At 40.6% G+C, this 51,027-nt stretch carries 48 protein-coding genes; 24 read left to right on the top strand and 24 right to left on the bottom strand.

Annotated features, from left to right (window positions below):
- Positions 1–342: 342 nt before the first annotated feature.
- A complete protein-coding gene (locus FTU02_RS14380) occupies positions 343–615 on the bottom strand; it encodes a hypothetical protein (protein ID WP_180085985.1) in 273 nt (90 codons plus the stop codon).
- Between the two features lie 224 nt (positions 616–839).
- On the opposite strand from FTU02_RS14380, the gene FTU02_RS14375 reads away from it, so the two are divergent.
- Positions 840–1,481 (top strand): YitT family protein, encoded by a 642-nt coding sequence (locus tag FTU02_RS14375; RefSeq protein ID WP_180157733.1) that lies wholly within the window; start codon positions 840–842, stop codon positions 1,479–1,481.
- A gap of 495 nt (positions 1,482–1,976) precedes the next feature.
- Here the strand turns inward: FTU02_RS14375 and tyrS are convergent, their stop codons facing one another.
- A complete protein-coding gene (tyrS, locus tag FTU02_RS14370; protein ID WP_171262600.1) occupies positions 1,977–3,209 on the bottom strand; it encodes a tyrosine--tRNA ligase in 1,233 nt (410 codons plus the stop codon).
- A 63-nt stretch (positions 3,210–3,272) separates the two neighbouring features.
- Here tyrS and FTU02_RS14365 point away from each other — a divergent pair, with 63 nt between their 5' ends.
- Positions 3,273–4,400 (top strand): anhydro-N-acetylmuramic acid kinase, encoded by a 1,128-nt coding sequence (locus FTU02_RS14365; RefSeq protein WP_180024979.1) that lies wholly within the window; start codon positions 3,273–3,275, stop codon positions 4,398–4,400.
- 99 nt (positions 4,401–4,499) lie between these two features.
- On the opposite strand, the gene FTU02_RS14360 is transcribed toward FTU02_RS14365, so the two are convergent.
- The 3 genes from FTU02_RS14360 to purE form a co-directional block, all read right to left on the bottom strand.
- Complete coding sequence (locus FTU02_RS14360; protein WP_180157731.1) at positions 4,500–5,786, bottom strand: lytic murein transglycosylase; 1,287 nt, start codon at positions 5,784–5,786, stop codon at positions 4,500–4,502.
- A 730-nt stretch (positions 5,787–6,516) separates the two neighbouring features.
- The gene (locus FTU02_RS14355) at positions 6,517–7,638 is read right to left on the bottom strand and encodes a 5-(carboxyamino)imidazole ribonucleotide synthase (protein ID WP_111886091.1); all 1,122 of its coding nucleotides are present in this window, start codon (positions 7,636–7,638) and stop codon (positions 6,517–6,519) included.
- 16 nt (positions 7,639–7,654) lie between these two features.
- Positions 7,655–8,167, bottom strand: coding sequence for a 5-(carboxyamino)imidazole ribonucleotide mutase (gene purE, locus FTU02_RS14350; protein WP_078189531.1), 513 nt, complete (start codon positions 8,165–8,167; stop codon positions 7,655–7,657).
- A 215-nt stretch (positions 8,168–8,382) separates the two neighbouring features.
- Here purE and FTU02_RS14345 point away from each other — a divergent pair, with 215 nt between their 5' ends.
- Entirely contained in the window at positions 8,383–8,727 is a 345-nt protein-coding gene (locus FTU02_RS14345) for a hypothetical protein (RefSeq protein ID WP_180157729.1), read from the top strand.
- A 129-nt stretch (positions 8,728–8,856) separates the two neighbouring features.
- Here FTU02_RS14345 and FTU02_RS14340 read toward each other — a convergent pair whose 3' ends face one another.
- A complete protein-coding gene (locus tag FTU02_RS14340) occupies positions 8,857–9,195 on the bottom strand; it encodes a DMT family protein (RefSeq protein ID WP_078189529.1) in 339 nt (112 codons plus the stop codon).
- A gap of 274 nt (positions 9,196–9,469) precedes the next feature.
- Here FTU02_RS14340 and mpl point away from each other — a divergent pair, with 274 nt between their 5' ends.
- Positions 9,470–10,834, top strand: a complete 1,365-nt coding sequence (gene mpl, locus FTU02_RS14335; RefSeq protein WP_180157727.1) for a UDP-N-acetylmuramate:L-alanyl-gamma-D-glutamyl-meso-diaminopimelate ligase — start codon at positions 9,470–9,472, stop codon at positions 10,832–10,834.
- 59 nt (positions 10,835–10,893) lie between these two features.
- Here the strand turns inward: mpl and FTU02_RS14330 are convergent, their stop codons facing one another.
- The 3 genes from FTU02_RS14330 to FTU02_RS14320 all read right to left on the bottom strand — a co-directional run bounded on the left by FTU02_RS14330 (position 10,894) and on the right by FTU02_RS14320 (position 12,935).
- Positions 10,894–11,364, bottom strand: a complete 471-nt coding sequence (locus tag FTU02_RS14330) for a BLUF domain-containing protein (protein WP_180085999.1) — start codon at positions 11,362–11,364, stop codon at positions 10,894–10,896.
- Between the two features lie 613 nt (positions 11,365–11,977).
- On the bottom strand, positions 11,978–12,262 hold the full coding sequence (locus FTU02_RS14325; RefSeq protein ID WP_180157725.1) for a GNAT family N-acetyltransferase: 285 nt from the start codon (positions 12,260–12,262) through the stop codon (positions 11,978–11,980).
- A 358-nt stretch (positions 12,263–12,620) separates the two neighbouring features.
- Complete coding sequence (locus FTU02_RS14320) at positions 12,621–12,935, bottom strand: GNAT family N-acetyltransferase (RefSeq protein ID WP_373683696.1); 315 nt, start codon at positions 12,933–12,935, stop codon at positions 12,621–12,623.
- Positions 12,936–13,057: 122 nt separating this feature from the next.
- Here FTU02_RS14320 and FTU02_RS14315 point away from each other — a divergent pair, with 122 nt between their 5' ends.
- Positions 13,058–14,251: a sugar transporter gene (locus tag FTU02_RS14315; RefSeq protein ID WP_180157722.1), complete on the top strand. Its 1,194-nt coding sequence runs from the start codon at positions 13,058–13,060 to the stop codon at positions 14,249–14,251.
- A gap of 302 nt (positions 14,252–14,553) precedes the next feature.
- Entirely contained in the window at positions 14,554–15,519 is a 966-nt protein-coding gene (locus FTU02_RS14310) for a TerC family protein (protein WP_180157719.1), read from the top strand.
- Between the two features lie 64 nt (positions 15,520–15,583).
- Here the strand turns inward: FTU02_RS14310 and FTU02_RS14305 are convergent, their stop codons facing one another.
- A complete protein-coding gene (locus FTU02_RS14305) occupies positions 15,584–16,156 on the bottom strand; it encodes a nucleotidyltransferase family protein (protein ID WP_257232790.1) in 573 nt (190 codons plus the stop codon).
- A 271-nt stretch (positions 16,157–16,427) separates the two neighbouring features.
- On the opposite strand from FTU02_RS14305, the gene guaD reads away from it, so the two are divergent.
- The 3 genes from guaD (at position 16,428) to FTU02_RS14290 (ending at position 18,934) form a co-directional block, all read left to right on the top strand.
- Positions 16,428–17,744 carry a guanine deaminase gene (gene guaD, locus FTU02_RS14300; RefSeq protein WP_180157715.1) on the top strand — a complete coding sequence of 439 codons (1,317 nt, stop codon included), beginning with the start codon at positions 16,428–16,430 and terminating at the stop codon, positions 17,742–17,744.
- Between the two features lie 225 nt (positions 17,745–17,969).
- Positions 17,970–18,497: a hypoxanthine phosphoribosyltransferase gene (gene hpt, locus FTU02_RS14295; protein WP_180103148.1), complete on the top strand. Its 528-nt coding sequence runs from the start codon at positions 17,970–17,972 to the stop codon at positions 18,495–18,497.
- A 179-nt stretch (positions 18,498–18,676) separates the two neighbouring features.
- A complete protein-coding gene (locus FTU02_RS14290; protein ID WP_078189516.1) occupies positions 18,677–18,934 on the top strand; it encodes a GlsB/YeaQ/YmgE family stress response membrane protein in 258 nt (85 codons plus the stop codon).
- Positions 18,935–19,010: 76 nt separating this feature from the next.
- Here FTU02_RS14290 and FTU02_RS14285 read toward each other — a convergent pair whose 3' ends face one another.
- Together FTU02_RS14285 and dmeF are read right to left on the bottom strand one after the other, a co-directional pair.
- Complete coding sequence (locus tag FTU02_RS14285) at positions 19,011–19,709, bottom strand: DsbC family protein (RefSeq protein ID WP_180157737.1); 699 nt, start codon at positions 19,707–19,709, stop codon at positions 19,011–19,013.
- Between the two features lie 116 nt (positions 19,710–19,825).
- Positions 19,826–20,770: a CDF family Co(II)/Ni(II) efflux transporter DmeF gene (gene dmeF, locus FTU02_RS14280; protein WP_180157714.1), complete on the bottom strand. Its 945-nt coding sequence runs from the start codon at positions 20,768–20,770 to the stop codon at positions 19,826–19,828.
- 56 nt (positions 20,771–20,826) lie between these two features.
- Between dmeF and FTU02_RS14275 the strand changes: the two genes are divergently transcribed.
- The 3 genes from FTU02_RS14275 (at position 20,827) to FTU02_RS14265 (ending at position 23,690) form a co-directional block, all read left to right on the top strand.
- Positions 20,827–21,093 (top strand): metal/formaldehyde-sensitive transcriptional repressor, encoded by a 267-nt coding sequence (locus FTU02_RS14275; RefSeq protein WP_078194474.1) that lies wholly within the window; start codon positions 20,827–20,829, stop codon positions 21,091–21,093.
- 148 nt (positions 21,094–21,241) lie between these two features.
- Positions 21,242–22,384, top strand: a complete 1,143-nt coding sequence (locus FTU02_RS14270) for an MFS transporter (RefSeq protein WP_180157735.1) — start codon at positions 21,242–21,244, stop codon at positions 22,382–22,384.
- 127 nt (positions 22,385–22,511) lie between these two features.
- The gene (locus tag FTU02_RS14265; RefSeq protein ID WP_180157712.1) at positions 22,512–23,690 is read left to right on the top strand and encodes a hypothetical protein; all 1,179 of its coding nucleotides are present in this window, start codon (positions 22,512–22,514) and stop codon (positions 23,688–23,690) included.
- An 86-nt stretch (positions 23,691–23,776) separates the two neighbouring features.
- Here FTU02_RS14265 and mnmE read toward each other — a convergent pair whose 3' ends face one another.
- The 5 genes from mnmE to rpmH form a co-directional block, all read right to left on the bottom strand.
- Entirely contained in the window at positions 23,777–25,132 is a 1,356-nt protein-coding gene (gene mnmE, locus FTU02_RS14260; protein ID WP_180050926.1) for a tRNA uridine-5-carboxymethylaminomethyl(34) synthesis GTPase MnmE, read from the bottom strand.
- A gap of 92 nt (positions 25,133–25,224) precedes the next feature.
- Positions 25,225–26,991 carry a membrane protein insertase YidC gene (yidC, locus tag FTU02_RS14255; protein WP_180065696.1) on the bottom strand — a complete coding sequence of 589 codons (1,767 nt, stop codon included), beginning with the start codon at positions 26,989–26,991 and terminating at the stop codon, positions 25,225–25,227.
- 5 nt (positions 26,992–26,996) lie between these two features.
- Complete coding sequence (gene yidD, locus FTU02_RS14250; protein ID WP_111885710.1) at positions 26,997–27,317, bottom strand: membrane protein insertion efficiency factor YidD; 321 nt, start codon at positions 27,315–27,317, stop codon at positions 26,997–26,999.
- Between the two features lie 9 nt (positions 27,318–27,326).
- Positions 27,327–27,719: a ribonuclease P protein component gene (gene rnpA / locus FTU02_RS14245; protein WP_078189509.1), complete on the bottom strand. Its 393-nt coding sequence runs from the start codon at positions 27,717–27,719 to the stop codon at positions 27,327–27,329.
- Positions 27,720–27,750: 31 nt separating this feature from the next.
- Positions 27,751–27,885, bottom strand: a complete 135-nt coding sequence (gene rpmH, locus FTU02_RS14240; RefSeq protein WP_000831329.1) for a 50S ribosomal protein L34 — start codon at positions 27,883–27,885, stop codon at positions 27,751–27,753.
- 659 nt (positions 27,886–28,544) lie between these two features.
- Here rpmH and dnaA point away from each other — a divergent pair.
- The 5 genes from dnaA (at position 28,545) to FTU02_RS14215 (ending at position 35,353) form a co-directional block, all read left to right on the top strand.
- A complete protein-coding gene (dnaA, locus tag FTU02_RS14235; RefSeq protein ID WP_111885711.1) occupies positions 28,545–29,930 on the top strand; it encodes a chromosomal replication initiator protein DnaA in 1,386 nt (461 codons plus the stop codon).
- A 108-nt stretch (positions 29,931–30,038) separates the two neighbouring features.
- Complete coding sequence (dnaN, locus tag FTU02_RS14230; RefSeq protein ID WP_078194448.1) at positions 30,039–31,187, top strand: DNA polymerase III subunit beta; 1,149 nt, start codon at positions 30,039–30,041, stop codon at positions 31,185–31,187.
- A gap of 23 nt (positions 31,188–31,210) precedes the next feature.
- Positions 31,211–32,293: a DNA replication/repair protein RecF gene (gene recF / locus FTU02_RS14225; RefSeq protein ID WP_180009130.1), complete on the top strand. Its 1,083-nt coding sequence runs from the start codon at positions 31,211–31,213 to the stop codon at positions 32,291–32,293.
- Positions 32,294–32,336: 43 nt separating this feature from the next.
- Complete coding sequence (gene gyrB, locus FTU02_RS14220; protein WP_180157710.1) at positions 32,337–34,805, top strand: DNA topoisomerase (ATP-hydrolyzing) subunit B; 2,469 nt, start codon at positions 32,337–32,339, stop codon at positions 34,803–34,805.
- A 170-nt stretch (positions 34,806–34,975) separates the two neighbouring features.
- Entirely contained in the window at positions 34,976–35,353 is a 378-nt protein-coding gene (locus tag FTU02_RS14215; RefSeq protein WP_078189504.1) for a hypothetical protein, read from the top strand.
- Between the two features lie 531 nt (positions 35,354–35,884).
- Here the strand turns inward: FTU02_RS14215 and FTU02_RS14210 are convergent.
- Positions 35,885–37,822 (bottom strand): ATP-binding cassette domain-containing protein, encoded by a 1,938-nt coding sequence (locus tag FTU02_RS14210; protein WP_180116541.1) that lies wholly within the window; start codon positions 37,820–37,822, stop codon positions 35,885–35,887.
- Positions 37,823–38,018: 196 nt separating this feature from the next.
- Between FTU02_RS14210 and FTU02_RS14205 the strand changes: the two genes are divergently transcribed.
- The 4 genes from FTU02_RS14205 to erpA all read left to right on the top strand — a co-directional run bounded on the left by FTU02_RS14205 (position 38,019) and on the right by erpA (position 41,972).
- A complete protein-coding gene (locus FTU02_RS14205; protein ID WP_180116540.1) occupies positions 38,019–39,023 on the top strand; it encodes a putative solute-binding protein in 1,005 nt (334 codons plus the stop codon).
- A gap of 257 nt (positions 39,024–39,280) precedes the next feature.
- Complete coding sequence (locus FTU02_RS14200; protein ID WP_180157708.1) at positions 39,281–40,291, top strand: putative solute-binding protein; 1,011 nt, start codon at positions 39,281–39,283, stop codon at positions 40,289–40,291.
- A gap of 203 nt (positions 40,292–40,494) precedes the next feature.
- On the top strand, positions 40,495–41,502 hold the full coding sequence (locus tag FTU02_RS14195) for a putative solute-binding protein (RefSeq protein ID WP_180157706.1): 1,008 nt from the start codon (positions 40,495–40,497) through the stop codon (positions 41,500–41,502).
- Positions 41,503–41,636: 134 nt separating this feature from the next.
- Complete coding sequence (erpA, locus tag FTU02_RS14190; RefSeq protein WP_078194440.1) at positions 41,637–41,972, top strand: iron-sulfur cluster insertion protein ErpA; 336 nt, start codon at positions 41,637–41,639, stop codon at positions 41,970–41,972.
- A gap of 68 nt (positions 41,973–42,040) precedes the next feature.
- Here the strand turns inward: erpA and FTU02_RS14185 are convergent, their stop codons facing one another.
- From FTU02_RS14185 to grpE, 4 genes are all read right to left on the bottom strand, one after another.
- Positions 42,041–42,418, bottom strand: a complete 378-nt coding sequence (locus tag FTU02_RS14185) for a hypothetical protein (RefSeq protein ID WP_171263823.1) — start codon at positions 42,416–42,418, stop codon at positions 42,041–42,043.
- A gap of 119 nt (positions 42,419–42,537) precedes the next feature.
- A complete protein-coding gene (locus tag FTU02_RS14180) occupies positions 42,538–43,449 on the bottom strand; it encodes a matrixin family metalloprotease (protein WP_180079197.1) in 912 nt (303 codons plus the stop codon).
- Between the two features lie 214 nt (positions 43,450–43,663).
- The gene (dnaK, locus tag FTU02_RS14175; RefSeq protein WP_078194438.1) at positions 43,664–45,604 is read right to left on the bottom strand and encodes a molecular chaperone DnaK; all 1,941 of its coding nucleotides are present in this window, start codon (positions 45,602–45,604) and stop codon (positions 43,664–43,666) included.
- Between the two features lie 120 nt (positions 45,605–45,724).
- On the bottom strand, positions 45,725–46,264 hold the full coding sequence (gene grpE, locus FTU02_RS14170) for a nucleotide exchange factor GrpE (protein WP_111885723.1): 540 nt from the start codon (positions 46,262–46,264) through the stop codon (positions 45,725–45,727).
- A gap of 938 nt (positions 46,265–47,202) precedes the next feature.
- Between grpE and FTU02_RS14165 the strand changes: the two genes are divergently transcribed.
- On the top strand, positions 47,203–47,430 hold the full coding sequence (locus tag FTU02_RS14165) for a hypothetical protein (protein ID WP_257226945.1): 228 nt from the start codon (positions 47,203–47,205) through the stop codon (positions 47,428–47,430).
- Between the two features lie 182 nt (positions 47,431–47,612).
- Here the strand turns inward: FTU02_RS14165 and FTU02_RS14160 are convergent, their stop codons facing one another.
- The gene (locus FTU02_RS14160; RefSeq protein WP_078194437.1) at positions 47,613–48,182 is read right to left on the bottom strand and encodes a hypothetical protein; all 570 of its coding nucleotides are present in this window, start codon (positions 48,180–48,182) and stop codon (positions 47,613–47,615) included.
- Positions 48,183–48,383: 201 nt separating this feature from the next.
- Here FTU02_RS14160 and FTU02_RS14155 point away from each other — a divergent pair, with 201 nt between their 5' ends.
- Positions 48,384–49,454, top strand: a complete 1,071-nt coding sequence (locus tag FTU02_RS14155) for an alpha/beta hydrolase (RefSeq protein ID WP_078194436.1) — start codon at positions 48,384–48,386, stop codon at positions 49,452–49,454.
- Positions 49,455–49,517: 63 nt separating this feature from the next.
- Here FTU02_RS14155 and FTU02_RS14150 read toward each other — a convergent pair whose 3' ends face one another.
- Entirely contained in the window at positions 49,518–50,189 is a 672-nt protein-coding gene (locus tag FTU02_RS14150; protein WP_180157704.1) for an acetoacetate decarboxylase family protein, read from the bottom strand.
- A 101-nt stretch (positions 50,190–50,290) separates the two neighbouring features.
- On the opposite strand from FTU02_RS14150, the gene FTU02_RS14145 reads away from it, so the two are divergent.
- On the top strand, positions 50,291–50,860 hold the full coding sequence (locus tag FTU02_RS14145; RefSeq protein WP_180024952.1) for a peptidylprolyl isomerase: 570 nt from the start codon (positions 50,291–50,293) through the stop codon (positions 50,858–50,860).
- Positions 50,861–51,027: the final 167 nt, after the last annotated feature.

The raw sequence follows: 51,027 nt of genomic DNA, 5'->3' as shown, positions 1-51,027 counted from the left end.
GGTGCATTCTAGAGCATTTCAGAATCATTGCAACCCCCAATTCACTATATTTTTCACGTATGTATTTTTTATAAGCGTTTTTGCTAAAAAAATTGCACTTTTACCTATTTTTTAAGCATTTTTTATAAATATTTAGCAAATAGTCGATATTTAATTAAGTAAATTTCTTATATCTAGCAAATCTTTTTCAGCGCTTTTAAGTCTAATAAAAGTGACTTTGATTATTTATTAATCATTAGTCTACTTTTCTTCCTCAAAGCACTTAATTTTTTTCTATCATCATATCGATTCAAGCTTCATAGACATTTTTTAGCGTGCATTTTTATATTTACCAACATTCTTTTAACGTTCATATGCTAAATGTTGCATGACTTCCAAGATGACTTGTTGCTTTCCACTAAAATCCTCGGCAGAAAATAAAAGCTTGGCACGTCGAGGGAGTTGTTCTCGCACCAATGCAAATAGTTGGTACTGTGCCGCGATATCCAAATCATGTAATTGTTGCTGCGCCTCACAAAATAATGCTCGTTTATGCTGTTTGGTTTGGTAGTCAAATAAATATCTCAAGATTCGATCGATCTGTTCATCATGATTATCGGTATTGTAATACGCCATATTGTTGCTCTTTTTTGATTTTTGACCATTGTTCCATAAGGCCTGTTTTTGCAAAAATCATTTTAATTACATGCTTAGTCATTTTTGCTGATAAAAATATAGCCTATTTATTTGAATAATCACTATTAACGATCACAGTCATAAAAAGCCACTATTTTTGGGCTTTAGACGCATAGAGCGCAGGCTGCATTTCACGTACACTCTTTTTATTTTTTAGGTGCAGGATGCCAACACAGTTTTTTCCACGCTTATTCTTACTATTAAGCGGATTAGGATTACTAGCTTTTGGTGTCGTACTCTCTATACATTCAAATTTAGGGACATCCCCTATTTCTTCGGTGCCCTACAGCTTTAGCTATATCTTTCCACTCACCGTCGGCACATTAACAGTATTAATGCATATCGTCATGATTCTGCTGCAAATGCTGATCTTAAAATCACGCTTTCAGTGGATACAGTGGTTGCAATTACCCGTGGGAATTTTGTTTGGTGCATTTATTGACGGTTTAATGTGGTTCACCCAAGGCTGGAGTATAGAAAGTTACCCACTTCAACTCCTGGCTTGCTTGGCAAGTTGCCTGATTACTGCTTTAGGTGTGAGCTTAGTGGTCAAAGCCAGTCTAGTCCTCTTGGCCGCAGAAGGCCTCTATCAAGCCATTGCTGTTCGTTATCGCCTTGATTTTGGCAACTGTAAAACCTATGGCGACATTGTCTTGGTCAGTATTGCGGTTATCAGTAGCTGGCTGGTCTTACATCAAGTCATCGGAGTCCGTGAAGGCACCATTATTACCGCACTTTTAGTGGGAACATTAGTTAAGCGGATCTTACCTAAATTAAGCTTCATTCAATTTAGTTCTAAGCCCTAAAACAAAACTCAATGAACATCTGTCTAAGTAGAAACATTTTAAAGCTCGATTGAATCGGGCTTTTTTTCTGGTGCGATTAAAGTCTTTAATACAGAAATGAATGTGATTTTTGAAAGGAATAGCTCAATTTTACAAATAAAAAAGGGAAAGATCTCTCCCAAAATCTTTCCCTTAGAATTGAATCTTTAGTCGATCCATCGTGTAGTTATTATAGTTATTTGTTAACTCACTAAAAAAAGAGTCCCTTGGGGAAGAGACTTATAAAAAGTGGAGTTATCGTTATGTACCCTCTAGATGGTATATATATCTCTCTAGATGAATAAATCTTATACATAAAATTCAAGAAATGCAACACATTTGGCAAAATTTAAGTGTTGTTTTTATAAGGTTTTTTTTGAATTTGCTTATTTATATTATTAATATATTAATTGGTAAAAAAAAGCAGGCCGAAGCCTGCTTTTAATTCAATAACTTAACTAAAAATTCAAGAATTTATTAGTCGGTAAAAGTTACTTTTGCGATCGCTTTTTTGCTCGCTTGAATGATCAAAGTTTTGTTTTCTGACACAGCATAACCTGCATCAACCACCTCCCAATCCACTTTCACTGCACCACGACCAATTGCATCTTTTGCTTGAGCAGCATTTTTAGTCAAACCCGCTTCACGCAAAATAGAAGTAATGAAAATTTCACCACCAAATGCGCCACGAGAAATAGTCACTTCTGGTGTACCTTCTGGAAGTTCACCTTCAGTAATCAAGTTACCTGCACCTTTGTGCGCATTTGCCGCAGCTTCTGCGCCATGGAAACGCTCAACCAATTCAAGTGCAAGAATTTTCTTCACTTCTTGTGGATTACGGCCTTCAGCCACTTCTTTGAGCAACTGTTGAATTTCTTCAATCGATTTAAAGCTCAACAAGTCAAAGTAACGTTCGATCAAATCATCTGGCATTGAAAGCACTTTTTGGTACATCGCACCCGGTGCATCAAATACGGCAATATAGTTACCCAAAGATTTAGACATTTTATTTACGCCATCTAAACCTTCAAGAATTGGCACAGTAATGCACACTTGAGATTCTTGGTCATAACGGCTTTGTAATGTACGACCCATCAGCAAGTTAAAGGTTTGGTCTGTACCCCCCAACTCTACATCCGCTTCTAGCGCAACTGAGTCATAACCTTGCACCAATGGATATAAAAACTCGTGAATCGCAATTGGTTGATGGCTGTTATAACGTTTAGTGAAGTCATCACGTTCCAACATACGTGCCACAGTTTGCTGTGAAGCCAACTGAATCAAGTCAGCAGCAGTTTTTTGACCAAACCACTCTGAGTTGAACACAACTTTAGTTTTCGCAGGGTCAAGAATCTTAAACACTTGTTCTTGATAAGTTTTAGCATTTTCTAAAACTTTTTCGCGTGACAACGGTGGACGCGTAGCGCTCTTACCCGTTGGGTCACCGATCATGGCTGTATAGTCACCAATCAGGAAGTAAACTTCATGACCTAAATCTTGGAAAACTTTTAATTTATTAATCAGAACCGTATGACCTAAATGTAAATCAGGTGCAGTCGGGTCAAAACCCGCTTTAATTTTTAATGGGCGATTCTGCTTTAATTTCTTAAGAAGATCTTCTTCAGAAATAATCTCATGTGTGCCTCGTTGGATGAGGGCAAGTTGTTCTTCAGCCGGCAGGAAATTTGACATCACAAAATCCAAATAGATCAGTTATACAATTTGTGCGATATACTAACACTTTTTCAGCACATTGCAGGCTTAAGAATCATCATGACAGCGATCTACATTGGGGTAATGACCGGCACGAGCATGGATGGTGTCGATATTGTTGCTGCTTCTTTTGATCCTTTAGAGATTCATGCGACGCTCACACTTCCCTTTGACCCAGACCTTCGTGATGAACTGATGGCCCTCACCTTGCCTGATGATAACGAAATTGATCGCATGGGTAAGGCAGACGTTGCTTTAGCTCAAATGATCGGTCATGGCATCAATGAGTTGATCGAGAAGAATGAGCTAGATCGTAGTCAAATCAAGGCGATTGGCTCACATGGTCAAACCATCCGCCACCGTCCTGAACATGGTTTTACCCTGCAAATTGGCGACCCCAATATTATTACCGAACTCACTAAAATCCCTGTGATTTCAGACTTCCGCCGCCGTGATATGGCTGCAGGTGGTCAAGGCGCACCTTTAGTTCCTGCGTTTCATCAAGCGCTTTTCCAACATGACACCATTCACCGTGTGATTTTGAACTTGGGCGGAATTGCCAATGTTAGCATGTTGCCTGCAGGTCAACCTGAAGCCGTGTATGGCTTTGATACAGGTCCAGCTAACATTTTAATGGATGCTTGGTGCGAACGTTATACTGGTCAGCCCTATGATGAAAATGGGAACTGGGCAGCTTATGGTCAACCCATTCGCAGTCTGCTCGAGCGCTTACAAGCACATGAGTTTTTCTCTAAAGAACCGCCAAAAAGCACAGGTCGTGAAGACTTCAATCTAGAATGGTTAGATGAACAGATTCTCGATTGGCGTGGAGATCTCGAATATGACGAACTTGAAGATACGCCAGAAAACATTCAAGCAACCTTAATGAAACTCACCACACGTGCCATTAAAAAAGCCATTTACCGTTCTGATATGGATACTGGTGAAGTCTATGTATGCGGTGGTGGTGCATACAATTCGCACCTATTAGAGCAACTGCGCTGGCGTTTACGTAAACATGAATGGACGGTACAAAGTACCGCAGATTTAGGCTTAAGCCCAACATGGGTGGAAGCCACAGCCTTTGCTTGGTTGGCGATGCGCTTTGTCAATCAGCTTAGTGCAAATTTACCAAGTGTGACTGGTGCTGCTGGCTATCGTATCTTAGGTACAATCACTGCGGTTTAAGAGTCAAAAACATATAAAAAAGGTCTGCAATTGCAGACCTTTTTTATATAGACAAGCTTTTATATATATTGACTACTATATAAAAAGCATAGCTCAAACTTAATTCATCATTGCCTTGGCATGCTCATTACGAAATGCCCGTAAAATCTGCTGTCCCGCCCGACCTGTTGGACTTAAACCCAGTCGATTTTGCTCTTGTCGAATGGCTTGACGGGTTTTATCTCCAATTAATCCATCCACTTTACCAATGTCATATCCACGGTTAAGTAAAAATTGTTGAATCTCACGTCGTTCCGCACGTGAAGTCCCAGGATCATCGGTTGGCCATGTCGTACTAAAGCCACCCTTGCCTTGCAAGCGATCGGATAAATGCGCAATCGCTAATGCATAACTCTCTGCGGCATTGTAGCTATAGATTGCATCGAAATTTTTAAACACCAAGAACACAGGCCCACTTGCCCCAGCTGGTGCCATTAAACCTGCTTGGCTTGATCCAGAAAGGTTACCTTGTATTAACGGTGTACCATCGGCACGCTGCAAACCACGATTCATCCAGCTGTCCAAGGATTTTTTATTACGGCGACTTTCACCACTGATCGACATTCCTTCGGGAATTTTTACTTCAAAGCCCCACGGCTGACCAGTTTGCCAACCACGCTTTTTCAGGAAGTTGGCTGTAGATGCCAATGCATCCGTGGTACTCGACACCAAATCACGGCGGCCATCACCATCAAAATCCACGGCCAGTTCTTCATAGGTACTCGGCATAAATTGGGTATGACCAAATGCACCTGCCCACGAACCTTTCAATTGAGATTCATTTAAATCACCACGCTGCAAAATCCGCATGGCTGCAAAAAACTCGCCACGGAAATAGCTTTGACGGCGTCCTTCACAACTTAAAGTGCCCAATGACTGTAATAAAGGATAGCTACCCGCAATATCACCAAAATTACTCTCCACACCCCAAACCGCGACCACGGTTTCAGCAGGCACACCATAAGCCGCTGCGACACGGTTTAATACATCACGATGCTGCGCCAATTTCTGCTGACCCAGTTGTACACGCTCTTCATCTACCAGACCGGACAGATAGTCCCAAATCGGAGTTGAAAACTCAGGCTGATAGTTGAGCTTTTCAATCACAGAATAATCAGGTGTTAAATTTTGCGTATAGCGATCATAAGTGGATGCACTCACACCAGCATTCATTGCTTGCGAGCGCAAATTGGCTAAACAACCTTGAAAGTTATTTTGTGGTGAAATGCTGCTTGTTGTAGGCATGCTCGACGCATTGACAGACTGACCATTAATAATCAACTCGGCATTTGCCTGAGTTATTGCCAATAAAGCAGTCCCGAAAACAAATCCTAAGTGATGCTTCATACCCTAGATCTTTTTTGAATTTAAATTGTTGCTTTAACAATAGCAGCTCAAAGCAAAAGTTAAAGGTTCAAAACGTAAATTTAAATTCATATTTTCTACTTATTTAAATTCATTTTTAAAATTTGAATTCAAAAGCAGTTACCCACAACCCAACTTTAAATTCACTACAAACCAAACACTGGTTTAAATTTAAATTCAAAACTTTTAAATTTAAAAATAAATTAGGCGCATAAAAAATTATCCACAAATGCAAAATGGGGTAAAAATTCATTTTTATTATTAATAATCAAAATATTATAGGTTTTAAAATACACTCCCTATAGATCCAATAAGTCTGAGCAACTTTTAAATTCAAATTTTAAATTTAAACACAGAGAAATGAATTCATTTTTTCAAATTTGAATTCATAAACTTTGAATTCATTGTTTCGGTATAGGATTTTTTGAATTCAAATTCATAGTTTGAATTTAAAAACACAATTTGAATTCAAAACGCATTGGTTATTTTTGATTTTGATTCACACACATCACAGGCTATTGTGATACACAAAAAATAATACGAAGATTAACGCAGAATATTTATAAACGAACGAACACTTTATGATCAATAGTTTCTTATCGTTTCAGCGATAAACGGTGTGATTTTGCAAAGAGGCGCAATGATGCCCGAACTACAGCAATAAAAAAAGCGGCCATGTGCATGACCGCTTTTTTATCATTCAAACACAGGTTTAAATGGTCATATCTTCGCTAAGTGCCAGTGGATTCGGCAAAATTTTCGCCAAAGCACGGCATAAAGCTGTTAATTCAGCAGTATCGTTCGGCATTAAAGTGATGTGACCGATTTTGCGGCCTTCACGCTCTGTTTTGTTATACAGATGCAAATGCGCGCCATTCAGTGCCAATACATCTTCAGACTTCGGATGTTGGCCAATGATGTTTACCATGACCGTTGGACGAACAACTTCAGTCGAACCCAAAGGCAAACCTGCTACAGCACGAATGTGGTTTTCAAACTGTGAACACACTGCACCTTCAATCGACCAATGCCCCGAGTTATGCACACGTGGCGCCATCTCATTGGCATATAAGCCTTTATCTGTCACAAACAGCTCTAGCGTCAAAACACCGACATAATTCAAATGATTGAGCAGGCGAGTAATGTAGTCTTGCGCAACTGGTTGTAAGTCTGCGCTGTTTGGCGCAGGCACAATTGAATGCGACAAAATGCCGTTGTGGTGGTGGTTTTCCGCCAATGGCCATGTTTTCACATCACCGTCTTGACCACGCACCGCAATGATTGAGACTTCACGTGAGAAGGTTACAAAGCTTTCCGCAATCAATTCACCAGCAGGGCCCAGTTCAGCCCATGCTTGATCCATTTGCTCAGCGCTACGTAGCACAAATTGACCTTTACCGTCATAACCGCCACGCGATGTTTTCAGTACGATGGGTAAACCCAACTCAGCAACAGCAGCTTGTAAACCCTCGAAAGATGTCACGGCCTTATAAGGTGCAACTGGGATAGCCAATTCATCAAACAAGGCTTTTTCAGACAAACGATGCTGTGCAATCGCTAAAGCTTGGCGCGGTGGGTGCAATGCTTTGTTCTTGGTCAACACATCAACATCTGCTAACGGAGTATTTTCAAACTCTAAGCTGAAAACATCTGCGCTCTGAATGAAATCTTGCAAACCATTTTCAGCTTGAGTCGAAATCACTGGACCCAGCGCTGCTGAAGGGCAGTCGGTACTCGCTTCAAAGAAGGTGCATTGAATGTTTAAAGGCAATGCCGCTTGCGCCATCATGCGACCAAGCTGGCCACCACCAAAAATACCAATGGTTTTATCCATGAGAAATGCCCCTTAATTAAGCTTGACCCGGAATATTTTTACTCGCCACTTTATCGGTTTGCGCAGCACGGAAATCTGCAACATTTTTTGCGATTTCAGGACGCGTTAAACCTAAAATTTGTGCCGCCATGATCGCTGCATTGGTCGCACCCGCTGGGCCAATCGCCAAAGTACCAACTGCAATACCTGCTGGCATTTGCACGATAGACAGCAATGAATCCACGCCGTTTAAAATTGATGATTTTACCGGTACACCAAGTACAGGTAGGTCAGTCTTGGCTGCACACATACCTGGTAAATGCGCTGCACCGCCAGCACCGGCAATAATCACTTGAATACCACGATCACGTGCGGTTTCAGCATATTCGAATAATCGATCTGGAGTTCGGTGTGCAGATACAACTTCCGCTTCAAATGGGACGCCAAGCTGTTTCAGCATATTGGCAGTGTTTTCTAGCGTTGCCCAATCCGATTGAGAACCCATGATAATTCCAACGAGAGGAGTGTCTTGTGAAGCGGCCGCATTCATTGCAATGTTTCCAGAGATTAAAGTAAGAGAGAGTAAATCTCGACTAGAGCCAAGCTTTAATAAGAGCCCCATATTATAGACTGAAAATTCATCTCAATAAAATTTAACGGTTGTCTTTAAAAGAAAACTCCATAATATTTTGATGAAAATATTTTTATTTTTTTCAATTTTATAAAAACTTTTATTAAATCAATATTTATAACAACACTTTAAATATGAAACAGATGTTTATCCTACTTACTCTAGCCCTAAGCTCTCAAAGTTTTGCCCAACTCGTTCAACCCAATACGAACCAATTTGTGAAAGAATTTAACCTTTTACAGCAACAAAAAGACTATAACGGCCAAATTAAGAGTAATGGCTACATCCACGAAAAATTTTTAGTCACCGGAAAATCGATCATTGATGAACGTGAGTCGTTCAAGATGACAGGCTATTACAAAGCAGATGATGGCCGCGATAAAATGTATTCAATTTCAGAATATCGTGTGTATTGTGATGACCAAAGCTTTGGTTTTGCACTCATGGACTTTGAAGCAGACGGTCAAAGACTGTACTAACCAATGAGAGTGATTATGCCTTTGACTTTGAAGATTCCACTCCACAAGACAGTAAATTCACTAAAATACTCAAAAATGCCTGCAAACACGCCTCACTTAAATGATCAGCCCCATACGGTATTGAATCAATTAAGCACTGCGAAATACGAAATAGACACATCCAAAAAGGCATAAACCTGCCCACAAATAGTCCAATTTAAAGGGCTGTTTAAAAAGGAAAATCATAAATGGGACGAAGACCAATAGCGTCACGACTTCTTGTGTGATTTTCATTTGACCCAAAGACCACCCATGTTTGGCCAACAATCGCGTTGCTGGGATCATAAAACTATATTCGAGTAACGCGATCGCCCATCCAAATAAAATCGCTTGCCAAAGCGGCGCATCATGTAAAAACTTCAAATGCCCATACCAGGCCAAAGTCATAAAACAGTTGGAGATAATCAATAAAAATAGGGCAAGTGACATAAGCAATCAAGATCGCAAAAAATTGCGCATATTGTACGTTTTTCATCACGATTTCGCGCCTATTTTCCGTGTTTTTATCCTCAAGAAAATTGCGTACATTTGATCAGTTACGAGCTCAATCTTTTTGCACGATCTCATACAAAAAAATCTATCTTTTCCCTAAGACCCTTGCTATGGTTGCTCTCAAATGAAATTAACCTTTTCAACCAAATCTATAATGACAACACCACAATAACAAAGTGATGTGTCGATAAAAGCAGTGGAGTTAGAACGAATGCATCTGCATATCTTGGGTATTTGTGGCACCTTTATGGGTTCATTGGCGCTCTTGGCGCGTGATTTAGGACATAAGGTGACGGGTTCAGACCAAAACGTTTACCCACCAATGTCTACCCAATTGGAAAATGCAGGCATTACCTTAATGCAAGGCTATGACCGTAGCCACCTTCAACCACACCCAGATCTCGTGATTGTCGGCAATGCAATGAAACGTGGCATTGATGCAGTGGAATACATGCTGAACGAAGGCCTGCCTTATATTTCTGGCCCACAGTTCCTTGCAGACCACGTGCTACAAGGTAAACATGTCTTAGGTGTTGCAGGCACACATGGCAAGACTACAACCACAACCATGTTGGCATGGGTGCTCGATCAAGCGGGTTTAAACCCAGGTTTCTTGATTGGCGGCGTACCCTTAGGCTTTAGTGAAAGCGCACGTTTAGGCGGTGGTGAATATTTCTGTGTAGAAGCAGATGAATACGATTCAGCATTCTTCGACAAACGCTCTAAGTTTGTACATTACCATCCTAAAACAGCGATTTTAAATAACCTTGAATTTGACCATGCCGATATCTTCGAAGACTTGGCTGCAATTCAAAAGCAATTCCATCATCTAGTGCGTACTATTCCAAGTGAAGGCCGTATCATTGCGCCCATCACTGAAACAAATATTGATGAAGTCTTGGAAATGGGCTGCTGGACACCTGTGGTGCGTACATCTTTAGATGCCAATGACAAATCTGAATTGTATGCAGAACAATTGTCTGCTGACGGTTCACATTTCAAAGTGCTACAGCATGGTGTCGTGAAAGGCGAAGTCAAATGGAATATGACTGGGCAACACAGTGTAGCCAATGCTTTGGCAACCATTGCTGCAGCAGAACATGTCGGTGTTTCGATTGAAACGGCGTGTGAAGCGCTTTCAAACTTTGGTGGTGTCAAACGTCGTATGGAGCTTTTGGGTACAGTCCGTGGCATTGAAGTGTATGACGACTTTGCACATCACCCAACGGCGATTGATACCACATTAGAAGGTGCGCGTAAGCGTCTGGGTCAACGTAAGCTTTGGGCGGTAATCGAGCCACGTTCTAATACCATGCGCATGGGTAGCCATAAAGATGGGCTTGCACATTCTGCACGCTTAGCAGATGAAGTGATTTGGTATCAACCTGAAGGTTTGGATTGGGATTTACAACCTGTGATTGAAGCTGCTGCGAATAAAGCTGTGGTGGCGCGTTCACTCGATGAGATCATTCAAACCATCGTAAGCGAGGCAGGCGAGGGCGATGCTGTGGTGATTATGTCGAATGGCGGTTTTGGTGGTTTACATCAGAAGTTGATCAGTGCATTAAAAGCCTAAACCCACTAGATAAAATAAAAAAAGCCCGCTGCGCGGGCTTTTTTTTATTCACACTCAGCTTAAAAATAATTCTGATAGCCTCGGTTTTTATAGCCTAAATCCAGCTTAACCGGCTGTTCAACATTCTCTAATCTTAACAATGTCGTTAAAAAAGCCTGAATTTGTTCTAGATTGAGCACGTCGGGTTGAAAGCTTGAATGTCCAAAGCGCTGAAACAAACTAGCAATTTCACTATGTCGGTTGACATATTTCATCGACCATTTTGAAAAATCGATTTGATCAATAGTTTGATCAGGATAACGCACAATATCCCGATGGCGAGTATCTTTCGCAATATGCTGAAAAAGCTGTTCGAGAGCCGCTTGCTCACCTTGCAGGCATTGGAAGAACCGGCCTTCGGCATAGTACAGCACGCCAAAAATACGCTGTTCGGTATTGAAGCTGCGGGCTCTCACCAAAATATCACTTAAATCTTGTATTAAATCAAATTGTTGTTCTACACGTGTACTGGCATAACAGAGTTGTATCATTGTGTTTATTCTTAAAGTATTTGCACGATTTTAACGTAGAAAGTTCTACAGGATGAGTAAATATTTGTATATTTTTTAATCAAATGTGCTTTTTAACTTACAACAGAAAACCAAGATCACGTATACCGATATCACCTTCATTTTTTTAAACTTATACATATTAAAACAATGAAATTATTTCCATTTGAAGATGAATAAAGAGGCCGACCATGCTTAAAAATTTACTCATTTTTTTATCGATCACTTGTGTATATTTTGCTGCCTTGATCATACTGAATAATTTTGGCGTTTCAGATTTTTTTAATGTTGTTATTTGCTCATTTATTTTAGGAATAATACTGCGTACTGTGATTCCTCACTATCTCATTTATTTACTGATGATGATGACTATTGGCAGTATTTATTTTGTACTGAATGACTTTGCATTATTAAATATCATGTGTTTAAGCTTATTTTTAGGGATATCAAGCTGCTCGATCTTATTGCAGTTTTGGCCAAATCTTTTTAAAGCACCTTCAACGCTGTTAAAATTAAAGCTCAATTAAATACAAATTAGCTTTTAAGTTTTTTTTAAAATTTCATAATGATAGAAAAGCCCGCATCGCGGGCTTTTTTAGGCTTGAACATCCACTAATGTCTTGTCTCGGCGAAACATCACCTCTACATAAGAACAGGTTGGGATAATTTTTAAGTGTTTCTCACGAGCGAATTCCACCAAATGATCCAATAACACACGAGCTACCCCTTGCCCACGTAAGGAATCATCTACCCACGTGTGATTAGCCACAATGCTGTGTTCATCACGCCATAGATAACTCATTTCTGCGAGGCGTATACCCTCAGCATTTAACTGAAAAAATTCACCTTTTTGACCGTTATCTTGATGTTGCATAGTCACTGTTTTTTCTTCCTTTTTATGAAAAAATACACCGTGTAACAAACGAGAAAGTGATTGGTACAGAACTTAAACGACCTATATTCAACTGTAGGTGATAATAAATCCGTACACCTTTCACATTAATTAAAAAACAATTAAATCACACTTGCCGGATATTTTTATTATGGACCTTTACCTCGTCGCCATCTTTGTATTGCTCATTGCTGCAGCTTGCTTGGTTGTATCGCTGTATAAATCACGATCTTAATTCAATTTCACAGTTAGATTTCAAATAAAAGAACAGCCTGATCGCAATACCATCAGGCTGTTCTTATTTATCCAAATGATTAATCCACATCACGCTATACAATTTAGCGTATTAGCGTAGAACATCACGAATCGATTCATCTTTATCAAATACAGATTTTGCAAAAGGGCAGAGTGGAATAATTTTCACGTTCTTTTCCCGAGCAAAATTCACTGCTGCATCGAGGAGATGTCGTCCAACACCTTGTCCTCGCAAGCTGTCACTGACATCGGTATGATCAATAATAAATTTATCATCGCCTGCCCATGAGTAAGTCATCTCTGCCAAACGTTCCCCATCTTGCTCAACAAAAAAAGCCCCTTTTTTTTGATCATCATCTTGTTGCACAAACATCTTAATTTCCTCCATTTTTTTATAAATTGGCATGTAATGCAGGTCAACTCTGTTGTTTTTGTATTAATTTAAACCGCATGCACAGGGCTTAAATCGGTTCCTGCTTGTGTATAGAGCATAGTAAAATAAGCCACTTTATTTATTTGAAGACACTCATGTCTGCCTCTCCCTCCGAAACGGCTTCTTCTGGCTCTTGGACGGCTGTGATTGCTTTGGCTTTCGCAGCATTTATTTTTAATACCACTGAATTTGTACCTGTCGCGTTGCTCAGCGATATTGGCAAAACATTTAGCTTAGCCGCGACCGATGTCGGCATCATGATTACGCTGTATGCATGGGTGGTTGCGCCGATTTCTTTGCCGATCATGTTATTGACCAAAAATATTGAACGTCGATCACTCCTGATTTGCTTATTTATGGTGTTTATTATCAGCCATGTTCTGTCGTATTTCGCATGGAGCTTTAATACTTTATTGCTCAGTCGAATTGGCATTGCTTTTTCGCATGCACTTTTTTGGTCAATTACTGCGTCGCTGGCAGTTCGTGTTGCACCGAAAGGCAAAGAATTTCAAGCCTTGGGGCTTTTGGCCACAGGCACAGCTTTGGCGATGGTTCTCGGTATTCCGTTTGGGCGTATGGTCGGAGAAGCCTATGGTTGGCGAAATACCTTTGCTCTGATTGGCATTGGCGCCAGTATCGTTTGCCTGATTTTAGCCAAAACACTGCCGATATTACCGAGTTTAAACTCAGGTTCGCTGAGCAGCCTAAAACAGTTTATTCGCCGTCCGAGCTTAATGATGGTGTTTGTATTAACCATTATCGTGATTAGTGCGCAATTTACTGCATATAGCTATATCGAGCCGTTTTCACTTAACATTGCTGCGTTCAGCTCCATGCAAACCACAGCCTTGTTATTAATCTTTGGTGCTGCAGGCTTTCTGGGATCTTATCTGTTCGGGAAATTTGGTGGGAAATATCCTAAAGTTGCGATTCCTTTGAGTACAGCCACACTGGCTTTATCCATGCTGCTGTTGCTTCCTGTTTCTTTGAGTTTTGCAGGTGTAAGTGCAGTGTGCTTATTGTGGGGCATGAGTATCATTGGATTTAGTCTCGCATTACAGTCAAAGACACTACATCTCGCATCCGACGCCACCGATGTCGCCATGGCTATTTATTCAGGGCTTTATAATGTCGGGATTGGCGGTGGCGCACTCTTGGGCGGCATGGTCAGTGTACATTTCGATTTAAGTTATATCGGCGTGATCGGAGGAATCATCGCCGTGATCGGCACACTTTTAGCCTTAGCGTTGGTACACCGTGGTGATTTTAATCCTCCTGTGGCACATTAAATGAATTCGCAAATTGCTGATTGCGCTTTGTACTAAAAACTGTCATGCTTTGCCGCATATTTGGACAGTGTCCAAAACAAAATTTGAACAAGGGGAGTAGCCTCCTCCAAACGTAAACCTTGTTTTACGTGTCAGAATATCGTCATTACACTTTGCAAAAAGTCGGTATCTGAGCATCGCTGCTGCAAATCATTACAGTACGATGTAGGCAAGACCTTGATCATGTTGTCTCAGGCGTTTTATTTCGTCTGGCAACTGGTCGAGGTTTTTTTATGGCTGGTTGTTAGATGTGGAGAATACACATGGAAACGATTGGCTCATTATGGCTATATCTGGCATTTTTCGGTTTAGTCACCATCATGCTACTCATCGACTTTTTAGGCTTTAAAAATAACAAAGGCCAAGAAATCAAAGTCAAAACCGCTGCCTATTGGAGTATTGCATGGGTCTCTGTGGCTACCTTATTCGGTGGTGCATTGTGGCTCTACTTACAGCAAACCGCTGGTGTCGCTGTTGCAAACACCAAAGTCATGGAATATTTCGCTGGTTATCTGCTCGAAAAATCACTCGCAATTGATAACGTTTTTGTCTGGCTCATGATCTTTGCTGCCTTTGCCATTCCACCGGCTTTGCAACGTAAACTGTTGCTCTACGGTGTCCTTGGTGCAATTGTACTGCGTACCATCTTTATTTTTATTGGGGCATGGTTCGTTCAAGAATTCTCTTGGGTACTGTACATCTTCGGCGCATTCCTAGTGTATACCGGCTTTAAATTCCTTAAAGGCCAAGACGAAGAAGATAAAGATATCGAAGATATGGCGATTTTGAAGTGGCTACGTAAACACATGCGTATTACTCCTCAAATGCATGAAGATAAATTCTTCGTTCGTCAAAATGGTGTCTTGTGGGCAACGCCGCTCTTTTTAGTGTTGATCTTGGTTGAAGCATCGGACGTAATTTTTGCGGTGGACTCAATCCCAGCAATCTTTGCAGTTACCTCTGACCCATTCATTGTACTGACTGCAAACTTAATGGCGATTTTAGGTCTACGTGCTATGTTCTTCCTCTTATCCGGTGCTGCATCGAAAATGCATTACTTACCATATGGTCTGGGCATTATCCTGGTATTTATTGGCGCTAAGATGCTGTTGCTCGATGTGTTCCACATGCCAATTTGGATTTCACTCGGCTTTATTGTGGTGACCTTAACCATCACCGCGTGGTTATCGATCCGACACAGCAAGAAGTACAATGAAACCATGCTTTAAAACACTTAGATGATTAAAAGCCTTCTTTCGAGAAGGCTTTTTTATTCTGCAACGAAAACTTGGACTAAGCTTCAGGCGTCATCAAGAGTTTGAGTTTCGGCCAGCGTTGTAAAAATTGTTTTTGCTGCACACGCTGAAAAAAAGTCGCCTGACTGACTAAACGTGGGTTCCAACGCACATTTAACTCAAATAAATCATCTAAGCCCAAAGGGGCGATTAGCTGTATTTGCTGTTGATCATCCAATTTAACAGCGATGGCAGTAGCAGTTTCTGGCCACAACGATAGGGCATGCTCAATCGACTTGAGCGCCTGTATCGGCTCACCATTTTCCAAGCGATACCACTGGTGTACTGTCGCTTGGTTGGTAACATCCCAATGAATGTGGGGAAATTCAGACTGCATCTGCTGTTGAATCCTTTGACCCTGTGTTCCATCATCATGTTCCGCATAATAAATCACATCCACTTCTGTGCCTTCCAGTGCATAGTGTTGTTGATGTCGCTGTGACCAAATCAAATTACGAACCACGCCTGCAGCCAAATAAGCCTGTGTATCTATGGCATACAGGGCATGTAAAATGTGCATGATGCCTTGATGCTGAAGTAGGTTATGCTTTAATTGGTCTGAATAGCTCATGTTCACTAAAGGGTTCATTATCGTTTTTTAAAGGGCGCTCTTGAGATCAATATAGCAAGCGCTGCACCTGTTAGTCTTTATTCATTCATCGATGCAGTGTACACGGCTCAATGCTTTTGTATTATTCAAATCAAATACAATGAACAAAAAACAGAATCACTTATAAACAACTGTTCTATTTTTTAGAACACATTTTCACAATTACTCTAACGGTATTTTGAACCAAATTGGGCTACAATCAACCGAAAAAATTCTAAACTGCAGGTATGTCATGTCTTCTGTTATCGCATCTACAGCGATCCGTGGTCGCTTTCTAGATATTCAGAATACAGTTGCCCAAGCACGTGAAATTCACGACCAAGTGCGCTATTTCGAAGATGGTTTGCTAATTACGCAAGCCGGAAAAATTCAATGGTTCGGTCCATGGTCTGAGGGCCAACACCATCTCCCAGATCAGGTTGAAGTACAGCATTATTCCGATCAATTGATTGTTCCGGGTTTCATCGATACCCATATTCATTATCCACAAACGGAAATGATGGGGGCTTATGGTGAACAGCTACTGGAATGGCTCGATACCTATACCTTTCCAACTGAAATCCAATTTGAAGATCCAGCTTATGCAGAGCAAATTGCACAGTTCTTTGTAAACGAGTTACTCAAAAACGGAACCACAACAGCTCTTGTTTTTTGTACAGTTCATCCACAATCGGTCGATGCTTTATTTAAAGCTGCAGAACAGCATCAGATGCGCTTAATTGCTGGTAAAGTCATGATGGATCGACATGCCCCTGAAGCATTATGTGACACAGCTGAGAGTGGCTATAACGACTCCAAAGCTCTCATCGAAAAATGGCATGGTAAGGGGCGTAACCTGTATGCCATCACACCTCGTTTTGCCCCAACCTCAACGCCTGAACAATTGGCACGGGCAGGGGAGCTAAAAGCCGAGTATCCTGATGTTTATGTACATACGCATTTGAGTGAAAATAAAAATGAAATTGCGTGGGTCAAATCATTATTCCCTGAGCAAAACGGCTATTTAGACGTTTATCATCATTATGGTCTGACCGGATCACGTTCCGTGTTTGCGCACTGCGTGCATTTGGAAGATGCCGAGTGGGAGTGTATGCATCAGACCAACTCTGCAATCGCGTTTTGTCCAACCTCGAACTTGTTCCTAGGCAGTGGTTTATTTCCATTAAAGAAAACATGGGAAAAACAGGTGAAAGTCGGCTTAGGCACAGACATTGGTGCAGGCACCTCATTTAACCAACTACAAACCATCAATGAAGCCTACAAAGTTCAACAACTTCAAGGCGATAAACTGTCCGCATTTGAAGCGCTGTACCATGCCACGTTAGGGGGAGCAAAAGCCTTAGACCTACAGGACAAACTTGGAAACTTTGATTTAGGCAAAGAAGCAGATTTTGTGGTACTCGATTTAAAAGCCACTGCGCTACAAGCCCTACGTCAACAACATACCAAAAATCTGGAAGATGCTTTATTTGCCCTCATGCTGATGGGTGATGATCGTAATATCCATGCCACCTATGTGTTTGGACAATGTGCGTATGTCAAAGCATAAAACGGCTCGACCGAGACGAAAAACAGCGTTGAAAATTGGACTGATTGCCGTCGCGTGTTTGTGCTTACTCAAGCGTGACAGCACTTCCAAGAAAAACTGATTACATTTTCAACGGCAAAAAAGATGCATCTGCGAGCCAGATGTATTAAAATTGGTTCATCTTTAGAGGTGTTGCAAGTCAACACCTTTTTTATTTTTTTGATTTGCTTTTTTAGGTATCTACCCATGTCTGTTCAAATGAGCGTACTGATTTCCACTGAAGAAATTCAAGCTAAAGTGAAAGAGCTTGGCGCAAAAATTGATGCACACTATGCTAACAGCGACAAAGAGTTGGTGTTAATCGGTCTTTTACGCGGTTCTGTTATTTTTATGGCTGACCTTTGCCGCGCAATTTCAAAACCGCATGAACTCGACTTCATGACCGTTTCAAGTTATGGCGCTGGGACTGTATCTACTCGTGATGTTAAAATCTTAAAAGATTTAGACGGCGACATTAAAGATAAAGATGTCTTGGTGGTTGAAGATATTATTGACTCAGGCAATACCTTAAGCAAAGTCTTAGAAATTTTACAGACGCGTAATCCAAACTCAATCGAGCTTTGTACTTTGGTTAGCAAGCCTTCACGTCGTGAGATTGAACTCGAAGTGAAATTTTTAGGTTTTGAAGTCGAAGATAAATTTATCGTGGGTTATGGTCTGGACTATGATCAAAAATATCGTCATATTCCATTTATTGGCGAAATTGGTCTCTAAGTAAGATCAGATACTTAAGAGTGGCCGAAGGCCACTTTTTTTTTATTTTTTGGTTTGTTTTGAACAAAAAAACAACAGTTTTTTGCATGTTTAGGCTATAGCTCAGCGCAGTTTTGATTAAAGATAAAGATTGAACATGTCGTAAAAAACAAATACATGATAACAAAAGGAGAGTTACTATGTGGTCACTCATTGTTGCGATTGTTGTTGGTTTTATTGCTGGTTTAATTGCACGTGCGATCCATCCTGGAGATGACAAAGCCGGTTTCATCATGACCACCATTCTCGGGATTGCAGGTTCTTTACTTGCGACCTATGGCGGACGTTTATTAGGTCTGTATGGAGAAAATTCTGCTGCAGGATTTATCGCTTCCGTCATTGGTGCGATCATCGTGTTGTTTATCTATAACCTTGTAACGAAAAAAACCCGCGTCTAATTTTTATAGCACCATTAAAATACCCGCCTATAGACGGGTATTTTTTTTATATTTTATTCATGCCGTACAGCTGAAATTATTTGATCTCTTTTAACATCGATTCTAATTCAGCAGCAGGGTAAGCACCAGTTAAGATCGAACCGTTGGCAAAAACGATTCCCGGTGTACCACCTAGTTTTAAGCTTTTAGCTAATATTAAATTTCGATCAATCGGGTTTGCACAACTTTTCGCTGACTTCGGTTGAATTCCCTTATTGATTAAATTATCCCAGGCCATAGCAGGGTTTGACTCACAAAAAATCTGCTTCGATGGCGCCAACGACTGCGGTTTTATGGCTGTGATAAAAGTATAAATGGTCACATCATTGAGTTTTGCTAGCTCTACTTCAAGCTTCTTACAATATGGGCAATTTGGGTCAGAAAAGATCGCGATTTGGCGCTTTCCATTCCCCCTGACTGTTTTAATCGCATCTTGTAATGGGAGTTTATTCCACTCAGTTTTTTGCTGATCGAGGATCAATTGTTTGGTCAGATTTTTTTGATCTTTTAAACGGATCATAGATCCTGCAATCACATAATCCGCATTTTCACTCAAATACAAAACTTGATCTTCAACAAAACCGCTATATATGCCCGGCATTTCGGTACTTTGAATATTTTCAATTTTTAAACTGGGGTGCTTTTCTGCCAAGAGCTTTTGAACCTGTGCCGCATCTGCTAAAGCAAAAGTCGAAAGGGTGGTACTCAACGCCAATGCACATATTTTTTTCAACATAGACCGAACAACTTCAACATTTAATTGATTCAGCATTCTAAGCCTTAACACGTGAAAGTCTTGGGCTTTTTTCAGTTCATTACGCAATAGCTACATGCCGTTTCACGTGGAACATATTAAGCTGCATCAGGTGAATTAATTTCAACAGACACATGCACAATTTCTTCATGAATCGACAGTGCTTGACGCACTTCATCTGCGCTCAATGCCTGACTTGTTTCTAAAGCCACAATACATGAAAACTGACCTTTACCCACTTTCCACACATGTAAGTCGGTCACCATAACAGGCGCTGGTAAATCTTGCAAAACCTCACGAATTTCAGCGACAACAGGATGATCCATTTCTGCGTCCAGTAATGTTTGTCCTGTTTCTTTCATCAGCCCAATGGCCCACTTACCAACAAGTACCGCACCAACAATCCCCAATAGCGCATCTAAAAATCCCCAGCCCATCCATTTTCCAGCAAATAAAGCCACAATCGCCAACACCGAAGTCACCGCATCAGCAACCACATGCATGAAGGCTGCTTTCTGATTGAGGTCGTGATGATGATCACGCTGTACCTCATGGCTATGCTCATGATAGTGATGGTGATGGTGATGGTGATGGTCATCATGCAATAACCAAGCACAGATCAAGTTCACCACTAGACCTAAAATCGCAATAGGGATTGCTTCGTTATAATGAATTTGGACCGGGTTGAATAAGCGTTCCACCGAATGAAAGGCCATAAATGTAGCAACGACCATCAATAATATCGCGCTGCTATAGCCCGCTAAAATTTCAATTTTCCAAGTCCCAAAGCTAAAAAGAGCATCTTGGGCATAGTGGCGTGCCGCACGATAGGCAAAATAAGCCAAACCTAATGCCAACATATGTGAACTCATATGCCAGCCATCTGCCAATAATGCCATTGAATTAAAAATCCAACCGCCAATGACTTCTAACAACATCATGACTGCCGTTAAAATAGTGGCAATTAAGATCCGTTTTTGTGCGAGTGGATTACCTTCATCAAATTGATGATGATGAATTCGGATGGATGGGGAAGTTTTCATTAGGTTCTATGCTTAAATATACTCCCCCATAGTATATTTATTTTCGGGAGAAAGTGTTGAGTCATTTACATCAGGACAAAAAGATTTTAAATCGGGTTAAACGTCTACAAGGTCAGGTCAATGCGGTTGAACTGGCTTTACAGCAACCCGAAGCAGGGTGTATCGAGGTTTTACAACAGGTTGCGGCCATCAAAGGTGCTGTAAATGGATTAATGAATGAATTAATCGAAGCACATTTACGCCATCATGTATTACCTCAAGATGCTGAAATCAATGAAGCAGAACTGGAAGAATTTGTAAAACTGCTTAAACGCTATGGATAAAGTTACAACTGTGATTTGACCATGGAAAAAAATCGGCATTAAACTGAGCCCATATTTCCATCTTTCTCATACAGCACAATATTGACCCTATTGACTGTACCTCTGCGACTTTAAAATGACCACATCTCCCTCTTGGCGACCGTTTATCATGGTGAGCCTTGCACTCTGTATGGGCACTATTGGTACAGCGCTAGCTAGTCCTCTGTATCCCATTTATCAACAACTTTGGGGACTGCTGCCGAGTCATATCACCTATATCTTTGTTGCCTACATGTTTGGTTGCCTAGCGACCTTGCTGTTTTTAGGTCGTACCAGTAATAGTTTTGGTTTTTTAAGAACCCTGCAAATCGGTATGGCGTGCATTATCTTAGGTTTAAGCTTGTCGGTGTTTGCCAGTAATGCGCTGTGGTTATCTATCGGGCGCTTTATTATCGGGATTGCCTCGGGTTTAATCAGCACCTCAGCCATGCTTGGTTTGGTCTATACCATTCCTGAACCGCATAAAAATAATGCTCCACAGTTGAGTTCAATCATTACCGTGATTGGTTTTGGTCTCGGCCCATTTATTGGTGGAGTGATTGCCCAATTTTCGGAACAGCCTTTAGTCACCCCTTATATCCCTGTGATCTTTGGGGGGTTGGCGTGTTTAATGGGGTTATTTTTTATTCGCACACCGAATTTTGAGCCACAGCCTTTTTCAGTGGCACCACATTTGGAATTGCCTGAAAAGCGTGATCATTCACGATTTTATATCGCTGGACTGACTGCCTTTTGTGCCTTTGGCTCCTTCAGCTTATTTGCATCACTCGCACCCTCTTTCGTCAAAGATGCGATCCCATGGCATGGCCCTTTGGTCAGTGGTAGTGCCATTGCAAGTATCTTGCTGGTTTCCGCTGTCGTGCAATTTATGGCGAAATCGATTCCTTCTGCAAAATGTGTCAATGCCGGCTTAATAGTGTTAATACTGAGCTATGCGCTCCTTGCGCTATGTATGACCCAACACTGGAGTGCATTGTTTTTTATTAGCGATATTTTAGTCGGTGTAGGGCATGGTCTAGGGCTTTTAGGCGCATTTGGCTTAGTTCATCAAATGACCAACAATCAAAACCGTGCTGCGGTGATCTCGACCTATTTGTTTATCGGATATTTAGGAACCATTATTCCAATTATTGCAGCCGGCTATTTATCTGATCATTTCGGCTTGATCGTCGGTGTTTTAGGTTTTTGTATGGGTGTAGGTTTATTGTGTATCGGCTTATTGCTTTGGCACCGTAGTCTGAACACCAATTAACCACTAAACTTATTCAAGAAGCATCTTGTATTGGGTGCTTCTTAAACCCAAAAACAATTAAGAAACCCTATAAAAATCAATCAAATTAAATTAAGATCTTGTCTGATGTGATTCAAAAATTTAAAAAATGCTAAAAATTCAATGTCAAATTAACACTGTAGAAAATCAAATCATTGCTAGCAGCGAATACGGTAATATTCACTATATTTTACCGTTTGAATCCTTACCGCAATTAGAAACCTATGATTTTATTGTTTGGGGCTTTTTACCCATTGCCATGCGCCTTGGCATCCCGCTGCATGTAGAAGGACCTATTTCAATACAAACCCTCCACTCCGCACGGGAGGTTTCAACTGTCTGGGCCGCTTGGTTACCTGATTTATATCAACCAGTCATGCTCAGTGCTGCATCGATTATCCAAACACCACCGGCAAACCAAACCACTCCAAATTTAAGCTTTTTTAGCGGTGGAATTGACTCCACATATAGTACATACAAAGCTTTTCTTGAAAATGGGCAAGACTCTGATTGTCTCACTGTGCATGGAATGGATTATAAATTTGATGACCATGAAAAATTTCAGGCCTTAATGGATCAGACCCATGACTTTAGAAGCCAAGTTTTTAAGCAAAGTCGCGTGGTAAAAACCGATGCTTACACGCTGTACAGTAAATATGGCTGTAACCCTAAAGGTTCGCATGTCACACATATCTTTTCGCTGTTTTCCTGCGCTTCGATTTTTGAACATTACCAGCAATATCGAATTTCAGCCGATTACCGTTTAGATCAACAATTATTCGTTCATCCCTATGGCTCAAATACGGCATCCAACCGATTGATGAAGAACCGATCTGGGGTCTTAATCACCCTCGACGATGATGTCACGCGATCTCAAAAAACCGCATTTTTAAGCCAATCTGACTTAGATTTACAAACCCTGTCGATTTGTGTGGACTATAGGGCTCGACCAAAAAATTGTGGTCAATGCAGTAAATGTATGCGCACCAAAGCCATGTTTTATGCCACCAGCCCCGAAATTCCCGATATCTTTTTAGATCGTCGCTTTGAAAAAGAGTGGTATCAATCCATTCCATTAAGTTCAAAAATCAATCGTGCTTTTTTAATTGATATTTTGTCAGCGGTCGAAAAATCCTCGCAACAGCAACAATTTCCAGACTATGCAACACTCAAAGTCAAAGTTGAAGCCGCATCAAAAAGAGCAGCAATCAATCCTTTTTATGGGATGAAAATGAAAGATGTGCTGAGATCGATCTTTAAAATCATTTTTGGCTCAAACCCAGGCTAAAGGGATGCAAAAAAAACACGATGTTTTCGAACATCGTGCTTTGGATGGATATTTCAATGGATGAAACGAGGAGCTCAATAGTTTTATTACTTTCCAATACAGAACGATCCAAAAATCTTTCCAAGCAAATCATCTGCACTGAAATCGCCGGTAATTTCACCTAAAGCATTTTGCGCCAAACGTAGAGACTCAGCTACCAACTCACCCGCATGATAAACAACCAACTGCTCACGTGCTTCTGCAAGATAGCGCTGAGTGCGCTTCATTGCGTCTAAATGGCGTGTTCGAGCAATAAAGGTATCTTCCTCTGGCTGAAAGCCTGCATGCGCTGTAATCGCATCAATAAGCGCTTGAACGCCAGTTTCTTGTTTAGCCGAAACCCGAATATGTCGAAAACCGTTTAAATCGGTCATTTCCGCGGTAGATCCCGTCAAATCGCATTTATTACCAATCAACATCAACCGCTTCGGTTCGATATGATCGGCAAAGTACGCTTGAGCCAATTGCAGTGGATCTTCGCCTTGACTTAAGTCATAGACCAAAAGTAACAAGTCAGCTTGCTCAATTTCTTTAATTGCGCGACGAATCCCTTCTTTTTCGACGATATCACCGGTTTCACGTAAACCTGCGGTATCGGTCAAGGTAATCGGCAAACCATTGAGGCTGATTTTTTCATGTAAAACATCTCGTGTCGTACCGGCAATATCCGTCACAATCGCACGTTCAACACCCGCCAAAGCATTGAGTAGCGATGACTTACCTGCATTGGGTTTACCGGCAATCACCACTTGTAAACCTTCACGTAGTAACTGACCTTGACGGGCAGATTGCTGCACAGCATGGACCGAGCTTGCCACTTCATCCAATAAACCCAAAATCTTACCATCCGCCAAAAAGTCGATTTCTTCTTCAGGAAAATCAATCGCTGCTTCCACATGCAAACGCAAATGGATAAGTTTTTCTAACACCGTATTGACCTTGCTCGAAAAAGCACCTTGTAATGAACGTACCGCAGAACGCGCAGCAGCTTGTGAGGTGGCATCAATCAGGTCGGCAATCGCCTCGGCTTGCACCAAGTCCATTTTGCCATTTTCAAAGGCGCGCATTGAAAATTCGCCCGCTTTTGCAGCAATAGCACCCAATTCTAGTAAGCGTGCCAATAATGCATTTTGAATAACGGGGCCGCCATGACCTTGAAGCTCCACCACATCCTCACCCGTAAAAGAGTGCGGATTTGGAAAGCAAATCACCAAACCTTCATCCATGATTTCATTCGATGCATCATAAAACTTACGGAAACCAGCAAAACGTGCTTGTGGTAAGGATTGCTGCGTTAATGCTTCAGCAATGGCATAAGATTGGGGACCAGACAGGCGAATCACGCCGACACCACCACGACCCGGCGGTGTGGCAATTGCTGCGATGGTGGTTCGGTTTAACATAAAATTCACCTAAAAATTTTCAAACGACAGATAAAGAAAAATCCGCCTAAGATTACCATCTTAAGCGGATTTATTCAGCCCATCAGCAATGCTTAGTTTGCTGAGTCAGCCGCTTCACGTTTTAAACGTTCTTTTTCAACAGATTTGTTAATCAAACCTTGTTGAAGAATAGTAATACTGTTGTTACAGATCCAGTAAAGCACAAGGCCCGCAGGGAAGAACAACATAAATACCGTAAAGATCACTGGCATGATTTTGAAGACTTTCGCCTGCATTGGATCAGCCGGTTGTGGGTTCAAACTTTGCTGAATAAACATGGTTAAGCCCATTAATAGCGGCAAAATAAACCACGGATCCATCGCAGATAAATCTTGAATCCAACCTAACCACGGCGCATGACGTAGTTCAACGGACTCCATTAACACCCAGTACAAAGCAAGGAAGATCGGCATTTGGAGCAATAACGGCAAGCAACCTGATAGTGGGTTTACTTGTTCACGTTTATACAATGCCATCATTTCTTGCGAGAAGCGCATACGGTCTTCACCGAACTCTTCTTTCATGCGTTGCATTTCAGGTGCAATCACACGCATTTTCGCCATAGAGCGGTAGCTCTTCGACGACAATGGCCATAAGATCAGTTTCACCAGAATCGTCAATAGAATAATTGACCAACCCCAGTTACCCACTAAACCGTGGAAAAACTCAAGACCGACAAACAATAATTTCGCAATAGGCCATAACCAACCGTAGTCTACAGTTTGGTTTAAACCAACCGCCAATTCTTTTAATTCAGATTGGATTTTTGGACCTGAATAGAACGTTGCATCTACTTCTGCCACAGTTCCTGCAGGAACATTAATTGCAGGTGATGTGAACTGAATGATATTCATATCATCGGTAGATTTACGTGACTCAAGTTTCGCAGCATACGGTTGACCATTGGCTTGCGTTAATTTGATCTGTCCAGGAATCCACGCACTCACGAAGTAATGCTGAACCATTGCAACCCAACCGCCAGTTGCTTCAACATTCAATTTTTCTTCATTGAAGTTAGCAAATTTAAGTTTGTTGTAATGTTCTTCAGGCGAACCCCATGCACCACCAAGGAATGTACCTAAAGTGAAAATACCTTGATCAGATTTACCCGGATCTTCAGAGTTGTCGCGTTTAAGCTGACCAAACATTTGACCTTGCCAGTTCTGAGCACTGCGGTTCACGATTTTATGATTCACGACAACAGGGTATTCACCTTCAGTGAAGTTAAAGGTTTTAATAACCTCTACTCCATCTGCTGTTTTATAAACCATTGGTACTGACAAAACTTTTGCTGTTTGGCCATCTTTACCCTTCACAGCTTTTGCGTCATTCAACGTATATGAAGATTTTTCAATCTCATAGGTTGGACGTCCTTTCGGATTACTATCAGGGCCATTAAGACCAATTAAGCCAGACTGAGCAACATAAATACGTTTTGCATCGCTTTCAAGCATTACAAATGGTTCGTCGCTGTCTTTATTTTTGTCATGATTGAGTAATTCAATACGAACAATATCGCCACCCTTTGGATTAATCCAAAGATGGTAAAGGTCAGTTTGTACTGAAATTAACTGTTGACTAACAGGTGCAGTGGCATCTGTTGTTTGTTGTGTAGCAGCATTATTTGCTTGCGGCACATCAGTAGCAGCCGTAGCTGTCTGGCCATTTGGCAAATCGGCAGATACTTCATGCGTTACCACCGCAGCGTTTTGCTGAGGTTTTTGTTCCGCATGTCCATAATCTTTCTGCCAAGCCAAAATGAGCAAATATGCGACAACAAACATGGCCCCTAGAATTGCAATCCTGGCCCATTGTTGCATAGGTATTACCCCAAGTGGTTAGAGTGATTTTGGTTCAATAAACGTTCACGAAAGGGTACAGCAACGTGACGCGTTTGAGAATCTATTTGCTGAAATGAAATAAAACGAATTGCTTTTGATGGAACAGGATCATAGCCTGAACCGCCCCAAGGATGACAACGGCAAATACGCTGAACAGCTAGACACACTCCACGTACAGCACCATGTTGATGGACTGCTTCCAAAGAATATTGAGAACATGTTGGAATATAACGACAGCGTGGTCCCAATAAAGGACTAATCGCAATCTGATAGAAACGAATGAGCCAATGCAGTAAACGAACCATTGGTCATCTCTACGCTTGTGGGGAGGTAGCTATTTTTTTATGCTTATTTGCAAGGCGCTGCAATTTTTGCCAAGCAAATTGTAATTGCTGATGCAACTCTGCATTCGGTACCGCCTCTATGCCCATTTTTGGCATAACGACAATATCTAATACATTAGACTGCTGTTGATGCAGGCGAAAACTTTCGCGTGCAAGTCGTTTTACTCGATTTCTTTCATGTGCGCGGCGCACTTTTTTCTTAGCAACAACAATACCCAAACGGCTATTCGGCTGTTCGGAGATTTTTGCTAGAAATAAGAAATGGGGTTGATGCACTTTAAAAAGCGCACCATCGAACACACTTTTATAATCGGCAGCACAGTGTATTCGCACATCTGTGCTAAAGCCGTAAAGTGTTGTCATAACACCCAAGTCTTGACAGTCTTAACTGAAATTAAACAGTTAAGCTGTGACGACCTTTTGCACGACGACGCGCTAATACTTGACGGCCAGCTTTAGTAGCCATGCGAGCACGGAAACCATGAACGCGTTTACGTTTCAACTCAGAAGGTTGGAAAGTACGTTTCATATCGAAACTCCAAAAATGATCTTTCAGTAAAGGTTCGCGATTTTAGTGCTCATTGCTTGAGCTGTCAATGAAAAACACGCTTTCTTTCAAAATCTAGGCTGTGATATATCAAGATAGTATAAGGATTAGAAATCAGTCAGAAAGTTTTAAATTAAAATACCCACAAACTAAATCATTGTATATATTAATTATTTAAGTTATCTTCAAGTTTGCTCACAGATTTATCCACAATCTCAAATTTGTGAATTGGTTTTTATGAATTTAAATTTGAATTTAAACTAACCATCAAGTTATCCCCAGAATGGGTCGATCTTATAAATAAATTCAAATTTTAAAATTTAAATTTATTACTATTAGTGTTGATATTTTCTGTGGAAAACGCATTTTTAGATTTAAAAAACAAATAATTACATTGTGGATAACGATGTTTTTATAATTTTGATAGTTTGTGGATAACTTTGTGCTACAATTTATCCACAGCTTGCGGATAGACTTATCCACACGTGATTTAAATTTAAATTTAAACTCAATTTGCGTTTTTTTGATCGATTTCGACTGATTTGTTCATGACAGATGTGGATAAGATGGTTAGAATGGCTGCCCGCTTAGGCGGGGTTGAATTATTTTTTTCGTACAATGGACTGAAATAGGGGTTTCACATGCTTTGGACAGACTGCTTAACTCGCTTGCGACAAGAGCTTTCAGGAAATGTCTATACAATGTGGATACGCCCATTGGTGGCAGAAGATGCAGGTGATAGTCTAAAACTCTATGCACCGAATCCGTATTGGACACGCTATATTCAAGAGCACCATTTAGAACTGATCTCTATTTTAGCGGAACAGTTGTCTGAAGGTCGGGTACGTAAAGTCGAGATTTTGGTTGATTCACGGCCTGGTGCAATTTTATCTGCAGCTGAACAACCTGCAACAACCACCGCAGCATTAGAGTCAACGCCGCAAGTGTCTGCACCGAATCGTCCTAAAAAAGAAAAAGAAGAGACGTCTTCAAAAAATAACCGTAAGCGTCAGCTTAACCCATTATTTACCTTTTCCTTGTTTGTTGAAGGCCGTTCCAATCAGATGGCGGCAGAAACCTGTCGTAAAGTACTTACACAACCCGGTGCTTCACAACATAATCCCTTATTTTTGTATGGGCCGACAGGTTTAGGTAAAACCCACTTAATGCAAGCAGTGGGTAATGCATTATTACAGGCCAAACCGAATGCACGGGTCATGTATATGACGGCTGAAAGTTTTGTACAAGACTTTGTGAGCTCTCTACAGCAAGGTAAGGTCGAAGAATTTAAGAAAAATTGTCGTTCGCTAGATTTGTTATTGGTGGATGATATTCATTTGTTGGCGGGTAAAGAGGCCAGCTTGGTTGAGTTTTTCTATACCTTCAACGCGTTATTAGATGAATCTAAGCAAATCATTTTAACTTCGGATCGTTATCCAAAAGAACTGACTGAGTTGGATCCACGTTTGGTTTCACGTTTTTCGTGGGGCTTATCGGTGGGTGTGGAACCACCAGATATCGAAACTCGTATTGAAATTTTACTGAAAAAAGCGGAAAGCAATGGCGTGGAACTTCCACGTAATTGTGCGCTGTTTATTGCTCAACAAGTGGTTGCCAATGTTCGTGAACTAGAAGGTGCGCTGAATAAAGTTGTAGCCATTTCTCGTTTTAAAGGTACCCCAATCGATCTAGATGTGGTGCGTGAATCATTAAAAGATGTGTTGGCGATTCGTGCACGTACTATTAGTACTGAAAATATTCAGCGTGTGGTGAGTGAATATTTCCGTATTCCACTCAAAGAATTGGTTGGCCCAAAACGTACACGTATTTATGCACGTCCACGTCAGTTGGCTATGGGGCTAGCACGTGAGCTGACAGGGGATAGTTTCCCTGAAATTGGTATGGCTTTTGGTAACCGTGACCACAGTACTGTGATGCATGCCTGTGAAAAAGTACAAAGCCTGCGTGAAGAAGATCCAATCTTCAATGAGGACTATAAAAACTTGCAACGTCTGCTGCAAAGTTAAGTCTTTTTGTTCAAATTCTGTTCTTGCAATGCGGTATATTCTGCCGCATAGTACACTGCTAAAAAATTAATTTATTTTGTCTGTCTTCAGTTTTTAGAGGAATGTATTGTGCGTTTAAAAATCGCGAAAGAAAGCTTACTGAATGTTCTGTCACATGTCGTAGGAGCGGTTGAGCGTCGCCATACCTTAAATATTTTATCCAATGTCAAAGTACAGGTTACTGAGCAAGCATTGACCATTACAGGTTCTGACCTAGAAGTGGAATTGGTTGCGAGTACACCGCTGGCAGATGGCGCATGTTTACAAGCAGGGGTGACGACAGTTCCTGCGCGTAAACTGATGGATATCTGTAAATCATTGCCTTCAGCGGCATTGATTGATTTGCAAATCACTGAAGATCAGCGCTGTATTTTAAAATCTGGAAACAGTCGTTTTGTATTGGGCACTTTGCCAGCTGAAGACTATCCTTTATTAACCACCGAAAATACTCAAGGCACTCAGGTTGGTGTAACTCAGCGTGAGTTAAAGCGTTTATTTGAGAAAACATCTTTTGCCATGGCGGTTCAAGATGTGCGTTTTTATTTGACAGGTACTTTGCTTGAAATTGATGAAAATCAATTGCGTGCAGTAACGACCGATGGTCACCGTTTGGCGATGTGTGAAACAGCGGCAAGCTCGAATGCGACACAAGCAATGCAAGCGATTGTTCCACGTAAAGCCGTAGGTGAATTACAGCGTCTATTGAGTGTTGAAGACGAGCAATTATCGTTGTTAATTGGTCGTGAATTATTAAATGTAACAATTACCATTGCCAGCCGTGATAAAGAGCAGGGTGATATTACCGTACGTTTCACCACAAAATTGATTGATGGTAAATTCCCTGACTACCGCCGTGTGATTCCACGTGGTGGCGATAAAAACGTGCGCATTGCACATGATGTATTTAAACAATCACTGCAACGTGTAGCGATTTTAAGTAATGAAAAATTGCGCGGCGTATTCTTGAAGTTTGATGCGGACACTTTACAACTTCGTGCCAATAACCCTGAGCAAGATGAAGCGATCGAAGATCTTGCGATTCAATATGCAGATGCACCGATGGAAATGTCGTTTAATGCACAGTACTTATTGGAAGTACTGAATGTATTGGATGGTGATGATGTTGCAATGACCATGACAGAAGCGAACCAGTCGGTATTGGTACAAGATCCACAGCAACAAGATCAAACCTATGTTGTGATGCCAATGCGTGTTTAATTCGGACTGACGTCTCAATTATTATGCATATCACGCGTTTACATGTAGAACGTGTTCGAAATTTAAAGACGGTTGCACTCTCTGGGTTGCAGCCGTTTAATGTCTTTTATGGGCAAAATGGTTCAGGCAAAACTTCTGTATTAGAAGCAGTACATTTGCTGGCAACAGGCCGTTCTTTTCGAACTCATATTCCGAAAAACTATATTCAAAATAATAGCCCTGACGCTGTCGTCTTTGCGCAGTCTGCAACAGATCGTATTGGTATGCAAAAAATGCAGTCGGGCGAGCAAGTGATTAAAGTCAATGGCGACCTTGTGGGGACACAAGGGCAGTTGGCTAAGATTTTACCACTACAACTCATCGACCCACAAAGTACCGATATTATTGATCATGGTGCGAAGCCACGACGTCAACTTTTAGATTGGTTGATGTTCCACGTGGAACCGGAGTTTTACCATGCATGGCAATATTATGCGCGGGCATTAAAACAGCGGAATAGCTTGCTGAAATCACGACGTCATTTGAGTTTGTCTGACCTAGAACCGTGGAACAAAATGCTCAGTGATTATGGTGAGATATTACATAGTCTGCGCAGTAATGTGGTGGAACAGTGGACGCGATATTTCCAACAAGATCTCCAAGCATTATTGCCGCATTTAACAGTGACATTGGAATATAGTGCAGGCTTTCATGCTGAAACAGGACTGCTGAATGATCTGACCAATCAGCACTTTAAAGACTGCGAACGTGGCTATACTGAGTATGGTCCGCACCGTGCAGATTTAAGGTTGAAAACCGCTATGGGGGATGCTGATGTTGTGCTCTCACGTGGGCAAAAAAAGTTATTGATCATGGCGTTAAAACTGTCACAGATTGCAATGCTACATGCTTGTAATAAGGAAACTGTGGTATTATTAGATGATCTGACAGCAGAATTAGATTTAACCGCACAACAGCGTTTAATTGAGCGTTTAAGCCATCTTGGTAGTCAAGTTTTTATTACCACTTTAGACCATGATTCAGTGCAAAAACACTTACATGATTTATCTATTTCTTATCAATTATTCAAAGTTGAAAATGGTACGGTGCAGGCTGTTGTGCAATGAAATACCACCTTTGGATAGACCTATTTTTCACTAGGGAGAAACCATGAGTTCAGAAGATCAAGCTGCTTCTCAAACAGAACAAACCATAGAAAAAGCTTATGATTCCTCTAGCATCAAAGTATTACGTGGTCTAGACGCTGTACGTAAGCGTCCGGGCATGTATATTGGTGATACTGACGATGGTACTGGCCTACACCACATGGTGTTTGAAGTTGTCGATAACTCAATTGATGAAGCGTTGGCAGGTCATTGTGACGAAATTCAAGTCACCATCCATGAAGATGAATCTGTGAGCGTATCGGATAACGGCCGTGGTATTCCTACCGATATTCACCCAGAAGAAGGTGTTTCTGCAGCAGAAGTGATTTTAACGATTCTGCATGCGGGCGGTAAATTTGATGATAACAGCTATAAAGTTTCAGGCGGTCTACATGGTGTAGGTGTATCCGTGGTGAATGCGCTTTCAAGCAAGCTCGAATTAACTATTCATCGTGCGGGTCAAATCCACCAGCAAGAATATAAACACGGTGATTCCGTGTATCCATTAAAGGTGGTAGGTGAGACAGATCGTACCGGTACACGTGTACGTTTCTGGCCAAGTACTGAAACCTTCAGTCAAACGATTTTTAATGTCGATATTTTGGCGCGTCGTTTACGTGAATTATCTTTCCTGAATGCAGGTGTGCGAATTGTGCTACGTGACGAACGTATCAATTTAGAGCACGTTTATGACTATGAAGGTGGTTTGTCTGAGTTTGTAAAATATATTAACCAAGGCAAAACCCATCTGAATGATATCTTCCACTTTACTACTCAAGCGGATAATGGCATTGGTGTAGAAGTTGCATTGCAGTGGAATGATTCTTATCAGGAAAATGTTCGTTGCTTTACCAATAACATTCCACAAAAAGATGGTGGTACGCATTTAGCGGGTTTCCGTGCTGCATTAACTCGTGGCTTAAACAGCTACATGGAAAGCGAAAACTTACTCAAAAAAGAGAAAGTGGCGGTTTCTGGTGATGATGCGCGTGAAGGTTTAACTGCAATTGTTTCGGTGAAAGTGCCTGATCCAAAATTTTCTTCGCAAACCAAAGAAAAATTGGTGTCGAGCGAAGTGAAAACTGCGGTAGAGCAAGCAATGAATAAATCGTTCTCTGAATATCTTTTAGAGAACCCACAAGCTGCTAAATCTATTGCAGGCAAAATTATTGATGCGGCACGTGCGCGTGATGCAGCACGTAAAGCACGTGAAATGACACGTCGTAAGAGTGCGCTTGATATTGCAGGCCTGCCAGGTAAATTGGCCGATTGTCAGGAAAAAGATCCTGCATTATCTGAACTTTACTTAGTCGAAGGTGACTCTGCGGGCGGTTCTGCAAAACAGGGCCGTAACCGTAAGATGCAAGCGATTTTGCCGCTGAAAGGTAAAATCCTCAACGTGGAACGTGCACGTTTTGACAAGATGATTTCTTCTCAAGAAGTGGGAACATTGATTACCGCTTTAGGCTGTGGTATTGGCCGTGAGGAATATAACCCAGACAAACTGCGTTATCACAAAATCATCATCATGACCGATGCCGACGTCGATGGTTCGCACATTCGTACGCTACTATTGACCTTCTTCTTCCGTCAAATGCCAGAACTTGTGGAACGTGGATATATTTATATTGCACAGCCACCGTTGTATAAGCTGAAAAAAGGCAAGCAAGAACAGTACATCAAAGATAATGATGCACTTGAGACTTACCTGATTTCAAATGCAATTGATGAGCTTGAATTACACATCAGTGCAGAAGCACCTGCCATTCGTGGTGAGGCTTTAGCGGGTGTGATTGCGGATTATCAAACCTCTCAAAAGAGTTTGCATCGTCTGACTGTACGTTATCCTGCAAGTGTGTTGGATGGTTTATTGGCAGTAGAAGGCTTTAAGTTAGATCAAGCAAATAACCAAGACTATGTACAGACTTGGGGTGAGCAACTACGTGCCAATATTGAGAAAACTCAGCCTAGCCTACGTCCTGAATTAAGCATCGAAACGTTTGAGCATGAAGATACTGAAGGCAATAAGTCAGCGACCTATTTCCCGCGTATTACCATCTATGTTCATAATTTACCGCACCAATACTTGTTAGATTCAGGTCTATTGGGTTCAGGTGAATATGCGCGTTTACTCAAAAATTCGAAGAGTTGGTTCACCTTATTGGAAGAAGGCGCTTTCCTACAAAAAGGCGAGCGCAAAATTCCAGTGAGCAGCTTCCATCAGGTTTGGCAAAACATCTTACAAGACTCACGCCGTGGCATGATGATTCAGCGCTATAAAGGTTTGGGTGAGATGAATGCTGAGCAGCTTTGGGAAACCACGATGGATCCTGAGAACCGTAACATGCTGCAAGTAACGGTACAGGATGCGATTGAAGCTGATCGTATGTTCTCTTGCTTGATGGGTGATGATGTGGAACCACGTCGTGCCTTCATTGAAGAAAATGCGTTAAATGCGGATATTGATGCCTAAATTCTGATTACAGAATCATTCAAAAAAGCACTCTTGGGAGTGCTTTTTTTTATGCTATCTTAAATAAAATTGAATATTAAATCGCCAATTTGTGTTTTATAAAATTGACTTATTCTGATGCTAAGCTCAAATCAAATTGAACTTAGCAGCTAAAAATAAGAGGTCTATATATGATGGACAATCAACTTGAACACATTCGTGACATCTGGGTAAATGCATTTTTTACCGGAAATTATACCGTTTTAGCCGAATACGAAGATGAGCACTTTAAGGTGGTTTATGAGCAAGACGGGCGTGTCGAAAGTAATTATGTCCGCTATGAACGTATTGCACATGCAGTGAAGAATGGGGTTTGGAAACCACAAAAACCAGACGTAGAATTTGAAGAATATGAGTTTAATCGTGACCAAACTGAGTGCAAAATTTTAATTGGTTTAGCCGAAACACAGCAGCAAATACAGGAAATCTGGCATTTTGATCAGACCTGGAAAATACAAGAATTACGTTTTTTAAAGGCAAAAAAAGCCCATCCTTCTGCCTTATCTTAAACAATAAAAAGTTTAAATTGATGTCGTGAATGGAGATAAAATGCATCCATCTTGCAAATGTGGATAAGTTTTGTGAATTTTCACATTTAATAGTGTTTAACATCAAAGTCATTTATAATTGTGGATAACATTATTTAAAAATATTTATCCACAAAAAGGTGGTTTGATATTTTGAATTTAAAAAATAAAAATGAATTTAAAACTAAGATTTGAATTTAAAAATGGCTTTTGTGGATAACTGTGGTAATGAGTTTGATGTGAAGTATATTTTTTTGAATTCATTTACAAAATTAGGGTAAAAGCTATCGCTCAATTTTTAGTTTCTTTCCGAATAGAAATGCTTTAACAATGTAATAACCAGTTGGATATGAACATTCGATTTTTTAAATATTTTTTAGATTTATAGTGTGATTATTATTGTGAAGTATAAATAAAAAATCGCCGTGGAACATTTAAATTACGCGGCGATTGATTTTTTGAGCTTAAGTTAGGTTTTCTTAATAATGGAAATCTAGGGTTTTGCTTTTTAAATTAAGCCTCAAAACTACTTTCCATTTCTTCTAATTCCATCATTAATTCAAGCATTTGCTCTTCGACAGATTCAAGTTTGGCTTTTAATTCTGTTTGCTCATTCATTAGTTTGAGTAAGTCATCTTTACGACTGGCTTCATATAAAGCACTGTCTGCTAATAATTCCTCGATTTCGTTTAAGCGTGGCTGAATTTTGCTGATTTGCGCTTCATTTTTTTCAATGTTTTTACGAATCGGGCGGGTCAATTCACGCTGACGTGCAGCTTCTTTGCGCTGAGCTTCTTTATCGACTTTGGAAATCGTCGGTTTAGTTTCAACTTGAGATTTGATGGGAGTAGGGGCTTGTTGGCTATTTTTCATCATGTCGATCCGCGCTTGACGCAGCCAATCGGCATAAGCCACGAGGTCACCATCAAATTCGCGACATTTCCCATGATGTACCAACAATAATTCGTCACAAACGCTGGCAATCAATTGACGTTCATGCGAAACCAAAACCACAGCGCCTTCAAAATCTTGTAATGCCATAGTTAGGGCATGACGCATATCAAGGTCTAAATGGTTGGTAGGTTCATCTAGAATTAAAACATTGGGACGTTGCCAAACAATCAAAGCCAAAGCTAATCGTGCTCGTTCACCGCCTGAAAAGCCTTCACTTGGTGTATCCATGCGTTCGCCACTAAAACCAAAGCTGCCTAAAAATGAACGTAATGCAGCTTCACTGATTTTTTTGTCAGCAATTCGAGATAGTTGCAACATCGGGCTGGCATTGCCATCTAGAGCATCCATTTGATGCTGAGCAAAATAGCCAATATTCAACAGTTCAGAGGCTTTGCGCGTCCCTTGTAATAAAGGAAGGTCACCAACTAACGATTTAATTAAGGTTGATTTACCCGCACCATTCATCCCGAGTAAACCAATTCGGCTGGTTGGGGTAATTTGCAGGTTTACATTGGTCACGATCAGTTTGTCGCCATAGCCAATATCTGCGTGTTCCATTTGCAGCAGTGGTGAACTCATTTTGGTCGGTTCACGGAAACTAAAGGTAAATGGTGTATCGACATGCGCCGCAGAAAGTTCCTGCATGCGTTCTAATTGTTTAATACGGCTTTGAGCCTGCTTAGCTTTAGTCGCTTTGGCTTTAAAACGGTCAATAAATTTTTGGAGATGCGCACGGGTTTCAAGCTGCTTTTCATAGGCTTGTTGTTGTTGTGCCAAGCGCTCAGAGCGGGTGCGTTCAAAGGTCGAATAGTTGCCGGTGTAAAGTGTCAGCTCTTGATTTTCGATATGTAAAATATGATCAGTCACCGCATCTAAGAAATCACGGTCATGTGAAATCAAGATTAGTGTACCTTCGTAAGCTTTTAACCAATCTTCTAACCACAAAATCGCATCTAAGTCTAAGTGGTTGGTTGGTTCATCGAGTAATAAGAGGTCGGAACGGCTCATCAGGGTACGCGCAAGGTTTAAACGCATACGCCAACCACCTGAAAAGCTTGAAACATTGAGCTGGGACTGATGTTCAAAGAAACCCAGGCCGGCCATCAGTTGTGAGGCTTTGGATGGAGCTGTATAGCCATGGATTTCATCAAATCGGCCATATAAGTGTGCCAACGCTTCATTGTCTAATTGTTCTGGATGTTCAAGTTTATGTTGTATTTCCCAATATTCTTCATCGCCTGAAAGAACGAAATCAATCGCTTTCATATCGAGTGCTTTGATTTCTTGTGCCATATGCGCGACGGTCCATACCGCAGGACGAGTTAATGAACCACCATCAGATTCCATTCCACCTAAAAGCGCAGAAAAAAGAGTGGATTTACCCGCACCATTTACACCGGTTAAGCCGATTTTCCAGCCTGGATGCAATTGCATAGATGCTTTTTGAAATAAAACACGCCCACCGCGACGAATGGAAAGTTGGTCTAACTGAATCATGGAACTAACTAAACAAGAAGAATGTGGGGCTATTCTAATGGATGGCTTTGCAAAAGAAAAAACAAAGCATCGCAACCATCTGAAAAAATGTGACAGATTCCACGTATTTAGGTATATTGAAAGGGCTATAGTATTAAAAAAATATTTCAAGTTGTTGTTTTAAATGGATTAATAAAACATATTGGGAATATAAAAAATGAGAAAAGGAATTTTAATTTTATCGCTTCTTTCAGGTGTGATGTCTGCACAAAGCTATGCCAATCAGAAGGTTTGTGTGTTCGATTTACTTGGAAAAGCGGGGGAATCTTATAAGCTGATGGAAGAGTGGTCTCTGGCCAGTAAGGCATGGGGAGCACAAGTTCAACTGATTTCATATCAAGATGAATCCAAAGTCGATAAAGATTTTAAAGAATGGAAATGTGACGCATTTTATATGACCTCGATGCGGGCACGTGCGTATAACAAATTTGCTGGTTCGATTGATGCCATTGGCGGTGTACCGAATAATACTATCGCACAAAAAGCCATTACCTATGTCTTAGATAAACGGAACAGTAAACGACTGATTAGCAATCTAGGCAAAGATAGTTATGAAGTGGCAGGGATCGGGCAAATTGGTTCAGCCTACATTTTTGTCCGTGATCGCAATATCAATAATTTAGAAAAAGCTGAAGGTAAAAAATTTGCCATTTTACATTATGACTATGCGCAAAAAGTGATGGTAGACCGTGTTGGCGCTGTGCCAGTGATGTCAGAAATTTCTAATTTTATTCGCAAGTTTAATCAGGCTGAAGTTGAAATTGTGGCTGCACCGGCTTATGCCTTTAAACCACTCGAAATTTCAAAAGGCTTAGGTACTACTGGGGCGATGGTGAATTTTCCTGTGGTGAATGTCACGGCAGACTTGATTATTCGTAATAATAAATTCCCAGAAGGTTTTGCAGAGCCTTCTCGGCAATGGTTTGTTAAGCAATTACCAAAAAGTTTTGCCATGGTGAAACGTATGGAAGCTGAAATTCCTGCCAAATATAAGATGAATCTCAGCAAAGATGATCAGTTGAAGTATCAGAAAATATTGCGTGAAGGACGGATGGATTTAACCAAACAAGGGATCTATGACTCCACTATGATGACGGTACTGAAAAAAGCCCGTTGTACGATTGAGCGCACCAATTTTGAGTGTTCAGTGGCGGGTGAATAAGCTTTTTTCTGTATTTCTTTGTAAATTTTGATGCAATCGCTGTAAATGTAAAAAGCCATTTTTGCAAATATAAGATGATGATTATATTTATAATTTAACTTTGAATAAAAAGTGATATGCATCACAGAAAAACAGAATATGCCAAAATGACATAAATAAATGGAGTAAATGCTCTATTTTTTTTAATTTAACTTGCTTAATATCGGGCTTGTGTAAGGACACCTCTGAACCATAAAAAGATTTGAAAGGAAAATAGAATGAAAAAAACGCTCCTATCATTGGCTACATTTGCTGCAATTGGCTTTGCTGGTTCAGCTCAGGCAGCAAAAGTAGATATCTGTGTATTTGACTTACTGGGTAAGTCAGGCGAGTCATATCAAATGGCTCAGGAATGGGCGCTTGCAGCAAAAGGCTGGGGTGCTGAAATTAACTTAATTCCGCGTCAAGATGAAGCAGTAGCCGACAATGACTTTAAAGCAGGTAAATGTGACGGCGTATTTATGACGGCGATGCGTGCGCGTCAGTACAATAAATTTGCAGGCTCTATTGATGCGCTGGGTGGCGCACCGAGCAATGCGATTGCGCAACGTGCGATTACCTTTGCATTAGACCAACGTAATGCTGTAAAAATGGTCAGCAATCTAGGTGGTAAAAAATACGAAGTGGCGGGTATTGCCCCACTGGGTTCAGCATTCATCTTTGTCAAAGACAAGAAAATTGACTCAATTGAAAAAGCAGCAGGTAAAAAGTTTGCAGTATTAGGCTATGACGAAGCACAAAAAATCATGGTGCAACGTGTCGGCGCTCAAGCTGTGATTTCAGATGTATCTAACTTTGTGGCGAAGTTTAATAATGGTCAGGTCGATATGGTGGGTGCGCCTGCATATGCCTACAAACCATTAGAGATCTATAAAGGTTTAGGTACCAATGGTGCGATGTTTAACTTCCCAGTTCTACAAGTGACTGCGGACTTTATTATTCGTCCTGATCAGTTCCCAGCTGGCTTTGGTCAAAAATCACGTGATTGGTTTGTGAAACACTTACCGAAGAGTATCGCGATGATTAACCGTCTAGAAGCGGGTATTCCTGCGAAATATAAACTTAACCTAAGTGCAGAAGATAAAACCAAATATCAAAAATTACTGCGTGAAGGTCGTATGGATATGACGAAGCGTGGCATTTACGATGCAGGCATGATGTCTGTTTTGAAAAAGGCACGTTGTTCTGTTGATAAAGCCAATTTTGAATGTTCACTGGGCGGCGAATAAGCTGATATTTAAAGAAAAAAGTCTGGATTTATCCAGGCTTTTTTTTGCAAATTTACAGGTCATTCTCGCCATTGAGTGAGCAAAATATTCAGGTAATCTAAATTCAAATCGAGGGCTGTGAGTCAATTGAATCGAACTCAGCATGACCCAAAATTCAAAAAATGGTTAAAAAACAAAAACAGTAAAAAACAAGGAAAGTCAGTATGAAACAATGGACAAGGGCATTGGGCGTTGCTGCTGCATTAATAGCGGTAAATGGCGTAGCTCAAGCGAAGCAAGTGGTATGCGTATTTGATTTGGTCGGTAAAAATGGTGATGTTTTTACCCTGATGAAAGATTATCAATTGGCGGCAAAAAACTGGGGCGCAGACATTGAGCTCCGCGTCGGTCAAAATGAAGCAGTGATTGCAGAAGATTTTAAAGCCGGTAAATGTGATGGGATCAGTGTTACTGGTATGCGTGGTCGCCAATTCAATAATTTTACTGGTTCTTTAGATGCCATTGGTGCGATTCCAGATTTGAAATTGGCCGTAAAAGTTATGCAAGGTCTTGCAAGTCCAACATTTGCGAAGAGCATGGTTAATAGTAAATATGAAGTGGCAGGTGTGATACCTGTTGGTGATGCCTATCTGTTAGTGAATGACCGAAGTATTAATACTGTCGCTAAAGCAGCAGGTAAAAAAATTGCGGTGCTTGACTATGATGAAGCACAGAAAATTATGGTGCAGCAGGTCGGAGCTCAAGCAGTCAGTGCTGATGTAACCAATTTTGGCGCCAAATTTAACAATGGTCAGGTAGATATAATTGGGGCACCTGCTGCGGTGTTCAAACCATTGGAATTACATAAAGGTTTAGGCAGCAAAGGCGCAATCGTCAATTATCCAATTTTACAAGTGACGGGAAATATCATTATTCGCCCAGATAAATTCCCTGCAGGTTATGGACAAAAATCACGTGATTGGGTCAAAACACAATTACCTCGCGCATTCACCATTTTAGGAAAAATGAAATCGGAAATTCCAGCCAAATATTGGATGGATGTTCCAACTGCAGACAAAGCTGGTTATCAAAAAATGATGCGTGAAGCGCGTATTGATTTGACTAAACGTGGTATCTACGACAAGCGAATGATGAAACTATTATGGCAATTCCGCTGTAAACAAGATCCGAAAAACTTCGAATGCGCATTACAGGAAGAAAACTATAAATAAGTTTTAAATGAATCTTGAGAAAAATACTCTGATTTAACTTTAAACTGTGAAGACTGACCATATATTGAGTATGTTATACTTGAAATATGGTCTTTTCTTTTTAAAGACACCCCAATGACTCAGAGGAATCCATCATGAATGCTCAAGCACTTGTGCTGACTGACAATGCTGCCAATAAAGTACGCCAATTGCGTGAGAGTGAAGGTAATCAAGACCTTATGTTACGTGTATATGTGACTGGTGGTGGTTGTTCAGGTTTCTCATATGGGTTTAATTTTGCTGAAAGCCAAAACGAAGATGATGCTGAATTTATCAATGGTGATGTGAAGATGTTGGTTGATTCACTGAGCTATCAATATTTAGTTGGTTCAACAGTCGACTATATTGAAGGTCTTGAAGGTTCTCGATTTGTGGTTCAAAACCCGAATGCGACAACCACGTGTGGATGTGGATCTTCATTCTCGATCTAATCGCGATGATGAATTGAGCCATAAAAAAGCCCTCATTTAGAGGGCTTTTTTAATGTTTAAAATCGATATTAGGCTTCAAATTTTAGTGCTTCTAATAGATCTAAAATTACGGTAGTCACGTCTTGAGTCAATTGATAATTATTAAAAATTTCATATGCCGTAATGGTGACATCGGTATCACTCGGAAGCAGGCGTTGTTCTTCTTCGATGAGGTCACGGATCGGCAATAGGGTTTGTTTGACCTGTAAATGCAAGACATCTTTAAACTCAAGATTTTCGTCTTCGAGCTCAATTAATTGCTCATTAAAAAAGGGTAAAAGTACCGCATGGAGATAAGGTTGAATGTCTGTAATATCAAAAATCTCAATATCACGGGTTTGTTCAATCGTGCTGATGTGGTCATTCACTTCAATTAAGATATGGTAGTAACTCACATTGCTCTCCACGTAAGATGTCATTGATATAAGGGAATTATTGCAAATCAACAATAACATGAAATGCTAATTATTGTTGGTGAATCCTATAATATCCTTATAGATTGTATGGTTTTTTTGCTCAGGGTGTTCTAACGATAATATAGTAAGCCTTGGTCTGCTGGCATCAGTTTAAAGTTTTCTAATTGTTGCGCGCCTAAAATTGGGTACATTAATGCAGCAGGGTCATTATGGTGAGATAAGCCGAGAGCATGTCCGAGTTCGTGGGCAAGGGTAAGGCGTAAATCATCTTCGGCATCAAATTGATAAATCTGAATCTGATCGCCCATAAAGACACCTTTATGAAACTCTCGAGCAGGAAAGCGCTGACTGGCTTGTATCACGCCTGCATTATATTGATCGATTTGCTGGTTATAGCTTAAGACTTGTTGGTTAAATTGATCATTTTGCTGATTAAATCGATCTATTTCTTGGTCTAATTGCATCGCTTGTGCTTTAACTTGCTCAAGTTCTCTTTCAACGCGTTGCATATTGGGGCCTTGTGCATGCTCTATTCGGCTCCAATTCATACGTTCTTGCGACAGCTGTGCGATTTCCGCACGAATCATGGCTTGTTTTGATCGGAGCTGTTGCTCATTCATCTCCAGACCTTTTCTCGAATTTGCTAAGTTCTCGGCATATAAATCATTACGGGCTTTATCTGCGGCTAAGGTCTTTTGGACTTGCTTATAGGCATTGTATTGTTCTTGGCGATCATCATAAATTAGATGGATCGCCAGTTGTGCATTTGGGTCATAGATAAATAACGGTTTGAGTGTCCCTTTATGCCATATCTCTGCGGCTTCTTGGCTAAGTTGAATGACTTGTTGCTGGCTTAATCCAAAACGCGGATCGACATCAGCAACCCGATAACGCAGTCGGGTATCGAGAGGGTGTAAAAGTCGATCTGAAATTGAATTAAATTTCAGTTGAGGATGCTGCTTGGTTTGATAGATCCACCAAGTACTCAAAACGATGACAACAATAATTAAAATCAAACGCATAGAGTCGCAAAAATTGATTATATTACATTAATTTAACTGAAATTTAGCGCTATGCAAATCTAAGTTTAGATTGATAGTGAGTCGAAAAGAATGTGGCTGTTTGAACGTTTGCGTGTTATTTGAATATTGCCTGATGCAGATAAAATCATCCCAAAAAAAACCGCGCTTTCGCGCGGTCTTTTTGAGCTTTGAAAGACTCAGTTAAAGCGACAAATTATTTTTTGTCATCTTTCACTTCAGTGAACTCAGCATCTACAACGCCGTCATCTGCTTTTTGAGCTTGACCTTCAGCGCCTTGGAAAGCGTTAGGATCAAAACCTTCAGCACCGCCTTGACCTTGTGCAGCTTCATAAGCACGTTGAGTGATCGGCATAATGATGTTTTGAAGTGCTTCAGTTTTCGCTTTGATTGCATCTACATCGTTTTCTTTAGTCGCTGCTTCGAGCTCAGCTACAGCAGCATCGATTGCAGATTTCTCATCAGCAGTTACTTGTTCGCCAAGATCTTTTACTGCTTTTTGAGCAGAAGAAACAAGTGCATCAGCTTCGTTACGTGCTTTCGCTAATTCTTCAAATTTACGATCTTCTTCAGCATTCGCTTCAGCATCTTTGATCATCGCTTCAATTTCAGCATCGCTCAAACCAGAGTTAGCTTTAATTTGAATTGATTGCTCTTTACCTGTGCTCTTATCTTTTGCAGATACTTTCAAGATACCATCAGCGTTGATGTCAAATGATACTTCAATTTGTGGTACACCACGTGGAGCAGGTGGAATATCGCCCAATTGGAAGTTACCCAACAATTTGTTTTGTTGAGCCATTTTACGTTCACCTTGGTAAACTGAAATGTCTACAGCTGGTTGGTTGTCTGCAGCAGTTGAGAACACTTGAGATTTCTTCGCAGGAATCGTCGTGTTTTTCTCAATGATCGCTGTTAACACGCCACCCATTGTTTCAATACCAAGTGTAAGCGGAGTTACGTCAAGAAGAAGTACGTCAGTTTTATCACCTGAAAGTACTGCACCTTGAATCGCAGCACCCATCGCTACAGCTTCATCTGGGTTCACGTCTTTACGTGGCTCACGGCCGAAGAACTCTTGTACTTTTTGTTGTACAAGTGGCATACGAGACTGACCACCCACCAAGATTACGTCAGAGATGTCAGAGGTTGAAAGACCTGCATCTTTAAGTGCAATCTTACATGGTTCAATTGTACGAGCAACCAATTCAGCAACTAAACCTTCAAGTTTAGAGCGAGTCACGTTGATCACTAAGTGTTTAGGACCAGTCGCATCTGCTGTGATGTATGGAAGGTTGATTTCTGTTGCATTCGAAGAAGAAAGCTCGATTTTTGCTTTTTCAGCAGCTTCTTTTAAACGTTGAAGTGCAAGCGGATCTTGTTTCAAGTTTACGCTTTGTTCTTTCTTGAACTCTTCAACCAAGTATTCAATTAATGCATTATCGAAGTCTTCACCACCAAGGAATGTATCACCGTTTGTAGACAACACTTCGATTTGTTGGTCGCCATCAAGGTCAGCGATTTCAATGATTGATACGTCGAAAGTACCACCACCTAAGTCGTAAACCGCAACTTTACGGTCGCCTTCTTTTTTGTCCATACCGAACGCAAGTGCAGCAGCTGTTGGTTCGTTGATGATACGTTTAACATCTAAACCAGCAATTTTACCTGCATCTTTAGTCGCTTGACGTTGAGCATCGTTAAAGTACGCAGGAACAGTAATTACCGCTTCAGTTACTGTTTCACCAAGGTAGTCTTCAGCTGTTTTTTTCATCTTTTTCAAGATTTCAGCAGAGATTTGTTGTGGTGCAAGTTTCTTATCGTTTACATCAACCCAAGCATCGCCATTGTCAGCTTTGATGATTTTGTAAGGTACAAGGCCGATATCTTTTTGCACAGCTTGGTCTTGGTACTTACGACCGATCAAACGTTTGATTGCAAATAATGTGTTTTTAGGGTTAGTCACTGCTTGACGCTTAGCAGATTGACCGACAAGGATCTCGCCATCTTTATACGCAATAATAGATGGGGTTGTACGAGCGCCTTCAGCGTTGTCGATTACTTTTACTTTGTCGCCTTCAAGTACTGCTACGCAAGAGTTTGTAGTACCTAAGTCAATACCAATGATTTTCGCCATTTGGATGTTTCCTCTAAAATTCTTTTACGATGTTTTCGCTTGTTATCCGATATGAGAGCCAATCAAAAATTTTCAAGTAATATTGGTTAAAATTTTTAATTCGTCTCAGAAAATTTGTCTTTATGCACCAACCATAACCATAGCAGGGCGTAATAGGCGACCGTTTAAACTATAGCCTTTTTGCAATACTGTTCCGATTTCATTCGATTTGGCATTTGGATCGATGCCCACAGCCTGATGAAGATCTGCATTGAAACCATTTGCAGTATCCACAGCAACCACACCAAATTTTTCTAAAGTGCTGAGCAATGATTTCAGTGTAAGTTCTACACCTTCAGATAAACCTGATTTTTCATCACCTGCCGCAGCAATCGCGCGTTCAAGGTTATCAACTGACTCAAGTAATTGTTTTGCAAATTTTTCCAGCACAGTATCTTTATGCTTTTCAGATTCGCGTTGAATGCGCTCTACACTTTTTTGCGCTTCATATACGGCATTTGCAGTACGTGCTTTTTCAAGTTTTAAGCTTTCTTCTAAATTGGTGATTTGTGCTTGTAAATCTTCAACTGAAACTTCAGCTTGCTCGTTTTCAGCTTGAGTTTGCTGTTCTGCTTGCTCTTGTTGAAGATCTTGAGCGTCTTGGTTTTGCTCAGTCGCCATTGATTTACTCCGTTTAAATGGGTTCTTAAACATGTTCAGTCCTTATAGCTGTGCGTTCAAACGACATCGATGCGTAACTGCCATGCGTTTTGAATTCATGATTAATAAAAGAAATCGGGGCAGGGTATAAAAATTCAAGCGAAGTCAGCGATTAAATGCAATTTTTTATTCAAATAAATGGTTTTTCAGCCAAATATCGACTGCAAAATTAAATTCTATGAAAATATAAATTATTGATTTGAATGTATAATCATATTTTGATCGGATTTATAGATTTTCATCATAAATTTTAACGGTTTCTCTTTGTGCCTGAAAATTTGCATAATTTATCTATCGGAAGTGACCATATCCACTGGAGAGAGGGATATGGTGACTACCTCTAGATTTTAGAAACACTTTTCCATGCTGATTTCCCAAGAATCAGCATTTTTTTTGCCTCAAAAAATAGTGGTTAATATTTATACATAAAAACTCTTAGTATCAGTTTTATTAAATATTTCACAAAAAATGATCAGCACAGTATTCTTTGTTTCAGATTCTATCGCTGTAGTTTCTTAATTTATTTCAAATGTGTTTTTCATGGCCTGCTTCTCTCATAAGCAGGCTTTTTTTTTGCATGAAATTTATAAAAACAGCCACTTAAGTAACTGAGCTGCAAGTTTTGTTGGACTTTGTTGTATTCAAAAGCTGAGATCACGCTTTATTTAAAACCATTTATATTTATTTTATTAATAAAAAACAAAGCACTTGAGTTAAATAAATGATGTAAAGCCTCAAAATGAATGAAAACTGCCTGATTAATAAAACATTTCATAAGCTGTACCGTGCCTCGTACAAAGTACAACTCAGAAGGTAGGAAATTCACAGAATTATTTTCCATTATGACTCGGGCAAAGTTGAGCTTTGCTTTTAATGATTCAATGAAGGAAATAATGAAGATGAAAAAAATTGGTTTATTCGCTGTCGCAGTTTTAGGTTTTGGTTTAGCTGCGGTAGGTTGTACTTCTCAAGAAACTGTAGAATCTCCAGAAACCGCACAAGTAACGTCTGCAACTGAAGCATCTGTAACGACAGAGCAATCGGGTGCTGTGGTTCAAGCAGATCCATCAGCTCAAGGTGCTGAAGTTCAATCTGCGCCTGCACCACAACCTGCAGTTCAGCAATAAGATTGTTTAATGCTCTCTGACCTGTAACAACAGGCAGTCAAGAATAGACAGAAGATAGGATGCCTCTTCTGTCTATTTTCTTTTCTATTGCTTTTTTTTACCTTTTCTATTTTTAGTGAACGAAAAAAAAGCCCATCATGTAGATGAGCTTTTTACTTTTAACCGATCTGCAAAAACAACAATTAACGGCGATTTTCCCACGCGCGACGACGTTCTTCAGCCGCTTTACGTTGTTGATCTGATGCCTTTCTTAAATCTTGAATATTTTTTTTGCGCTCTTGCTCAATTTGTTTTCTACGATCTTGACTGGCTTTACGGCGCTGTTCTTCTAAGCGCTGACGCTCTTTGCTGACTTTTTGACGATCTTGTTCAGCACGTTTACGACGTTCAGCTTCAGAGTATTTACGCTGTTGTTCTAGACGTTGACGTTCGAGTTCGTTTTTACGACGATCCCACTCTTGTTGATTTTTACGATTCTGTTCCCAGTTACGCTGGTCAAGTTGCTGCTTTCTACGTTCGAGCTCTAAACGATTACGTTGTTGTTGCTGACGTTCCCATGTACGGCGGTCTTGTTCATAACGACTGTCGTAACGGCGATCATAACGATTATCATAGCGTCGATCATTATGATCATAACGGCGGTCATAACGTTGATCATAACGTCCATCGTAGTAACCATCTTCAGGGAATGCTACGCAGCCTACAGCCAAAAAAGCAGTCGCAAAAGACAGAAGGATGATCTTTTTAGCCATGGTGAGTATCCTTTATCGAGAATGGGTTAGCATAATCAACCCATAAAACTTGGGTAAATTGTCAATGACAACTCTATAAAAGAAGATTAGCTTAACTAGGTTTGTACTATGTATGTCGATGTTGAGACTTATATGTGAATATGGTCACATTTGACCTAGATCATGTAGAAAGTATGAAGAGCATAATTCGAAGGATAGAGCATGTTTGCATTGAATGAATCACTTAAAAATATGAAAGATAAAGGCCAAGGTACGGCTGCTCGGTTACTTGATCGTCTTCCTAACTTTGCCAAAGAAAGCCTCGCAAAACGTCTCGATTATCCGTTTATTTTTCCAGAATTAGATCCGCTGGTGAAATGCATGATGGCGGCTCAACTCAAGCAAGGTAAGTCAGGCTTTGTGACTGAAGACTATGTGAAGTCTCGTAAATTATTTGATTTACAGATGGAGTCGATCAAGACCAAGCCGACCTTTGTGAAACAAGTGCAAGATATACGTCTACCTTTACAAAGTGCTACGCTGTTTGCGCGTCATTATCATCCTGCTCCAAATAAAAAATTACCGATGATCGTGTTTTATCATGGTGGTGGTTTTGTGGTGGGTGGTCTAGACACGCATGATGAAGTTTGTCGTTTATTGGCCGTGCATGCCAAAGCACAAGTTTTAAGTATTGATTATCCACTCACGCCAGAGGCCAGCCCAGCTCAATTAATGCAAAGTTGTGAAGATGCCTTGGCTTGGACTTATCAAAATAGTCGTCAGTTTAAAATTCTAAAAAATCGAATTGCGGTAGCAGGGGATAGTGCAGGCGGCAATATTGCTACCGCAGTTGCGCAGCGCAGTGCTCAGAAAGTTTTTGCCCCGCAAGCTCAGCTATTAATTTATCCTGTGGTGGATTTCAAAAGTCGCCATCCATCTTTCTATGCGTATAAAGATGGACTGGTTCTCACTGAAAAAGATATTGATGTCGTAACTGCTTTATATGCGGAACAGCATGCAGTGGCCTTGGATGATCCATTAATTTCACCGACCTATGGAAAGTTGGCAGGTATCGCACCCGCGTATATCGTGACGGCAGGGCATGACGTTTTACATGACGAAGGTGAAATTTATTCGCATAAACTCCGTCAGCAAGGGGTAAAAGTGTTTTATCAAGAATATACCGATCAAACCCATGGCTTTATTAACTTAACCCCGGTTTCGCACCGAGCTAAAAAATACGTGATTGAGATCAGTACGAAGTTCCGTAAATTTTGGGATAAACGTAGTTAATCATTCCTTTATATAAAGTAAACCCAGTGTTTCACGTGAAACACTGGGTTTTTATTTATTGGGTTATTTATCTTGGATTTTTGCAGCAGGAAAAACGAGGCTAAATTCTGGGACATAAAAGCTTTGCAATAATCGTGCTTCAGAAAAATTTGGAAAAATGTCCTGTGTGTTGTGCCATTCTACCTGTTTCAGTTTAGATAGCCGTCCGCGAAACTTCGGTGAAAATTGATAGCGCTTACCTTCCCACGCTTGTCTGATTTGCAACATCGCTGCAGGGATATGATGACTATTAATATAGAAAGAACGCTGTGAACGTGATTTATTTAAACGGATCTGCATTTTGTGTTTTTCAACTTCTATAGTACAGACCACTTCATTGTCATGTTGTTGCCATTCAAACTTTGCCAACTCTTTAGGAATACCCCAGAGTTTTTGGCCATGAATGACAGAGATATCTGTCGAAACATAAATCTTAGGTATCGAACTTAACCTTTTCTTACTCCATAAAGGGTGATCTAAAATCAGCAATTCGTCATAAGGACCCACAGGCGAATCATGGTATCGGACCAATAACACCTGAACCACACGACCCAAAGCTGATGTCGCTAAACGGAACATCTGCGCTCGTTGGATAAAACTCGGAGAGATCCAATAATTCAAAATAAAAGCATCGCCACGCAGTTGCCAAGGCGGTAAATGTGTCAATGGAGTGTCCGACGGTATTATTTGCGTCATCATTGTTCTCGTTTTAATAATGGCAGAATAATTACTTTTTAATCATCAGAGACTAATATACAGTCAATAACAAGTACGAGATCAACCAGAAGAGTTAGCAAATGTTAAAACAGATTTTATTTACCGCAGCACTTGGCTGTGTGAGCTTAAGCAGTTTTGCTGCCAATACTATTGTCGAAATGAAAACCTCTCAAGGCAATATTGAAATTGAGCTATTCAATGACAAAGCACCTATCTCAGCTAAAAACTTTGAAAGCTATGCAAAAGAAAAATTTTATAACGGTACAATCTTTCATCGCGTGATTCCTGGATTTATGGTTCAGGGTGGGGGCATGGATGTCAAGATGCAGGAGAAGCCAACAAAAGCGGCGATTAAGAATGAATCAAGTAATGGCTTGAGCAATAAGCGTGGCACATTGGCAATGGCACGGATGAATCATCCTGATTCAGCAAGTAGTCAGTTCTTTATTAATGTTGCAGACAATGACTTCCTCAATAAAAGTGCAATGAATGCGGGATATGCTGTTTTTGGTAAGGTCACTAAAGGTATGGATATCGTCGATAAAATCGTAAAAGTTCCAACTGCGAACTATGGAATGCACCAGAATGTCCCTGTAAACCCAGTAGTTATACAGAGTGTGGTGATTAAAGCAGCACCTGAAAAAAACTAAGCGCACAAAATAGGAAAAATATTTTACATGATATTTGTAATAAATATCATGTATTTATGTGGGTAAAGTGTATTTTTTGAACCATAATGGTGCATAAAAATAAAACACTCGTGTTCTTTGTGAGTGAAAAGCACTTGCACGTGTAAGAAATTGCCCTATAATGAGCA

Source organism: Acinetobacter sp. YH12045 (genome assembly GCF_013419925.1).
GTDB classification, from domain to species: Bacteria; Pseudomonadota; Gammaproteobacteria; order Pseudomonadales; family Moraxellaceae; genus Acinetobacter; species Acinetobacter amyesii.
The sequence above is the reverse complement of the archived record's forward strand: the minus strand, read 5'-3'. Positions and strand labels throughout refer to the sequence as shown.

What these genes read in the sequence shown, in the direction of transcription:
- FTU02_RS14345 (WP_180157729.1), top strand. Translation starts at nt 8,383, where the DNA reads ATGAAACAGATGTTTATCCTACTTACTCTAGCCCTAAGCTCTCAAAGT.
- FTU02_RS14305 (WP_257232790.1), bottom strand. Translation starts at nt 16,156, where the DNA reads ATGAGCTATTCAGACCAATTAAAGCATAACCTACTTCAGCATCAAGGC.
- FTU02_RS14205 (WP_180116540.1), top strand. Translation starts at nt 38,019, where the DNA reads ATGAGAAAAGGAATTTTAATTTTATCGCTTCTTTCAGGTGTGATGTCT.
- recF (WP_180009130.1), top strand. Translation starts at nt 31,211, where the DNA reads ATGCATATCACGCGTTTACATGTAGAACGTGTTCGAAATTTAAAGACG.
- yidD (WP_111885710.1), bottom strand. Translation starts at nt 27,317, where the DNA reads ATGGTTCGTTTACTGCATTGGCTCATTCGTTTCTATCAGATTGCGATT.
- hpt (WP_180103148.1), top strand. Translation starts at nt 17,970, where the DNA reads ATGTCTGTTCAAATGAGCGTACTGATTTCCACTGAAGAAATTCAAGCT.
- FTU02_RS14285 (WP_180157737.1), bottom strand. Translation starts at nt 19,709, where the DNA reads ATGTTGAAAAAAATATGTGCATTGGCGTTGAGTACCACCCTTTCGACT.
- FTU02_RS14200 (WP_180157708.1), top strand. Translation starts at nt 39,281, where the DNA reads ATGAAAAAAACGCTCCTATCATTGGCTACATTTGCTGCAATTGGCTTT.
- FTU02_RS14380 (WP_180085985.1), bottom strand. Translation starts at nt 615, where the DNA reads ATGGCGTATTACAATACCGATAATCATGATGAACAGATCGATCGAATC.
- FTU02_RS14215 (WP_078189504.1), top strand. Translation starts at nt 34,976, where the DNA reads ATGATGGACAATCAACTTGAACACATTCGTGACATCTGGGTAAATGCA.
- mnmE (WP_180050926.1), bottom strand. Translation starts at nt 25,132, where the DNA reads ATGTTAAACCGAACCACCATCGCAGCAATTGCCACACCGCCGGGTCGT.
- FTU02_RS14165 (WP_257226945.1), top strand. Translation starts at nt 47,203, where the DNA reads ATGAAAAAAATTGGTTTATTCGCTGTCGCAGTTTTAGGTTTTGGTTTA.
- FTU02_RS14355 (WP_111886091.1), bottom strand. Translation starts at nt 7,638, where the DNA reads ATGGATAAAACCATTGGTATTTTTGGTGGTGGCCAGCTTGGTCGCATG.
- mpl (WP_180157727.1), top strand. Translation starts at nt 9,470, where the DNA reads ATGCATCTGCATATCTTGGGTATTTGTGGCACCTTTATGGGTTCATTG.
- FTU02_RS14180 (WP_180079197.1), bottom strand. Translation starts at nt 43,449, where the DNA reads ATGCGTTTGATTTTAATTATTGTTGTCATCGTTTTGAGTACTTGGTGG.
- FTU02_RS14360 (WP_180157731.1), bottom strand. Translation starts at nt 5,786, where the DNA reads ATGAAGCATCACTTAGGATTTGTTTTCGGGACTGCTTTATTGGCAATA.
- FTU02_RS14365 (WP_180024979.1), top strand. Translation starts at nt 3,273, where the DNA reads ATGACAGCGATCTACATTGGGGTAATGACCGGCACGAGCATGGATGGT.
- dnaK (WP_078194438.1), bottom strand. Translation starts at nt 45,604, where the DNA reads ATGGCGAAAATCATTGGTATTGACTTAGGTACTACAAACTCTTGCGTA.
- FTU02_RS14320 (WP_373683696.1), bottom strand. Translation starts at nt 12,935, where the DNA reads ATGCCAATTTATAAAAAAATGGAGGAAATTAAGATGTTTGTGCAACAA.
- FTU02_RS14290 (WP_078189516.1), top strand. Translation starts at nt 18,677, where the DNA reads ATGTGGTCACTCATTGTTGCGATTGTTGTTGGTTTTATTGCTGGTTTA.
- rpmH (WP_000831329.1), bottom strand. Translation starts at nt 27,885, where the DNA reads ATGAAACGTACTTTCCAACCTTCTGAGTTGAAACGTAAACGCGTTCAT.
- dmeF (WP_180157714.1), bottom strand. Translation starts at nt 20,770, where the DNA reads ATGAAAACTTCCCCATCCATCCGAATTCATCATCATCAATTTGATGAA.
- gyrB (WP_180157710.1), top strand. Translation starts at nt 32,337, where the DNA reads ATGAGTTCAGAAGATCAAGCTGCTTCTCAAACAGAACAAACCATAGAA.
- FTU02_RS14330 (WP_180085999.1), bottom strand. Translation starts at nt 11,364, where the DNA reads ATGATACAACTCTGTTATGCCAGTACACGTGTAGAACAACAATTTGAT.
- FTU02_RS14155 (WP_078194436.1), top strand. Translation starts at nt 48,384, where the DNA reads ATGTTTGCATTGAATGAATCACTTAAAAATATGAAAGATAAAGGCCAA.
- dnaA (WP_111885711.1), top strand. Translation starts at nt 28,545, where the DNA reads ATGCTTTGGACAGACTGCTTAACTCGCTTGCGACAAGAGCTTTCAGGA.
- FTU02_RS14150 (WP_180157704.1), bottom strand. Translation starts at nt 50,189, where the DNA reads ATGACGCAAATAATACCGTCGGACACTCCATTGACACATTTACCGCCT.
- FTU02_RS14310 (WP_180157719.1), top strand. Translation starts at nt 14,554, where the DNA reads ATGGAAACGATTGGCTCATTATGGCTATATCTGGCATTTTTCGGTTTA.
- grpE (WP_111885723.1), bottom strand. Translation starts at nt 46,264, where the DNA reads ATGGCGACTGAGCAAAACCAAGACGCTCAAGATCTTCAACAAGAGCAA.
- FTU02_RS14340 (WP_078189529.1), bottom strand. Translation starts at nt 9,195, where the DNA reads ATGTCACTTGCCCTATTTTTATTGATTATCTCCAACTGTTTTATGACT.
- yidC (WP_180065696.1), bottom strand. Translation starts at nt 26,991, where the DNA reads ATGCAACAATGGGCCAGGATTGCAATTCTAGGGGCCATGTTTGTTGTC.
- FTU02_RS14160 (WP_078194437.1), bottom strand. Translation starts at nt 48,182, where the DNA reads ATGGCTAAAAAGATCATCCTTCTGTCTTTTGCGACTGCTTTTTTGGCT.
- FTU02_RS14375 (WP_180157733.1), top strand. Translation starts at nt 840, where the DNA reads ATGCCAACACAGTTTTTTCCACGCTTATTCTTACTATTAAGCGGATTA.
- guaD (WP_180157715.1), top strand. Translation starts at nt 16,428, where the DNA reads ATGTCTTCTGTTATCGCATCTACAGCGATCCGTGGTCGCTTTCTAGAT.
- purE (WP_078189531.1), bottom strand. Translation starts at nt 8,167, where the DNA reads ATGAATGCGGCCGCTTCACAAGACACTCCTCTCGTTGGAATTATCATG.
- FTU02_RS14270 (WP_180157735.1), top strand. Translation starts at nt 21,242, where the DNA reads ATGGTGAGCCTTGCACTCTGTATGGGCACTATTGGTACAGCGCTAGCT.
- rnpA (WP_078189509.1), bottom strand. Translation starts at nt 27,719, where the DNA reads ATGACAACACTTTACGGCTTTAGCACAGATGTGCGAATACACTGTGCT.
- FTU02_RS14145 (WP_180024952.1), top strand. Translation starts at nt 50,291, where the DNA reads ATGTTAAAACAGATTTTATTTACCGCAGCACTTGGCTGTGTGAGCTTA.
- FTU02_RS14210 (WP_180116541.1), bottom strand. Translation starts at nt 37,822, where the DNA reads ATGATTCAGTTAGACCAACTTTCCATTCGTCGCGGTGGGCGTGTTTTA.
- erpA (WP_078194440.1), top strand. Translation starts at nt 41,637, where the DNA reads ATGAATGCTCAAGCACTTGTGCTGACTGACAATGCTGCCAATAAAGTA.
- FTU02_RS14315 (WP_180157722.1), top strand. Translation starts at nt 13,058, where the DNA reads ATGTCTGCCTCTCCCTCCGAAACGGCTTCTTCTGGCTCTTGGACGGCT.
- FTU02_RS14265 (WP_180157712.1), top strand. Translation starts at nt 22,512, where the DNA reads ATGCTAAAAATTCAATGTCAAATTAACACTGTAGAAAATCAAATCATT.
- FTU02_RS14195 (WP_180157706.1), top strand. Translation starts at nt 40,495, where the DNA reads ATGAAACAATGGACAAGGGCATTGGGCGTTGCTGCTGCATTAATAGCG.